The sequence below is a fragment of the Streptomyces sp. NRRL S-244 genome, assembly GCF_000717915.1.
Lineage (GTDB): Bacteria > Actinomycetota > Actinomycetes > Streptomycetales > Streptomycetaceae > Streptomyces.
In genome coordinates this window covers 1-56692 of the sequence record NZ_JOCX01000001.1, presented here as the reverse complement: position 1 = coordinate 56692, position 56692 = coordinate 1, and the positions used below count along the sequence as shown (strand labels likewise).

The 56692-nt window shown below is 71.6% G+C and carries 52 protein-coding genes, 1 tRNA gene and 1 pseudogene (1 of these 54 cut by a window edge); 26 read left to right on the top strand and 28 right to left on the bottom strand.

The annotated features are described in order from the left end of the window. The 4 genes from IF02_RS0100265 to IF02_RS0100250 all read right to left on the bottom strand — a co-directional run. Positions 1-147 carry the 5' portion of a phage holin family protein gene (locus IF02_RS0100265; RefSeq protein WP_030152702.1) on the bottom strand. It extends 312 nt beyond the left edge of the window, so only the first 147 of its 459 coding nucleotides appear in the window; the start codon lies at positions 145-147; its stop codon lies beyond the left edge, outside the window. Positions 148-233: 86 nt separating this feature from the next. Further along, positions 234-1667 (bottom strand): Na+/H+ antiporter NhaA, encoded by a 1434-nt coding sequence (gene nhaA, locus IF02_RS0100260; protein ID WP_030152700.1) that lies wholly within the window; start codon positions 1665-1667, stop codon positions 234-236. 229 nt (positions 1668-1896) lie between these two features. Next, positions 1897-3894, bottom strand: a complete 1998-nt coding sequence (gene acs / locus IF02_RS0100255) for an acetate--CoA ligase (protein WP_199809151.1) — start codon at positions 3892-3894, stop codon at positions 1897-1899. A 212-nt stretch (positions 3895-4106) separates the two neighbouring features. Next, positions 4107-6599 (bottom strand): SulP family inorganic anion transporter, encoded by a 2493-nt coding sequence (locus IF02_RS0100250; RefSeq protein WP_078621763.1) that lies wholly within the window; start codon positions 6597-6599, stop codon positions 4107-4109. A 232-nt stretch (positions 6600-6831) separates the two neighbouring features. Between IF02_RS0100250 and IF02_RS0100245 the strand changes: the two genes are divergently transcribed. Beyond that, positions 6832-8139, top strand: a complete 1308-nt coding sequence (locus tag IF02_RS0100245) for a hypothetical protein (protein WP_030152697.1) — start codon at positions 6832-6834, stop codon at positions 8137-8139. Here IF02_RS0100245 and IF02_RS0100240 read toward each other — a convergent pair. After that, entirely contained in the window at positions 8093-9181 is a 1089-nt protein-coding gene (locus IF02_RS0100240; RefSeq protein WP_234318044.1) for an ATP-binding protein, read from the bottom strand. The genes IF02_RS0100245 and IF02_RS0100240 overlap by 47 nt on opposite strands. A 109-nt stretch (positions 9182-9290) precedes the next feature. Here IF02_RS0100240 and IF02_RS0100235 point away from each other — a divergent pair, with 109 nt between their 5' ends. Further along, positions 9291-10112: a hypothetical protein gene (locus tag IF02_RS0100235; RefSeq protein ID WP_030152695.1), complete on the top strand. Its 822-nt coding sequence runs from the start codon at positions 9291-9293 to the stop codon at positions 10110-10112. Between the two features lie 441 nt (positions 10113-10553). Here IF02_RS0100235 and IF02_RS0100230 read toward each other — a convergent pair whose 3' ends face one another. Then, positions 10554-11390, bottom strand: coding sequence for an HAD family hydrolase (locus IF02_RS0100230; RefSeq protein ID WP_030152694.1), 837 nt, complete (start codon positions 11388-11390; stop codon positions 10554-10556). Positions 11391-11918: 528 nt separating this feature from the next. On the opposite strand from IF02_RS0100230, the gene ssd reads away from it, so the two are divergent. From ssd to IF02_RS35855, 7 genes and pseudogenes are all read left to right on the top strand, one after another. After that, entirely contained in the window at positions 11919-13106 is a 1188-nt protein-coding gene (gene ssd, locus IF02_RS0100225) for a septum site-determining protein Ssd (RefSeq protein WP_420708059.1), read from the top strand. After that, positions 13103-14251 carry a TadA family conjugal transfer-associated ATPase gene (locus IF02_RS0100220; protein ID WP_030152690.1) on the top strand — a complete coding sequence of 383 codons (1149 nt, stop codon included), beginning with the start codon at positions 13103-13105 and terminating at the stop codon, positions 14249-14251. Before ssd ends, IF02_RS0100220 begins: the two co-directional genes overlap by 4 nt. Positions 14252-14265: 14 nt before the next feature. Then, positions 14266-15132: a type II secretion system F family protein gene (locus IF02_RS0100215; protein ID WP_037835297.1), complete on the top strand. Its 867-nt coding sequence runs from the start codon at positions 14266-14268 to the stop codon at positions 15130-15132. Continuing rightward, the gene (locus tag IF02_RS0100210; protein WP_030152686.1) at positions 15132-15908 is read left to right on the top strand and encodes a type II secretion system F family protein; all 777 of its coding nucleotides are present in this window, start codon (positions 15132-15134) and stop codon (positions 15906-15908) included. Before IF02_RS0100215 ends, IF02_RS0100210 begins: the two co-directional genes overlap by 1 nt. A 118-nt stretch (positions 15909-16026) precedes the next feature. Then, entirely contained in the window at positions 16027-16224 is a 198-nt protein-coding gene (locus IF02_RS0100205) for a DUF4244 domain-containing protein (protein ID WP_051695346.1), read from the top strand. After that, entirely contained in the window at positions 16211-16588 is a 378-nt protein-coding gene (locus tag IF02_RS0100200) for a TadE family type IV pilus minor pilin (RefSeq protein ID WP_078621762.1), read from the top strand. The genes IF02_RS0100205 and IF02_RS0100200 overlap by 14 nt, the downstream gene beginning before the upstream one ends. Continuing rightward, positions 16585-16941 (top strand): annotated as a pseudogene (locus IF02_RS35855) (Rv3654c family TadE-like protein); the annotation flags it as partial. The gene IF02_RS0100200 and the pseudogene IF02_RS35855, both read left to right, overlap by 4 nt. 114 nt (positions 16942-17055) lie before the next feature. On the opposite strand, the gene IF02_RS0100195 reads toward IF02_RS35855, so the two are convergent. Next, a complete protein-coding gene (locus IF02_RS0100195; RefSeq protein ID WP_030152680.1) occupies positions 17056-19509 on the bottom strand; it encodes a DEAD/DEAH box helicase in 2454 nt (817 codons plus the stop codon). Between the two features lie 81 nt (positions 19510-19590). Between IF02_RS0100195 and bldG the strand changes: the two genes are divergently transcribed. From bldG to IF02_RS0100140, 11 genes are all read left to right on the top strand, one after another. After that, positions 19591-19932: an anti-sigma factor antagonist BldG gene (gene bldG, locus IF02_RS0100190; RefSeq protein WP_030152678.1), complete on the top strand. Its 342-nt coding sequence runs from the start codon at positions 19591-19593 to the stop codon at positions 19930-19932. Between the two features lie 119 nt (positions 19933-20051). Continuing rightward, a complete protein-coding gene (locus IF02_RS0100185; RefSeq protein WP_030152677.1) occupies positions 20052-20492 on the top strand; it encodes an ATP-binding protein in 441 nt (146 codons plus the stop codon). Between the two features lie 262 nt (positions 20493-20754). Next, positions 20755-23163, top strand: coding sequence for a sodium-translocating pyrophosphatase (locus IF02_RS0100180; RefSeq protein ID WP_030152675.1), 2409 nt, complete (start codon positions 20755-20757; stop codon positions 23161-23163). Between the two features lie 172 nt (positions 23164-23335). Continuing rightward, positions 23336-23902: a hypothetical protein gene (locus tag IF02_RS0100175; protein WP_030152673.1), complete on the top strand. Its 567-nt coding sequence runs from the start codon at positions 23336-23338 to the stop codon at positions 23900-23902. Between the two features lie 180 nt (positions 23903-24082). Beyond that, on the top strand, positions 24083-25588 hold the full coding sequence (locus IF02_RS0100170) for a DUF7059 domain-containing protein (RefSeq protein WP_030152671.1): 1506 nt from the start codon (positions 24083-24085) through the stop codon (positions 25586-25588). Between the two features lie 315 nt (positions 25589-25903). Beyond that, the gene (locus IF02_RS0100165; RefSeq protein WP_030152669.1) at positions 25904-26101 is read left to right on the top strand and encodes a hypothetical protein; all 198 of its coding nucleotides are present in this window, start codon (positions 25904-25906) and stop codon (positions 26099-26101) included. Positions 26102-26449: 348 nt separating this feature from the next. After that, positions 26450-29272, top strand: a complete 2823-nt coding sequence (gene topA / locus IF02_RS0100160) for a type I DNA topoisomerase (protein ID WP_030152667.1) — start codon at positions 26450-26452, stop codon at positions 29270-29272. Positions 29273-29455: 183 nt separating this feature from the next. Then, positions 29456-32737 carry a dTMP kinase gene (tmk, locus tag IF02_RS0100155; RefSeq protein ID WP_030152665.1) on the top strand — a complete coding sequence of 1094 codons (3282 nt, stop codon included), beginning with the start codon at positions 29456-29458 and terminating at the stop codon, positions 32735-32737. Positions 32738-32848: 111 nt separating this feature from the next. Continuing rightward, a complete protein-coding gene (locus IF02_RS0100150; protein WP_030152663.1) occupies positions 32849-34060 on the top strand; it encodes a DNA polymerase III subunit delta' in 1212 nt (403 codons plus the stop codon). Positions 34061-34276: 216 nt separating this feature from the next. After that, on the top strand, positions 34277-35845 hold the full coding sequence (locus tag IF02_RS0100145) for an alpha/beta hydrolase (RefSeq protein ID WP_030152662.1): 1569 nt from the start codon (positions 34277-34279) through the stop codon (positions 35843-35845). Between the two features lie 137 nt (positions 35846-35982). Continuing rightward, positions 35983-36056 (top strand) — tRNA-Thr (locus IF02_RS0100140). 48 nt (positions 36057-36104) lie between these two features. On the opposite strand, the gene IF02_RS0100135 is transcribed toward IF02_RS0100140, so the two are convergent. From IF02_RS0100135 to IF02_RS0100045, 19 genes are all read right to left on the bottom strand, one after another. Continuing rightward, entirely contained in the window at positions 36105-37490 is a 1386-nt protein-coding gene (locus IF02_RS0100135) for a tyrosine-type recombinase/integrase (protein WP_030152661.1), read from the bottom strand. Between the two features lie 73 nt (positions 37491-37563). Then, the gene (locus tag IF02_RS0100130) at positions 37564-37764 is read right to left on the bottom strand and encodes a helix-turn-helix domain-containing protein (RefSeq protein ID WP_030152660.1); all 201 of its coding nucleotides are present in this window, start codon (positions 37762-37764) and stop codon (positions 37564-37566) included. 273 nt (positions 37765-38037) lie between these two features. After that, on the bottom strand, positions 38038-38619 hold the full coding sequence (locus IF02_RS35315; RefSeq protein ID WP_234318060.1) for a DUF3631 domain-containing protein: 582 nt from the start codon (positions 38617-38619) through the stop codon (positions 38038-38040). A 554-nt stretch (positions 38620-39173) separates the two neighbouring features. Beyond that, positions 39174-39533, bottom strand: a complete 360-nt coding sequence (locus IF02_RS35310) for a hypothetical protein (RefSeq protein WP_037835249.1) — start codon at positions 39531-39533, stop codon at positions 39174-39176. Beyond that, a complete protein-coding gene (locus IF02_RS0100115; RefSeq protein WP_030152657.1) occupies positions 39530-40435 on the bottom strand; it encodes a bifunctional DNA primase/polymerase in 906 nt (301 codons plus the stop codon). The genes IF02_RS35310 and IF02_RS0100115 overlap by 4 nt, the downstream gene beginning before the upstream one ends. Before the next feature lie 85 nt (positions 40436-40520). Next, positions 40521-41216, bottom strand: a complete 696-nt coding sequence (locus IF02_RS0100110) for a hypothetical protein (RefSeq protein ID WP_030152655.1) — start codon at positions 41214-41216, stop codon at positions 40521-40523. A gap of 125 nt (positions 41217-41341) precedes the next feature. Then, entirely contained in the window at positions 41342-41512 is a 171-nt protein-coding gene (locus IF02_RS34630; protein ID WP_158708414.1) for a hypothetical protein, read from the bottom strand. 111 nt (positions 41513-41623) lie between these two features. Next, positions 41624-41788 (bottom strand): hypothetical protein, encoded by a 165-nt coding sequence (locus IF02_RS35035; RefSeq protein ID WP_199809149.1) that lies wholly within the window; start codon positions 41786-41788, stop codon positions 41624-41626. Between the two features lie 14 nt (positions 41789-41802). Beyond that, entirely contained in the window at positions 41803-42243 is a 441-nt protein-coding gene (locus tag IF02_RS0100095; RefSeq protein WP_234318042.1) for a DUF6197 family protein, read from the bottom strand. After that, positions 42240-44408 (bottom strand): type IV secretory system conjugative DNA transfer family protein, encoded by a 2169-nt coding sequence (locus IF02_RS0100090; protein ID WP_030152651.1) that lies wholly within the window; start codon positions 44406-44408, stop codon positions 42240-42242. The genes IF02_RS0100095 and IF02_RS0100090 overlap by 4 nt, the downstream gene beginning before the upstream one ends. Positions 44409-44420: 12 nt before the next feature. Continuing rightward, on the bottom strand, positions 44421-44813 hold the full coding sequence (locus tag IF02_RS0100085; protein ID WP_030152650.1) for a hypothetical protein: 393 nt from the start codon (positions 44811-44813) through the stop codon (positions 44421-44423). A 13-nt stretch (positions 44814-44826) separates the two neighbouring features. After that, a complete protein-coding gene (locus tag IF02_RS35305) occupies positions 44827-45792 on the bottom strand; it encodes a hypothetical protein (RefSeq protein ID WP_234318041.1) in 966 nt (321 codons plus the stop codon). Positions 45793-45939: 147 nt separating this feature from the next. Then, a complete protein-coding gene (locus IF02_RS0100075) occupies positions 45940-46155 on the bottom strand; it encodes a hypothetical protein (RefSeq protein ID WP_234318040.1) in 216 nt (71 codons plus the stop codon). Between the two features lies 1 nt (position 46156). Next, a complete protein-coding gene (locus tag IF02_RS0100070; RefSeq protein WP_030152645.1) occupies positions 46157-46780 on the bottom strand; it encodes a hypothetical protein in 624 nt (207 codons plus the stop codon). Positions 46781-46816: 36 nt separating this feature from the next. Next, positions 46817-47155: an RRQRL motif-containing zinc-binding protein gene (locus tag IF02_RS0100065; RefSeq protein ID WP_030152643.1), complete on the bottom strand. Its 339-nt coding sequence runs from the start codon at positions 47153-47155 to the stop codon at positions 46817-46819. Further along, complete coding sequence (locus tag IF02_RS0100060) at positions 47155-47379, bottom strand: hypothetical protein (protein ID WP_030152641.1); 225 nt, start codon at positions 47377-47379, stop codon at positions 47155-47157. Before IF02_RS0100060 ends, IF02_RS0100065 begins: the two co-directional genes overlap by 1 nt. Continuing rightward, complete coding sequence (locus IF02_RS0100055; protein WP_030152639.1) at positions 47376-48389, bottom strand: hypothetical protein; 1014 nt, start codon at positions 48387-48389, stop codon at positions 47376-47378. The genes IF02_RS0100060 and IF02_RS0100055 overlap by 4 nt, the downstream gene beginning before the upstream one ends. Next, positions 48386-48685 carry a DUF6303 family protein gene (locus IF02_RS0100050; RefSeq protein WP_234318039.1) on the bottom strand — a complete coding sequence of 100 codons (300 nt, stop codon included), beginning with the start codon at positions 48683-48685 and terminating at the stop codon, positions 48386-48388. The genes IF02_RS0100055 and IF02_RS0100050 overlap by 4 nt, the downstream gene beginning before the upstream one ends. Then, the gene (locus tag IF02_RS0100045) at positions 48658-48921 is read right to left on the bottom strand and encodes a DUF6284 family protein (RefSeq protein ID WP_030152635.1); all 264 of its coding nucleotides are present in this window, start codon (positions 48919-48921) and stop codon (positions 48658-48660) included. The genes IF02_RS0100050 and IF02_RS0100045 overlap by 28 nt, the downstream gene beginning before the upstream one ends. 769 nt (positions 48922-49690) lie before the next feature. Here IF02_RS0100045 and IF02_RS32865 point away from each other — a divergent pair. The 4 genes from IF02_RS32865 to IF02_RS36040 all read left to right on the top strand — a co-directional run bounded on the left by IF02_RS32865 (position 49691) and on the right by IF02_RS36040 (position 53102). Continuing rightward, positions 49691-50071, top strand: a complete 381-nt coding sequence (locus IF02_RS32865; RefSeq protein ID WP_051695344.1) for a GntR family transcriptional regulator — start codon at positions 49691-49693, stop codon at positions 50069-50071. Between the two features lie 129 nt (positions 50072-50200). Continuing rightward, positions 50201-51382: a helix-turn-helix domain-containing protein gene (locus IF02_RS0100035; protein WP_158708413.1), complete on the top strand. Its 1182-nt coding sequence runs from the start codon at positions 50201-50203 to the stop codon at positions 51380-51382. 18 nt (positions 51383-51400) lie between these two features. Beyond that, on the top strand, positions 51401-52111 hold the full coding sequence (locus tag IF02_RS0100030; RefSeq protein ID WP_030152628.1) for a creatininase family protein: 711 nt from the start codon (positions 51401-51403) through the stop codon (positions 52109-52111). 634 nt (positions 52112-52745) lie between these two features. Beyond that, positions 52746-53102 (top strand): hypothetical protein, encoded by a 357-nt coding sequence (locus tag IF02_RS36040; RefSeq protein ID WP_324603740.1) that lies wholly within the window; start codon positions 52746-52748, stop codon positions 53100-53102. 45 nt (positions 53103-53147) lie between these two features. Here the strand turns inward: IF02_RS36040 and IF02_RS32015 are convergent, their stop codons facing one another. Further along, positions 53148-53390: a hypothetical protein gene (locus tag IF02_RS32015; protein ID WP_037835248.1), complete on the bottom strand. Its 243-nt coding sequence runs from the start codon at positions 53388-53390 to the stop codon at positions 53148-53150. 300 nt (positions 53391-53690) lie between these two features. On the opposite strand from IF02_RS32015, the gene IF02_RS0100015 reads away from it, so the two are divergent. Together IF02_RS0100015 and IF02_RS0100010 are read left to right on the top strand one after the other, a co-directional pair. Continuing rightward, positions 53691-54902 carry a serine hydrolase domain-containing protein gene (locus IF02_RS0100015; RefSeq protein WP_030152626.1) on the top strand — a complete coding sequence of 404 codons (1212 nt, stop codon included), beginning with the start codon at positions 53691-53693 and terminating at the stop codon, positions 54900-54902. A gap of 4 nt (positions 54903-54906) precedes the next feature. Next, positions 54907-55383, top strand: a complete 477-nt coding sequence (locus IF02_RS0100010; protein ID WP_030152625.1) for a GNAT family N-acetyltransferase — start codon at positions 54907-54909, stop codon at positions 55381-55383. Positions 55384-55397: 14 nt separating this feature from the next. On the opposite strand, the gene IF02_RS0100005 is transcribed toward IF02_RS0100010, so the two are convergent. After that, positions 55398-56692 (bottom strand): bifunctional 3'-5' exonuclease/DNA polymerase (locus IF02_RS0100005; protein ID WP_030152624.1); only part of this gene is annotated, 1295 nt, incomplete at its 5' end.

Below are 56692 nucleotides of genomic sequence, written 5' to 3'. Positions count from 1 at the left end.
GCCCACGCGCTTGACGTCCTGGCGGATCTCCGCCTTGGCGAGGGCGATCTCGTCGTGCACCAGGGCGGACATCTCGGCGGTGGCCGAGGCGACCAGCTGGCCGAGTGTGCGCTCGGCTCCTTGCGCCCCTTGGTCCACTGCGCTCATCGCTCTCTCCCTCTGTCATCTGCCGTCGTCTGCTGTCGACGCCTTGCGCGGCGGCTGTCCTTCGCCCGTCACGGCGTCAGTTCAGATCATGCCGGACGGTCGCGCTCGGCGCTGGACCCGGTGGCGGCTTCGAGCGCGGCGGACGTGGCCATCTCGGCCTTGCGGCGGTGTTCCGCGGCCTTCGCCTCGTAGATCTTCGCCATCCGCAGGTGGTACTCCGGCTTGTCCTGCTCGTAGATGTCCGGGATGCCGTCGTGGTCCTCGTCGCGCTCCTCGTCCTCGGTGAGGGCCTTGTACTTGCGGTTGCGGAGCTTGAGCATCACGCTCGCGATGACGGCGGCGATGAGGGAGCCGAACAGGACGGCGGCCTTCACCTCGTCGGTGAGGGTCTGGTCGCCGGTGAAGGCGAGTTCGCCGATGAGGAGCGAGACGGTGAAGCCGATGCCGGCGAGCGAGGCCACGGCGAGTACGTCGGGCCAGGCCAAGTCCTCGTTGAGCGAGGCGCGAGTGAAGCGGGCGGCCAGCCAGGTGCCGCCGAAGATGCCCACGGCCTTGCCGACGACCAGGCCGAGGACGACGCCGAGGGTCTCGGGCCGGGTGAAGACCTGGGCGATGGAGTCGTCGGAGAGCGAGACGCCGGCGGAGAACAGCGCGAAGAGCGGGACGGCCAGGCCGGCGGAAATGGGCCGGACGAGGTGTTCGATGTGCTCGCCGGGGGAGGTCTTCTCACCCTCCTTGCGCGAGCAGCGGAGCATCAGGCCCATGGCCACGCCGGCGATGGTGGCGTGGACGCCGCTGTTGTACATCAGGCCCCAGATGACCAGGGCGAGCGGAACGTACACGTACCAGCCGCGGACGCCCTTGCGGAGCAGGAACCAGAAGACGACCAGGCCGAGGACCGCGCCGCCGAGGGCCAGGAAGTCGATCTCGCTGGTGAAGAACACCGCGATGATCATGATGGCGAAGAGGTCGTCGACGACGGCGAGGGTCAGCAGGAAGGCGCGCAGGGCGGACGGCAGCGAGGTGCCGATGACGGCCAGGACGGCGAGGGCGAAGGCGATGTCGGTGGCGGTCGGGACCGCCCAGCCGGCCATCGAACCGCCGCCGGCCGCGTTGACCAGTACGTAGACCAGCGCGGGTACGGCCATGCCGCAGACGGCGGCGATCACCGGGAGGGCGGCCGCCTTGGGGTCGCGCAGATCGCCCGCGACGAGCTCGCGCTTGAGCTCGATGCCGGCGACGAAGAAGAAGATGGCCAGCAGACCGTCGGCCGCCCAGTGCTGGAGCGAGAGGTCCAGGCCGAGTGAGGCGGGGCCGATGTGGAAGTCGCTGACTTCGGTGTAGCTGGCGGAGAGGGCGGGGATGTTCGCCCACAGCAGGGCGGCGATGGCGGCCACGAGCAGGAGCACGCCGCCGACGGTCTCGGCGCGCAGGGCGTCGGCCACGAAGCGCCGCTCGGGCAGGGAGAGCCTGCCGAGGAACTTGCGGCTGTGGCGGTCGGTGGGGCTGGGCGCGGCCACGGGGGGCACCTCCGGGGTGGGTTGGACGGCATGGCGAAGCACGTTGCCGACCAGACTTCCCGGCGCACCCTGTGGACTTACATTCTTTACGCTTCTAATACTTTACAGGGTTGCGCGAGGACGTATCCGGCGATCTTCACTTTATGTGCGAAAGGGGCATCCGGCGCGACGCGCCGGATGCCCCTCGTCACTCAGTCGGTGCAGCTCGTGCGGTCCGAGCGGTTCGTGCCTAGTCCTCGCTGGAGGCGGACGGCAGCTTGCTCTGGATCAGGTCCATGACCGAGGAGTCGGCCAGCGTCGTGACGTCGCCGACCGCGCGGTCCTCGGCGACATCGCGCAGCAGGCGCCGCATGATCTTGCCCGAGCGGGTCTTCGGCAGCTCCTGGACGGGGACGATCCGCTTCGGCTTGGCGATCGGGCCCAGCGTGGCGCCCACGTGGTTGCGCAGCTCGCCGACCAGGGTGTCGGTCTCCGAGGCGCTGCCGCGCAGGATCACGAAGGCCACGATCGCCTGGCCGGTGGTCTCGTCCTTGGCGCCGACCACGGCCGCCTCGGCGACCGACGGGTGCGAGACGAGCGCCGACTCCACCTCGGTGGTCGAGATGTTGTGGCCGGAGACCAGCATCACGTCGTCCACCCGGCCGAGCAGCCAGATGTCGCCGTCGTCGTCCTTCTTGGCGCCGTCGCCCGCGAAGTACTTGCCCTCGAAGCGGGACCAGTACGTGTCGACGAACCGCTGGTCGTCGCCCCAGATGGTGCGCAGCATCGACGGCCACGGCTCGGTGAGGACCAGGTAGCCGCCACCGCCGTTCGGCACCTCGTGGCCCTCGTCGTCCACGACCGTGGCGCCGATCCCGGGCAGCGCGCGCTGCGCCGAGCCCGGCTTGGTCTCGGTCACGCCGGGCAGCGGGGAGATCATCATGGCGCCGGTCTCGGTCTGCCACCAGGTGTCCACGATCGGGCAGCGGTCGCCGCCGATGTGCTTGCGGTACCAGATCCAGGCCTCGGGGTTGATCGGCTCGCCGACCGAGCCCAGCACGCGCAGGCTCGACAGGTCGAACTTCGCGGGGATGTCGTCGCCCCACTTCATGAACGTACGGATCGCCGTGGGCGCGGTGTAGAGGATGGTGACGCCGTACTTCTGCACGACCTCCCAGAACCGGCCCTGGTGCGGGGTGTCCGGCGTGCCCTCGTACATCACCTGGGTGGCGCCGTTGGCGAGCGGCCCGTAGACGATGTACGAGTGCCCGGTCACCCAGCCGATGTCGGCGGTGCACCAGTAGACGTCGCTCTCCGGCTTGAGGTCGAAGACGGCGTGGTGGGTGTACGCGGCCTGCGTGAGGTAGCCGCCGGAGGTGTGCAGGATGCCCTTGGGCTTACCCGTGGTCCCCGAGGTGTACAGGATGAACAGCGGGTGCTCGGCGTCGAAGGCCTGCGGGGTGTGCTCGGCGGACTGGCGTCCGACGATCTCCTCCCACCAGACGTCGCGGCCCTCGGTGAACGCGGTGTCCTGGCCGGTGCGCCGTACGACGAGCACGTGCTCGACCTGCGGGCACTTGGCGACGGCCTCGTCGATGGCGGGCTTGAGGGCGCTGGGCTTGCCGCGGCGGTAGCCGCCGTCGGCGGTGATGACCAGCTTGGCGTCGGCGTCCTGGATGCGGGAGGCGACGGCGTCGGCGGAGAAGCCGCCGAAGACCACCGAGTGCGCGGCGCCGACGCGGGCGCACGCGAGCATCGCGACGACGGCCTCGGGGATCATCGGCAGGTAGACCGCGACCCGGTCGCCGGCCTGGACGCCCAGCTCGGTCAGGGCGTTGGCGGCCTTGGAGACCTCGTCCTTGAGCTCGGCGTAGGTGATCGAGCGGCTGTCGCCGGGCTCGCCCTCGAAGTGGATGGCGACGCGGTCGCCGTTGCCGGCCTCGACGTGCCGGTCCACGCAGTTGTACGCGACGTTCAGCTTGCCGTCCGCGAACCACTTCGCGAAGGGCGGGTTGGTCCAGTCGAGCGTCTCGGTCGGCTCTGTGTCCCAGGTCAGCCGCCGTGCCTGCTCGGCCCAGAAACCCAGCCGGTCCGCGTCGGCCTGTGCGTACGCAGCCCCTGTCACATTGGCGGCGGCGGCCAGGTCGGCGGGAGGAGCGAATCGGCGCTCCTCCTTCAACAGGTTGGCCAGGCTTTCGTTGCTCACGACATCTCCCTTTCCCAGGGTGTCCGTTGTGTCCCCGGGCATAGCTCATCAGTCAGCGGCCCTGGTGACAAGGGGTAGCCGAAAATTGGTTTAGACCTATATCACGGCCGGGCGGATGTGCAGAGTGGCCCCTTCCCGCCGCAGGATGCGGGAAGGGGCCACTCTGTGACACGGATACCGGAGGGTACCGGTTCGTTCGTATCCATGATCCGGATCCGCCGGTCACGGCGATTCGGTCATCATCCGGTCATCTTTCAGGCGTGCTGGCCGACGTGCTGCCCGGTGTGGTGTCCGGCGGGCTCCTCGGCGTGATGTCCGGCCTGGTGACCCACACTGTCGAAGACCCGGCAGTCGAAGAAGTCCTCGCCTTCGGAGAGCAGGTACGCCTGGGCCTCGCCCACGTGGAAGTACATCCCGTGCAGCTCCAGCGTGCCCTCCGCGAGCCGTCGGGCCACCGCTTCGTGCGCGCGCAGGTGCTCCAGCTGCTGCACCACATTGGTCAGGCACAGCTGCTCCACGGCATCCGCCGGGAGCCGGCCCGCGATCCGGGCCCAGGCGTGGTGACGGCTGGCCATCCGCTCCAGGCTGGGCAGCCCGTGCCGCAGCCACCGGCGCAGCGGGGTCATCGGGGCCCCGGGCGTGGAGTTCAGCAGCGCCTGCATGGCCCCGCAGCCCGAGTGCCCGCACACCGTGATGCTGTCCACCTTGAGCACGTCCACCGCGTACTCGATGGCCGCCGCAACCGAGTCGTCCGTGGCCTCGGCGCCCGGCAGGGGGACCAGGTTGCCGACGTTGCGGACCGTGAACAGGTCACCGGGGCCGCTGGCCGTGATCATGCTGGTGACCAGGCGGGAGTCCGCGCAGGTCAGGAAGAGCTGCGAGGGCCGCTGCCCCTCCCGGGCCAGCCGGGCCAGCTCCTCACGGACGTGCGGCGCCGTGTCCCGCTGGAAGGCGCTGATCCCGCTGGCCAGTTGGCCGGCGCCGCGGCGGCGCGGGGCCGGGGTCGGGGCCGCCGCCTCCACGGCCTCCAGCGCGTCGGGAGCCGCGGCCGCGCCGGGGATCGTACGCTCGGCCGCCGGCCGGTGGTCGCAGTGGTTCATCCACGGGGTCCACGGGCGGCAGCACTGGTGCCCGCCGCGATGCCCGCCGCGGTGGGAGCGCTGCTCGACGCGGTCGGCCCGGTGTGCCTGGTGTCCCTGGTGTGCTTGGTGTGCCAGATGGGGCCGGTTGGCACGGTCCGCTCCGGTCATCCGGGCGGTGGAGCGGCCGGTGACCTCCAGCGAGCCCCCGTGCACCAGGTGGGCGTGCTGCCAGTCCTGGAGGGTCTCGTAGGCCGCGTGGTCCATGAACGAGCCGTCCAGCTCCACCACTACGCGCCCGCCGGGCGGGATCTGGTTCAGCACCCGGCTCAGCCGCGGCACCGCGAGGAAGGTCAACTGCCCGCGCGCCCACACCCGGTGGACCCCGTCCAGCACCTCCACCGTGATCCGGGTCCGGGCCAGCCGGTGCAGGGCGATCGCGACGGCCACCGCGATGCCGATGGCGACCCCCTCCAGTACCCCGCCGAGCACCACGGCCGCGATCGTCGTCACGTACACCGCGATCTCGCGGTGCCGGGTGACCGTGCGCAGATGCGTGGCGCTGACCATTTGCACGCCCAGCGCCATCACCAGGGCGGCCAGCGCGGCGAGCGGGATCAGGTCGAGGACCGGGACGAGGAGGGCGGCCGCGAGCAGGATCCAGAGCCCGTGCAGCATGACCGACCGGCGGCTGACGGCCCCGGACCTGACGTTGGCCACGCTCCGGACGGCCCCGCCCGCGACGGGCAGCCCGCCCAGCAGACCGGAGAGGACGTTCGCAGCGCCCTGTCCGCGCAGTTCCCGGTCGAGGTCGGCGCGCGGCGGGCGGTTGCCCGTACGCCGCTGCGAGGCGATCAGCTTGTCGGTGGCGACCGCGGACAGCAGGGATTCCACACTGCCGACCAGGGTGACCGTCAGGACCGCCGCGAGGATGCCGAGGACGGGACCCTCGGGCAGCTCGGGCAGGGCGTGGCTGCGCCAGGACGGCAGGTCCACCCGGGGCACGGCCAGCCCGGTCACCGCGGCGAACGCCGTGGCCGTGGCCACCGCGGCCAGCGCGGCCGGCACCTTGCGCAGCGCGAGCCCGATCCGCCCGGGCAGCCGCGGCCAGCCGAGCAGGACGACCAGGGTCAGGGCGCTGACGCCGAGCGCGGCCGGGTGCAGCTGCGCCAGCTGACCCGGAAGCCCCAGGACGTTGGCGAGGGCGGAGCTCTGCGGGGTGCCGCCGAGGACGATGTGCAGCTGGGCCAGCGCGATCGTGACGCCGACGCCCGCGAGCATGCCGTGGACGATGGCCGGGCTGACCATGAGCGCTGAGCGGGCGGTGCGCAGCGCGGCGAGCCCGAGCTGGCAGCAGCCGGCGAGCACGGTGATGGCGCAGGTCGTGCGCCATCCGTAGTGCTGGATCAACTCGGCGGTGACGACCGTGAGTCCGGTCGCGGGTCCGCTCACCAGGAGGGGGGTGCCGCCCAGGCGCCCGGCCACGATCCCGCCGACGGCCGCGGCCACCAGGCCCGCCTGGAGCGGGGCGCCGGTGGCGAGCGCGATGCCGAGGGAGAGCGGCAGGGCGATCAGGAAGACGGTCAGAGAGGCGGAGAGGTCGGCATGGAAATCGGCGCGGTGCCCCTTGTGTGGCGCGTCGTGGGCCGTGGGGGAGGTGGCTGTCATAGGTCCCGTCTCCTCTGCGGAGGGATGAAGCGGCGGGAGTCTCAACACTCAGTAAATGAAAGGTAATGGAGAGTAAAGGATCGCGATAGGGAATGGGGGCAAATGGTCTAGAAATTAGCGTCCAGGGGTGATTAAGCATTTTGTACGGCTTGTCACATCATCTTCACGGCGGACCGCATGGGACGTTGCGGCGCGGAAGACCCGCGATGGAACTGCGAGGAGAGGTGGACGGATGATCGCCGCCACGAAGAAGATCGCCGGCGGCCTGGTCGCCACGGCGCTGGTGCTGGGCGTCGCCGGGTGCAGCACCTCGGGACCCGCCAAGCCGTCCCCCGGGAGCCCGAACGGCAAGAAGGGCGCGGCGGCCCCGGAGGCCGCGCCCGGGAGCGTCAATCGGCTCATCGGCGACGGCTCGACGGCGTACACGGGTGCGCAGCCGAACGTGCGGAAGCCGGAGAAGCTGAAGCCCGGCGAGAAGCCGCCGCAGTTCGTGGTGTTCTCGTGGGACGGGGCCGGCGAGGACAGCCAGAAGCTCTTCTCGCACTTCCGCGAGGTCGGCAAGAGGTACAACGCCCGGATGACGTACTTCCTCAGCGGCGTGTACATGCTCCCGGAGGAGAAACGTTCCCTCTATACGGCCCCGCAGCACGAGTCCGGCCGCTCCGACATCGGCTTCGGCGATCTCCAGGGCATCAAGGACACGGCCGCGCAGGTCCGCGGGGCCTGGCTCGAGGGCAACGAGATCGGCACCCACTTCAACGGCCACTTCTGCGGCCCCGACGGCGGCGTCGGCACCTGGTCCGTCCCGGAGTGGAAGAGCGAGATCAACCAGGCCAAGTCGTTCGTCAAGAGCTGGAAGACCAACACGCCGGACCTCAAGGGCATGGAGCCGCTCCCGTTCGACTACGACAAGGAGCTCATCGGCGCCCGCACCCCCTGCCTCGAGGGCCAGAAGAACTTCATGCTGGCGGCCAAGGACATGGGCTTCCGCTACGACTCCAGCGGCATCAGCAAGCAGATCTGGCCGAAGAAGACGGACGGGCTCTGGGACGTCCCGCTCCAGCTGGTGCCCATGCCGGGCCGTGCCTTCGACACGCTGAGCATGGACTACAACTACCTGGTCAACCAGTCCGGTACGACCACGCAGGGCGACCCCTCGCAGCACGCGTACTGGGGCGAGCAGATGCGCGAGGGCCTCCAGCAGGCCTTCGACCGGGTCTACTCGGGCAACCGCGCGCCGCTGATCATCGGCAACCACTTCGAGTCCTGGAACGGCGGCACGTACATGAAGGCCGTCGAGGACTCCATCGAGTCGATGTGCACGCAGAAGGAGGTCCGCTGCGTGCCGTTCCGCGAGCTGGTCGACTGGCTGGACGCCCAGGACCCGAAGACCCTGGAGTGGATGCGCGGCCTCGACGTCGGCGAGGCGCCCAAGGAGGGCTGGACGAAGTTCCTGACGGCGGGGCCGCCGGCCAAGCCGGCCGCCCCCGCGGTCAAGCCGGCTGAGGAGCCGGCCGAAGAGGGTTCGAGCGAGGACTGACGAGGTCGGGGGCGGCCGGCCCGTCGAGGTCCTGGTCCGCCGGTCCGTCGAGGTCTCGGCCCGCCGGCCCGCCGTCGACGCTCTCCCGCAGGACGAAATCGGGGTCGACCTGGGCAGCCAGGTCGGCCCCGGTCTTGGCGTTCCCCCAGCTCTCCGCGTTCCGCAGGTGGAAGTGGACCATCTGGGCGGTGTACCGGTCCCAGTCGCGGTCGGCGTACGAGTCGTCGGCCGCGTCCTGGAGGGCCTGGAGGGCGAGCCGGTTGCTCGCTTCGAGCAGCTCGAACGCCGCCGGGCGGCCCTTCTCCATCGCCCGTACCCAGTCGGAGTGCCCGACGGTGACGAGCAGGTCCTCCCCGACCTCGTCCTGGAGGAACTCGATGTCGTCCGTGCCCTGCACCTTGTTGCCGACGACCTTGAGCGCGACCCCGAAGTCCCGCGCGTACTCCTTGTACTGGCGGTAGACGGAGACGCCCTTGCGGGTCGGCTCCGCGACCAGGAAGGTCATGTCGAAGCGGGTGAACATGCCCGAGGCGAAGGAGTCGGAGCCCGCGGTCATGTCGACGACGACGTACTCGTCCGGACCGTCGACCAGGTGGTTGAGGCAGAGCTCCACCGCGCCGACCTTGGAGTGGTAGCAGGCGACCCCGAGGTCCGACTCGGTGAACGGGCCGGTGGCCATCAGCCGCACGGGCTCCCCGTCGAACACCAGCGTGCGCGCGCAGGCCTCGTACACCGGGTTGTCCTCGGAGACGCGCAGCAGGCGTGATCCGGCGCCGGGCGGGGTGGTCTTGATCATCGTGTCGGCGGAGGCGATGCGCGGGTTGGAGCCCCGCAGGTACTCCTTGATCAGGGGCAGGTGCGCGCCCAGGGCGGGCAGCGCTGCGGCCTCGTCCTCGCCGAGTCCGAGCGCGGCGCCCAAGTGCTGGTTGATGTCGGCGTCCACCGCGACGACAGGGGCTTCATTGGCTGCGAGGTGGCGGATGAAGAGGGAGGACAGGGTCGTCTTGCCGCTGCCGCCCTTTCCCACGAAAGCGATCTTCATGTTCACCAAGAGTAGTGCTCCAGTCGCTTTGCGTGGTGCCGCTAAGTGAAGAAGACCACTCCAAGGAGGGGTCGGTGCCATGGAGGTGCAGTGCGTAGGCTCCTTACTTATGAGTAGCGCATCTGACCCGCTGGCCGCCCTGGGTTCGCTCCCGGGCGTCGCCGGATCCGTGGATTCCGTACGCAAGGCCGTGGACCGGGTCTACGGGCACCGGGTCATGCGCCGGCGCAGTGGGGAGATCACCTCGGAGGCTGCGCTGCGCGGGGCGCGCGGCAGCGCGGCGCTGTCCGGGGCGGACTGGGCGCTGGAGGAGGTGCGCCGCCGCACCGACTTCGGGGCGGAGGCGGAGGCGCGCACGGTGGGCGCGGCGCTGCGCCTGACGGCGGAGGCCGGGCAACTGCTGAGCATCTGGCGCCAGTCACCGCTGCGGGTGCTGGCGCGCCTGCACCTGGTGGCGTCGGGGTCGACGGCCGACGGTGACGTGGTGGGCCGGCCGCGGCTGGCGGGCGAGCCCGTGGACGAACCCTTCGTCACCCTGCCGCTGCCGAGCGCGGACGAGGTGGCGGGACGGCTGGACGGCCTGTCCCGGCTGATCATCGCGGGCGGCTCGGCCCCGGCGCTGATCACGTCGGCGGTGGTGCACGGCGAGCTGCTGGCGCTGCGCCCGTTCGGCTCGTACAACGGGCTGGTCGCGCGGGCGGCGGAGCGGATCGTACTGATCAACAGCGGTCTGGACCCGAAGGCGATCTGCCCGGCGGAAGTCGGCCATGCGGAGCAGGGCCGGGACGCGTACCTGGCGGCCTTCGAGGGCTACGTCTCGGGGACGGCGGAGGGAATGGCGGCGTGGATCGCGCACTGCGGCCGCGCGATCGAGCTGGGCGTCCGCGAGTCGACGGCGGTCTGCGAGGCGTTGCAGCGGGGAGCGGCGTAACCGGTCCCCGCACAGGGTTGCGGCGACACCGTCTAGCTTTGGTGTCGCCGCTGGCATTTACGCCCAGTTACCAAGCGTCCTCGATGGTTGCCCATCAGGCCGGGAGCTTTGCCCGTTACCTGGTGCGGCTGGCCCGTAATCGACGGGTCGACGTCGCGTGGGTGCTCGGCGTTCATGCTTCGGTCCGTGGGCCTTACTGCGTTTTAAAGATGATCCTCTCGGATGTTCTTTGGTCTCGCGGGCCGTTGACTCCTTTGTACTCCGCTTCGCTGACAAGCGGAACCCCTACCTACTTTTTTTACTTTCCAGGACACCGTGGGGCGAACTGGACAGCCGTCGTCGCCGCAGCTCAGAGCGCGTTCCCGCCCGGGCGCCCGCTGACCTCCCAAGCCCCGCTGGGGTATCCCGTCGGGGTGTGAGGCGCGGGCGCCGTACGGCGGGTCAGGCGGACGCGGCCGCGGCCAGTGCGCTGGCCCGCCGCCGGCTGGCGTACCAGACCAGCCCCGCGGTGGCGGCAGCCGCCCCCACCGCCGCCGCGGCCACCAACGCCGGCCGCGCCGGCATGGACAGCCCCGGCAGCCGCTGCTTCAGCCGCACCGGCCGGTTGAACACCAGCACCGGCCACTCCCGCGCCACGGCCTCGCGCCGCAACGCCCGGTCGGGGTTGACGGCGTGCGGGTGCCCGACCGCCTCCAGCATCGGGATGTCCGTCACCGAGTCGCTGTACGCGTAGCACCGCGCGAGGTCGTACCCCTCGGACTCCGCGAGCTCCCGCACCGCCTCGGCTTTGGTCGGCCCGTACGCGTAGTACCCGATCTCGCCCGTGAAGCAGCCGTCCTCGCCGATGACCATGCGCGTCGCGACGACCCGGTCCGCGCCGAGCATCTCGCCGATCGGCTCGACGACTTCGGCGCCGGACGTCGACACGATCACCACGTCGCGGCCGGCCGTGTGGTGGGCCTCGATCAGGGAGGCGGCCTCGTCGTAGATCAGCGGGTCGATCAGGTCGTGCAGGGTCTCGGCGACGATCTCCCGCACCTGCTGGACGTTCCACCCCTTGCAGAGGGAGGACAGGTACTCACGCATCCGCTCCATCTGATCGTGGTCGGCGCCGCCGACCAGGTAGATGAACTGGGTGTAGGCGGTACGCAGCACGGCGCGGCGGTTGATGAGGCCGCCCTGGTAGAAGGACTTGCTGAACGTCAGAGTGCTTGACTTCGCAATGACCGTCTTGTCCAGGTCGAAGAAGGCTGCGGTGCGGGGCGACGAGTGCGGCAAGGGCTGGATTTCCACGCCCCGAGCATATGCGCCCACCATTCGGCGTAAGGTGTGGCGCGTGGGTTTGCCTGAGAAGGCTCTCGGGTACACCATGGAAGTCACGGATCGTTCGCGACCGTGCTAACCCGGTCTGGCTCCTCCCCCCCCGAGTCGGACCGTGGGGACGACCCCCGCTCTCCCCCCCGGCGGGGGTCGTCGCATGTCCGGACGCGGTTTGCGTCCCTGCCTTCGGCCCCAAGTGACCATTCCTGCAGCCCTCCTTCCTCGGTGGGCCCTGCGTGGCGAAGGCCCTCACTTCTCCCAACTCGTGACGGAGCGTAGTGGTTCCAGCGCGCTCTGGAACTCACCTGTGGGGGTGATGGAGTTATTCACAGGGCTCCTGTTGTCCACAGTTTTCGAGCAAGATCCACGTCTTTTTCCGGATGGCCCCACGGTGATTCCAGCCGCGAAGTCCGCGGTGCTGGGATTTGCAGTGAGAAGGGGGCGGAGATCGTGGCTGGATCGAAGTCGTGTGAAGTGCCGGAGCGCGTGGAAGCAGGCGGAATCAGGCCATTGGGCGCTCCGGGCGGGGCTGTGCCCGGTGGCGGGCGGCCGCTGATCATCACCGAGGACCCGCTGCTGCTCGACGATCTGCTGCGGTTGTGCGCGGCCGCGGGCGCCGAGCCGCATGTGCACCATGCGGTGCCCGAGCAAAGCGGAGGCGGTGGCGGCGGAAGCGGCGGGAGGGGCGAGAGCGGTTCCGGAGCCGCCCTGGAGGCGGGCGGGAGCGTCGGATGGGAGTCCGCGCCGCTCGTGCTCGTCGGGGACGATGCCGCCCGCCGGGTGCGTGGCGCTCCGCGCCGGGGCGGGGTGCTGCTCGTCGGCCGGGATCTGGACGACCCCCTCGTCTGGCAGCGGGCGGTGGAGATCGGCGCCGAGGAGGTGCTCCGGCTCCCCGACGCCGAGAGCCGGCTCGTCGACCGCATCGCCGATGTGGTGGAAGGAGCCGGGAAACCCGCCCTCGCCGTCGGGGTGATCGGCGGCAGCGGCGGGGCCGGAGCCTCCACCCTCGCGTGCGCACTCGCCCTCCGGGCCGCCCGCGCCGGGGAGCGGACCATCCTCATCGACGGGGACCCGCTCGGCGGCGGCATGGACGTACTGCTCGGCGGCGAGAGCGCCGAGGGGCTCCGCTGGCCGGACTTCGCGGGCTCGCGGGGCCGGGTGGGCGCCGGCGCCCTGGAGGAGTCCCTGCCGGAGCTGCACGCGCTGCGGGTGCTCAGCTGGGACCGCGGGGACCGGGTGGTGGTGCCGCCCGCGGCGATGCGCTCGGTGCTGGCCGCCGCGCGCCGCCGGGGCGGGGTGGTGGTGGTCGACCTGCCCCGGCGGGTGGACGAAGCCGTGGCCGAGGCACTGGCGCAGCTGGACCTGGTGCTGATGGTGGTGCCGGGCGAGTTGCGGGCGGTGGCCGCCGCGGGCCGGGTCGCGGCCGGAGTGCGGATGGTGGCCCGGGACGTCCGCGTGGTCGTACGGGGCCGCTGTCCGGGCGGGCTCGACGCCGAGGCGGTGGCCGGGCTGCTGGGGGTGCCGCTCGCAGGGGAGGTTCCGGTCGAAGTGGGGCTCCCGGGGCGGGTCGCCGAGGGGGAACCGCCGGGCGGGCAGGGGCGGGGCGCGCTGGCCCGGTTCTGCGACGGCTTCTGGCGGCGGGCGCTCGGCCCCGCCCAGGGGGTGACGGCATGAGCGCGGTACTCCTCGACGCGGTGCGGCAGCGGCTCGCCGAGAGCGGGGCGGAGCCGACCCCGGCCCGGGTGGCGGCGGCCCTGCGGGCGCAGGGCCGACTGCTCGGGGACGCGGAAGTACTCGGCGTGGCCGCCGAGTTGCGGTCCGAACTGGTCGGCGCCGGCCCGCTGGAAGCGCTGCTCGCCGACCCGGAGGTCACCGATGTCCTGGTGGCCGCCCCGGACCGGGTGTGGGTGGACCGCGGCGGCGGGCTGGAGCTGACCGGGGTGACCTTCGCCGACGCCGAGGCCGTGCGCAGGCTCGCCCAGCGGCTGGCCGCCGTCGCGGGCCGGCGCCTGGACGACGCCCGGCCCTGGGCGGATGCCCGGATGCCCGACGGCACCCGGCTGCATGCCGTGCTGCCGCCGGTGGCGGTCGGCTCGGCCTGCCTGTCGCTGCGGGTGGTGCGGCCGAGGGCGTTCACGCTCGACGAGCTGGTCGAGGCGGGCACGCTGCCGCCCGGCGGGCAGCGGCTGCTGCGGGACATGGTCGAGGCCCGGCTGTCGTTCCTCGTCTCCGGCGGCACCGGCACCGGCAAGACCACGCTGCTCAGCGCCCTGCTGGGGCTGGTCGGCCCCGGCGAGCGGATCGTCCTGGCCGAGGATTCGGCCGAGCTGCGCCCCGACCATCCGCACGTGGTGCGGCTGGAGACCCGGCCGGCCAACCAGGAGGGCGCGGGCCTGGTCACCCTGGCGGATCTGGTCCGCCAAGCGCTGCGGATGCGCCCGGACCGGCTGGTCGTCGGCGAGGTCCGGGGCGCGGAAGTGGCCGATCTCCTGGCGGCTTTGAACACGGGTCACGAAGGCGGCTGCGGCACGGTCCATGCGAATGCCGCCGCGCACGTGCCGGCCCGGCTGGAGGCGCTCGGGACCTCCGCGGGGCTCGACCGGGCCGCCCTGCACAGCCAGTTGGCGGCCGCGCTGACCCTGGTGGTCCATCTGGTGCGGGACCGGGCCGGGCGGCGCCGGGTGGCCGAGGTGCACGTGCTGGAGCGGGACGCCGCCGGGCTGGTGGTCACCGTACCGGCGCTGCGCTGGTCCGCCCGGGGCTTCGCCCGGGAGCGGGGCTGGGAGCGGCTGCGTCCGCTGCTGCGGGGTGCGCGGTGAACGGGGCGGCCGCGGTGCCGCTGCCTTTGTTCGCCGGGGTGCTCTGCGCGGGGACGGCCGCCTGGGCGCTGGCCGGGGGAGACCGGGTGTCCCGGCGGGCCCGGGTGGTGCTGGCCGGGGGCGGGCCCGTGGTGCCCCGCGGTCCGGTGCGCCGGGAGCGGCTGCTGATCGCGGTGCGGGTACGGGCCGCGCGGTGGCGGGAGTGGTCCTGCCTCGGGATCGGGCTCGTGGTCGCGCTGCTGGGCGGGTCGGTGATCCCGCTGGTGGCGGGCGCGGCGGCGGTGCCGCTGGTGCGGCGGTGGCTGCGGGGCCGGCAGCGGGAGCGGGAGCGGGGTGCCCGGGCCGCCGGGGTGATCGCGCTGTGCGGAGCGGCGGTGGGCGAGCTGCGGGCGGGGGCCCAGCCCGGACAGGCGCTGACGGCGGCGCTGCGGCGGTCGGCCGCGGGGCCGGGCGGTCCGGGCCCGGCGGAGGCGGCGGTGCTGGCCGCCGCGGCCTTCGGCGGGGACGTCCCCGCGGCGTTGCGGCAGGCGTCGCGGGAGCCTGGGGCGGAAGGGCTGGCCGGGATGGCCGCCTGTTGGTCGATCTCGGTGGACGGGGGCGCGGGGCTCGCGGCCGGACTGGACCGGCTGGAGGGGGCGTTGCGGGCCGAGCGGGACCGGCAGGAGTCCCTGCGGGCCCAGTTGGCGGGTGCCAGGTCGACCACGGGGGTGCTGGCCCTGCTGCCACTGGTCGGCCTGTTGATCGGCACCGGGCTCGGAGCGGATCCGCTCCGCGTGCTGCTGCACACCCCGGTCGGGTGGGGCTGTCTGCTGGCGGGCGGGGTGCTGGAGGCGCTGGGGCTGCTGTGGTGTCGGCGGATCGTACGGGCGGGGGAGCGGTGATGGGCGGCTTCGTGATCCACAGGCTGGGGATGGCGTTGTGCCTCGCGGTGGCGGTGCTGTGCACGGCTTCGGCGGTGGCGGCCCGGGTCCGGGCGCGGGCGGCCCGGCGCAGGATCGCCGCGCTGCTGTCGGCGGAACCGGAGCATCGGGCGCCGGTGTTCGGGCCCGGGATACGGGCGGCCGTGACGGTGTGGGCGGGCCCGGCGGGGGCGCTGCTGGCGGCCTGGGTGCTGGTCGGCGGGGTGCTGGGAGTGTTGGCCGGCTGCGGGGCGGCGATCGGGGTGTGGCGCTGGCAGCGGCGGGCGCGGCCGCCCGCCGGGGTGGATCCGCGGGATGCGGAGCGTCAGCTCCCCTTCGCGGCCGATCTGTTGGCCGCGTGCCTCGCGACCGGTGCCGCGCCGGTGGAGGCCGCCGAGGTGGTGGGCGAGTCACTGGGCGGTCCGGTCGGCGAGCGGCTGGCGCTGGCCGGGGCGGAGCTGCGGCTCGGCGGCGAACCGGGCTCCGCGTGGGGGAGGTTGGCGGAGATACCGGGAGCCCGGGTGCTCGCGGAATGCCTGGAGCGGGCGGCCCGTACGGGAGCCCCGGCCGCGGAGCCGGTCTCCCGCCTGGCGACGGCCCTGCGCGAGGACCGCGCCCGGCGGGCCGGAGCCCGGGCGCAGCGGGCGGCGGTGCTCGTCACCGCTCCGGTGGGGCTGTGTTTCCTCCCCGCGTTCCTCGCGGTCGGAGTGGCCCCGGTGGTGATCGGAATGGCCTCCGGTCTTCTCTCGGCCGCCTGAAGTCACAACAGAAACTCCGGAAGCTCGGCTCTCAGGTCGGCCCTCAACTCGGCGCCTGGAAACGCCAATCGGATCATCAGTGGATCACGTCAAGAACCCGAATCAACAGGAGGTTGTCATGAGGATCATCAGGTTTCGTCTGCGGTCGGCGATGAGCGGTCGTGCGAACGACGCGGGCATGTCCACTTCGGAATACGCCATGGGCACGATCGCGGCGTGTGCATTCGCGGCCGTTCTGTACAAGGTGGTGACGAGTGAAGTGGTCTCCACGGCGCTTCAGTCGACCATCGGGAAGGCACTCGATGTGCCGTTCTGAGGAAAAGCGCGGGGGACCGGGCGACCGGGGATATGTGACGGCGGAGGCCGCCCTGGTGATTCCCGCGCTGGTGCTCTTCGCGGCGCTGCTGGTGTGGGCGCTGATGGCGGCGGCCGCGCAGATCCGGTGTGTGGACGCGGCCCGGGCCGGCGCCCGGGCGGCGGCCCGCTCGGAGCCGGCGGGCGTGGCGCAGGCGGCGGCCCGGGCGGCCGCCCCGGCGGGGGCGGAGGTGGTGCTGGAGTCTGATGGGGGCCTGTGGAGGGTCGGGGTGTCGGCCCCGGCGCCGGGCCCGGGCGGGCTGCCGGTACGGCTCGGGGCACAGGCGGTGGCCCTGGCCGAGGACAGCGTGGGGCCGCCGCCATGAGCCGGGACCGGGGCCGGGACCGGGGCCGGGGCCGGGGCCGGGGCCGGGGCCGGGATCTGGGCCGGGACCGGGCCCGGGATCGGGATCTGGACCGGGCCCGGGATCGGGGGTCGGCGACGGTGTGGGCCGCACTGGTGGCGACGGTGCTGGGGGCGGTGTTCGGCGGGGTGCTGCTGCTCGGCCAGGCCGTCGTGGCCCGGCACCGCGCGGCGGCGGCGGCCGACCTGGCGGCCCTGGCGGCGGCTGCGACCTGGACCCACGGCCCCGTGGCCGCCTGCGCCGCGGCCCGCCGCGTCGCGGGGGCCCAGAGCGCGGCGGTGACCGCCTGCACCGTCCACGGCGAGGTCGCCGAGGTGTCGGCCCGTCCCACGACGGGCCCCTTCGCCCCGACGATCGGCGCCCGAGCGGGCCCGCCCGTGCCGACCCGACTGGCCCCTGACCGAACGGGGGTTCTCGTACGAGGGCCCTCAGGCGGGCGGGGCCTCGGACAGGAGGCGGGTGAGGAGGCGGATCGCGCCGCGCTTGTGGAGGGGGTCGTTGCCGTTGCCGCACTTGGGGGACTGGATGCAGGACGGGCAGCCGGCCTCGCATTCGCAGGCGGCGATCGCGTCGCGGGTCGCCGTCAGCCAGGCGCGGGCCGTGTGGAAGGCCCGCTCCGCGAACCCGGCGCCGCCGGGGTGGCCGTCGTAGACGAACACGGTCGGGAGGAGGGTGTCGGGATGCAGCGGGACGGAGACCCCGCCGATGTCCCAGCGGTCGCAGGTGGCGAACAGCGGGAGCAGGCCGATGGAGGCGTGCTCGGCGGCGTGCAGGGCGCCGCCGAGGATCTCCGGGTTGATCCGGGCCTCGTCGAGCTGGTCCTCGGTCACGGTCCACCACACGGCCCTGGTGCGCAGGGTGCGCGGCGGCAGGTCCAGCTTGGCCTCGCCGAGCACCTCGCCGGTGATCAGTTTGCGGCGCAGGTACGAGACGACCTGGTTGGTCACCTCCACCGAGCCGAAGCAGAGCCGGGCCGGGCCCCACGGGATCTCGGTCTCGGTCTCCAGGACGGAGATGGAGGTGGTGTCGCGTGCGGTGGTCGAGAACGGCGGATTGGACTCCTCGACCAGCGCCACCGAATCCTCCAGGTCCAGCTGCTTCACCAGATAGGTGCGGCCCTGGTGGAGGTGGACGGCCCCTTCGTGGACGGCGGTGTGGGCCGCCGACTCGTCGACGGTGCCCAGCAGGCGCCCGGTGGCCGCCTCGACGATCTGCACCGGGCGGCCGCCCCCGCCGCGGATGTCGGTCAGGTCCGAGGCCCGCTCCCGGCGGGTCCAGTGCCAGGCCGTCGCCCGGCGGCGCAGCAGCTTGGTGGCCTCCAGCTGCGGGATCAGTTCAGCGGCCGCCGGGCCGAACAGGGCGAGGTCCGGCTCCGTCAGCGGGAGCTCGGCTGCGGCCGCGCACAGGTGCGGGGCCAGGACGTACGGGTTGTCCGGATCCAGGACCGTGGCCTCCACCGGTTGGCGGAACAGGGCCTCCGGATGGTGGACCAGGTAGGTGTCGAGCGGGTCGTCCCGGGCGATCAGCACCGCCAGGGCGCCCTGCCCCGAGCGCCCGGCCCGGCCCGCCTGCTGCCACAGGGAGGCCCTGGTGCCCGGGTACCCGGTGATCAGGACGGCGTCCAGCCCCGAGACGTCCACGCCCAGCTCCAGGGCGGTGGTGGCGGCCAGGCCCAGCAGCTCGCCGGAGTGCAGGGCCCGCTCCAGGGCCCGGCGCTCCTCGGGCAGGTAGCCGCCCCGGTAGGCCGCGACCCGCCGGGGCAGGGACCGGTCCACCTCGGCCAGCCGCTCCTGGGCGATCACCGAGATCAGCTCCGCGCCGCGCCGGGAGCGGACGAAGGCGACCGTACGGACCCCCTGGACGACCAGGTCGGTCAGCAGGTCGGCGGTCTCGGCCGTGGCGGTGCGGCGCACCGGGGCGCCCTTCTCGCCCCGCAGCTCGGTCAGCGGCGGCTCCCACAGGGCGAAGACGACCTCGCCGCGGGGGGAGGCGTCGTCGGCGACCTCCAGGACCGGCACGCCCGTCAGCCGGGACGCGGCGGCCGCCGGGTCGCTCGCGGTGGCCGAGGCCAGCAGGAAGACCGGATCGGCGCCGTAGCGGGCGCACAGCCGCCGCAGGCGGCGCAGTACCTGGGCCACGTGGGAGCCGAATACGCCCCGGTAGGTGTGGCACTCGTCGATGACCACGTAGCGCAGGGCGCGCAGGAAGGAGGACCAGCGGGGATGGGCGGGCAGGATACCCCGGTGCAGCATGTCGGGGTTGGTGAGCACGTAGTTCGCGTACTGGCGCACCCATTCGCGTTCTTCTACCGGCGTGTCGCCGTCGTAGACCGCCGGCCGGATCGCGTTGCCGAGGGGCCCGGCCAGCTCACGTACGGCGCGCCGCTGGTCGGCCGCCAGGGCCTTGGTCGGGGCCAGGTAGAGGGCGGTCGCACCCCTGCCGTTGGGGGCCTGTGCACCGTCCGCGAGGGCGGAGAGCACGGGCGCGAGGTAGGCCAGCGACTTGCCCGAGGCGGTGCCGGTGGCGACGACCACCGACTCGCCGTCCAGGGCGTGCTCGGCGGCCGCGGCCTGGTGTTCCCACGGATGTTCGATGCCCGCTGCCCGGATCGCGGCTACGACATCCGTTCGGATGCGGTCGGGCCAGACTGCATGACGACCCTCCCGAGGGGGCAAGTGCTCCGTATGGGTGATGCGCGCAGCTCGAGAAGGCCCCCGTGAGAGCCGGTCCAGAACCGTGCCGGGGGTGGGTCGTGGGTCCTCGGGTGCCGTGGGCCGACCGGGACGGTGAGTATTGGCCATTGGAACCGAGTGTGTCACCGGCGTGCGGGACAATGGTCGGAAGGCGTCGTGCGCGCCTGCCGGTAAGTGATTGAATGCCATCGCGGCAGCCAATCCCTCCCCTGCCTACGGGTGGGGAGGCCCCTGGGGGGCGCCGCTCGATAGCAAGGTGCTGGAGGATCCGTGGACCTGTCCCTGTCGACTCGCACTGTCGGCGACCGCACGGTCGTGGAGGTCGGTGGCGAGATTGATGTGTATACCGCGCCCAAGCTGCGCGAGCAGTTGGTCGAGTTGGTGAACGACGGCAGCTACCACCTGGTTGTCGACATGGAGCGAGTGGACTTCCTCGACTCCACCGGGCTTGGTGTGCTCGTGGGAGGTCTCAAGCGCGTCCGTGCACACGAGGGCTCGCTGCGTCTGGTGTGCAACCAGGAGCGCATCCTGAAGATTTTCCGCATCACCGGCCTGACGAAGGTCTTCCCGATCCACACGACGGTGGAAGACGCCGTCGCAGCCACCGACTGACGGTCTCACCCTCCGCGGCGCCGCCAGGCACCGCGGGGGGAGCCGAAGAGGAGCGGGGGCGCGGGCCGACAGCGGTCCGGGCCCCTGTAAGGCACGCCCGTAGTCCGAGGGGGACGCGCATGGCCACCGTTGAACTGCGCTTCAGCGCCCAGCCCGAACACGTCAGGACGGCCCGCCTCGTCGCGGCCGCCGTGGCGCGGCGGGCCGGCGTGGACGAAGCCGTGCTCGACGAGGTCCGCCTCGCCGTGGGCGAGGCCTGCTCGCGCGCCGTCGGTCTGCACCTCAGCAACGGGCTGACCGCGCCCGTTCGGGTGGTCCTGACCGAGGAGGAGAAGCTGTTCTCCATCGAGGTCGGCGACGAGGTGCCCGGACCGGCCGGTGGCCCGGAGGGCGCCGTGCCCGGCCTCGACGCCGCCCTGGACCCGGACACCGACACCGAGGACGAGATGGGCCTCGCCGTGATCAGCGGGCTCGTCGACGACGTCGAGGTGACGAGCGGGGAGGGGGGCGGGACCATCCGGATGAGCTGGCCCGTGTCCGGCGCGACCGATCTCCCGTAGCCCCGCCCGTTCGGAGATTCTTCCGATCTTCATCAAGGCCCTGCTGAGCAGGGCCTTTTTTCATACCCCGACGGCATTTCCTAGATCAATGATCAGGCGTCAATGCCTTTGCCCCATTACTTCTTTCGGGGGGTAATGGAGTGACGCGATCTATTGCTGAGGAGCAAGAGCAGGCCAATTCCGTTTCCTGCGCACTGTTTTGATCGGGAAGAGCTCCCTACAATCCGTCCACATCTTGAGCTCATCACGTCAAGGAGGACGAATGACGGGGCTCTTCACCCCCAACGCGCCGATCGGAAACTCCGATCTGGCAGCCGCCGTACTCACCGATGACAATCGGCTCATCGTCATGGTGATCGCGGCCGTGGCACTTGCCGCACTCGTCGTCGCGCAGATCCTGGTCCGCCAGGTTCTCGCGGCGGACGAGGGAACCGACAGCATGAAGAAAATCGCCGCCGCGGTCCAGGAAGGCGCCAACGCCTACCTCGGCCGGCAGCTGCGCACCCTCGGGATCTTCGCCGTCGTCGTGTTCTTCCTGCTCTTCCTGCTCCCCGCCGACGACTGGACCCAGCGGGCGGGGCGTTCCGCCTTCTTCCTCGTGGGCGCCATCTTCTCGGCGGCCACCGGCTACATCGGCATGCGCCTCGCGGTCCGCGCCAACGTGCGCGTCGCCGCCGCCGCGCGCGAGGCCACCCCCGCCGAGGGCGAGCCCGCCAAGGACCTCACCGACGTCGCGCACAAGGCCATGCGGATCGCCTTCCGCACCGGCGGCGTCGTCGGCATGTTCACCGTCGGCCTCGGCCTGTTCGGCGCCTCCTGCGTCGTCCTGGTCTACGCCGCCGACGCCCCCAAGGTCCTGGAGGGCTTCGGCCTCGGCGCCGCGCTGATCGCGATGTTCATGCGTGTCGGAGGCGGCATTTTCACCAAGGCCGCCGACGTCGGCGCCGACCTGGTCGGCAAGGTCGAGCAGGGCATTCCGGAGGACGACCCGCGCAATGCCGCGACCATCGCCGACAATGTGGGCGACAACGTCGGCGACTGCGCCGGTATGGCGGCGGACCTCTTCGAGTCGTACGCCGTCACCCTCGTGGCCGCGCTGATCCTCGGCAAGGCCGCCTTCGGTGACCTCGGCCTGGCCTTCCCGCTGATCGTTCCCGCGATCGGCGTCATCACCGCCATGATCGGCATCTTCGCGGTCTCCCCGCGCCGCTCCGACCGGAGCGGAATGACCGCCATCAACCGCGGCTTCTTCATCTCCGCCGTGATCTCGCTGGTCCTGGTCGCGATCGCCGTCTTCGTCTACCTGCCGTCCAGCTACAAGGACCTGCTCGGCGTCGAGAACCCCGCGATCACCAACCACTCCGGCGACCCGCGCATCCTGGCCCTCGTCGCCGTGGCGATCGGCATCCTGCTCGCGGCCCTGATCCAGCAGCTCACCGGCTACTTCACCGAGACCAACCGGCGTCCCGTCCGGGACATCGGCAAGTCCTCCCTGACCGGCGCGGCCACCGTCGTCCTCGCCGGCATCTCCGTCGGCCTGGAGTCCGCCGTCTACACGGCGCTGCTCATCGGCCTCGGCGTGTACGGGGCGTTCCTGCTCGGCGGGACCTCGATCCTGCTCGCGCTCTTCGCCGTGGCCCTGGCCGGCACCGGCCTGCTCACCACCGTCGGCGTCATCGTCGCCATGGACACCTTCGGGCCCGTCTCCGACAACGCCCAGGGCATCGCCGAGATGTCCGGCGACGTCGAGGGCGCCGGTGCGCAGGTCCTGACCGACCTCGACGCCGTCGGCAACACCACCAAGGCCATCACCAAGGGCATCGCCATCGCCACGGCCGTGCTCGCCGCGGCGGCGCTCTTCGGCTCGTACAACGACGCGATCGCCACCGCGGTCAAGCAGGTCGGTGCCAAGGCCGGGGAGATGAACCTCAGCCTGGACATCGCACAGCCCAACAACCTCGTCGGGCTGATCCTGGGCGCGGCGGTCGTGTTCCTGTTCTCCGGCCTCGCCATCAACGCCGTCTCCCGCTCCGCGGGCGCCGTCGTCTACGAGGTGCGCCGCCAGTTCCGCGAGCACCCCGGGATCATGGACTACACCGAGAAGCCCGAGTACGGGCGCGTCGTGGACATCTGCACCAAGGACGCGCTGCGCGAGCTCGCCACGCCCGGCCTGCTCGCCGTCCTCACCCCGATCGCCGTCGGGTTCTCGCTCGGCGTCGGCGCGCTCGGCTCGTTCCTCGCGGGCGCCATCGGCACCGGCACCCTGATGGCGGTCTTCCTCGCCAACTCCGGTGGCGCGTGGGACAACGCGAAGAAGCTTGTCGAGGACGGCCACCACGGCGGCAAGGGCAGCGAGGCGCACGCGGCCGTCGTCATCGGCGACACGGTCGGCGACCCGTTCAAGGACACCGCCGGTCCCGCGATCAACCCGCTGCTCAAGGTCATGAACCTGGTGGCGCTGCTGATCGCCCCGGCGGTCGTGCAGTTCAGCTACGGCCCCGACACGAGCGCGACCGTACGCGCGATCGTCGCGGCCCTGGCCATCGCGGTCATCGTCGGCGCGGTGTACATCTCCAAGCGCCGCGGCATCACGGTCGGGGACGACACCGAGGGCGAGGGCGCGCCCGCCGAGCGGGTGGCCCAGCAGGCCGATCCCGCGGTGGTTTCCTGACCGGAGGGGTGACCTTCGCGGGGACTTGCGGGCCGGCCGGCCCGAGGACTCGAAGATACGCCCGAACGGCGGACAGGCGGCGCGGACTGACGCGCCGTCTGTCCGCCTTTCTGCGTGCCCCGATGGTGGGCGTGTATCTTCCGGGCCGAGAGCCTTCGAAGGGACCAATCCGGTGAACAAGAAGTTTGCGGCCGCAGTGTCCGGCGGTGCGGTACTGATGCTCGTGCTGTCCGGCTGCGGCGGCGATGAGACGGACGACAAGGCCAACGCCTGGGCCAAGAAGGTCTGCGACAAGTGGCAGCCGGAGCTGAAGAAGATCGAGACCGCCAACGCGGACATCAAGCGGGTGGCGACCGAGAGCAGCAAGCCCGAAGAGGTGCAGACGACCGACTCCGCGGCGTTCGGCACCATGTCCGCGTCGTACAAGGCGATGGGGACCGCCCTGCAGGGGGCGGGAGTTCCGCCGGTCAAGGACGGCCAGACGACGCAGGGCACGGCGATCAAGGGCTTCGAGGAATCTTCCAAGGGCTATGCCGACCTGAAGACGAAGATGGAAGGCCTGGACCCGAAGGACCAGACGAAGTTCGCGGAGGGCCTCAAGGAGGTGGCCGGCGGACTCGAAGCGGCCACTCAGGGCGGGAAGAACGCGCTCAGCACGCTCAAGGCCGGCGGCCTGGACAAGGCGATGAACGGCCAGAAGGGCTGCCAGGTCGCGGCGCCGTCGCCGTCGGCGAAGTGAGGTAGCCCGCAGGCGCCGTCGCCGTCGCCGGTGGACGCGGCGGCGGTACGCGGCGGCGCTACGCGGACCGGGGCGGCCGGGGTTCCGAGGAACCCCGGCCGCCCCGGCGTATGCATGCATCGTCGGCATCAGCGGCCGCGCGGCATACGCATCGGCGGCGGCAGCCGACACAATGGACCGGTGAGTACCACCAGCCTTCCCTCGCCCGACCGCGCCGCCGAACTCCGCACGGCCCTGCTCGCCGCCGGCTTCACCGCCGACGGCCTGCTCGACCTGCTCGGCGCCCCCGCCTACGCCGCGCTGGCCCGCAGCGAGACGGTCCCCGCCCTGCGCGCCACGCGCGGCCCCGGCGACGGCCCGCTCGCGAGCCTGGTCCGGCTGTTCCTGCTCCAGCAGCCGGAGCCGTACGAGAACGCCGCCCGGGCGCTGCCCGTCGAAGCGGCGCTGGCCGACGGGTGGCTGCGCCGGGAGGGAGACGAACTGCACGCCACCGTCGACGTGCGCCCGTACGGCGGACCCGACGGCGAGGACTGGTTCATCGTCTCCGACCTCGGCTGCGCCGTCGGCGGGGCCGGCGGGATCGGCAGCCGCGAGGAGGGGGTCGTCCTCGGCGTCGGCGGGGCCTCCACCACCCTGGCCGGGATCACCGTCCGCACCCCGGTCGGCAGCGCCCTCGACCTCGGCACCGGATCCGGCATCCAGGCCCTGCACGCCGCCCAGCACGCCACCCGCGTCACCGCCACCGACGTCAACCCCCGGGCCCTGGACTTCACCCGGCTGACCCTGGCGCTGTCCGGCGCCCAGGAGGCCGAACTGCTCCAGGGGTCGCTGTTCGAGCCGGTCGGCGAGGCCACGTACGACCTGATCGTGTCGAATCCGCCGTTCGTGATCTCTCCCGGTGCCCGGCTGACGTACCGCGACGGCGGGATGGGCGGCGACGACCTGTGCCGGACCCTCGTCCAGGAGGCCGGCGCGCACCTCAACCCGGGCGGGTACGCGCAGTTCCTCGGCAACTGGCAGCACGTGGAGGGCGAGGACTGGCACGACCGGGTCCGCGCCTGGGTGCCGCGCGGCTGCGACGCGTGGATCGTGCAGCGTGACGTGCAGGACGTCACGCAGTACGCGGAGTTGTGGCTGCGCGACGCGGGCGACCACCGCACCGACCCCGCCGAGTACGCGCGGCGGTACGAGGACTGGCTGGACGAGTTCGAGGCCCGCAAGACCAGGGCCGTCGGCTTCGGGTGGATCACGCTGCGCCGCAGCGACGCGGCGGAGCCCTCCATCGTGGTCGAGGAGTGGCCGCACTCGGTGGAGCAGCCGCTCGGCGACGCCGTCGTGGCCCACTTCGCCCGGCAGGACTACCTGCGGGACCACGACGACGCGGCCCTGCTGGAGGCCCGCTTCGTGCTGGCGGCCGAGGTCGTCCAGGAACAGGTCGGCGCGCCCGGCGCGGAGGACCCGGAGCACGTGGTGCTGCGGCAGAACCGCGGGATGCGGCGGGCGACCAAGGTCGACACGGTCGGGGCGGGCTTCGCCGGAGTGTGCGACGGCTCACTCACGGCGGGCCGGATCCTGGACGCGATCGCGCACCTGGTGCAGGAGGATCCCGTCGTGCTGCGGGACCGGACTCCGGGGGCGATCCGGGTGCTGGTCGAGCAGGGATTCCTGGAGCCGGCCGAAGGCTGACCGGCCCTGGTCGGACCCCTGGTCGGACCCCTGGTCGGACCCCCGGTCGGACCCTGGGCGGCTCCCGGACGGTCCCCCGGCCGGACCCTCGTCAGGCCGCTCCGCCGGCGACGCGGCGGCCCGGCCGGCGGCCTCGTCCGAGGCGTCCGGCCGTGGCCGAAACCGTCATGTAACCCGGGGTTCGCAAGCCGTTACGCAGCGCGTGGCAGGCTCCCGCGCAGGGGCAAGGCCGCGGGTCGGCCACGGGGCTCTGGAGGGATCCGTACGGGACCCGGAGAGCGGCCCGGGAGCAAGCGGGAGTAAGGGGGGAACGGCATGGAGAGCGGTCCGGCGATCTTCGCGGGGAGCGTGTTCCTGCTGTTCGGAACGGCGCTCCTGGGCTGGACGGGGGCGTGCGCGGCGCGCCGGGCGCCGGTGGCCGATGGTGTGCGCCCCGCCGTGGCCGTTCCGCTGGCGCTCCTCGCGTCCGGGACCTCCCTTGCGCTCGGAATCTGGTGCTTCGTACGACGGTGACCGCGGGCTTCGTCGCCGGACTGGTCAGGCTCTGACCAGAAGCTGATCAGAGCCTGATCGGCGGCCCGCTCACCGACCGGTCAGCGGCGCGCCGACCCGCCTGGACGGGCGTCGTAAACGGGACGTCAGAGGGGGTGCGGGGGCGGGGCCAGACGGCCCCCTGGCCACTCGGCCCGGTGATCGCTACGGGTCCGGCGCGGTATCCGGGCGGCAGAAATGGCACTTGTCGGGTTACCGTTCGAGTGGCCGTTGCGGGCTTCTGCCGTTTGACACGGGGGCGGGTTGTACCGTCACACTCCGCAGCGTCGCCGTACCGCGACCGAGTGCCGACCGGAGAGAAGAGCCAAGTTGTCCCCGACTAGCGAGACCGCAAAGGGCGGCCGCCGACTCGTCATCGTCGAGTCCCCTGCCAAGGCGAAGACGATCAAGGGCTACCTCGGCCCGGGATACGTCGTCGAGGCGAGCGTCGGGCACATCCGCGACCTCCCGAACGGCGCGGCCGAGGTTCCCGACAAGTACACCGGCGAGGTCCGCCGTCTCGGCGTCGACGTCGAGCACGACTTCGCGCCGATCTACGTCGTCAACGCCGATAAGAAGGCCCAGGTCAGGAAGCTCAAGGAGCTGCTGGCCGAGTCCGACGAACTCTTCCTCGCCACCGATGAGGACCGCGAGGGCGAAGCCATCGCGTGGCACCTGCAGGAAGTCCTCAAGCCCAAGGTCCCCGTCCACCGGATGGTCTTCCACGAGATCACCAAGGACGCGATCCGCGACGCCGTCGCCAACCCGCGCGAGCTGAACCAGCGCATGGTCGACGCCCAGGAGACCCGCCGCATCCTCGACCGCCTCTACGGCTACGAGGTCTCGCCGGTCCTGTGGAAGAAGGTCATGCCGCGGCTGTCGGCCGGCCGCGTCCAGTCTGTGGCCACCCGCCTCGTCGTCGAGCGGGAGCGCGAGCGCATCGCCTTCCGCTCCGCCGAGTACTGGGACCTGACCGGAACCTTCTCCACCGGCCGCGCCGGTGACGCCTCCGACCCCTCGACGCTCGTCGCCCGCCTGAACACGGTGGACGGCAAGCGCGTCGCGCAGGGCCGCGACTTCGGCTCGAACGGGCAGCTCAAGAGCGAGGTGCTGCACCTCGACGAGGCGAACGCACGGGCGCTGGCCGCCGCGCTGGCGGACACCTCGTTCGCCGTCCGCTCGGTCGAGTCCAAGCCGTACCGCCGCTCCCCGTACGCCCCGTTCCGCACGACGACGCTCCAGCAGGAGGCCTCGCGCAAGCTGGGCTTCGGCGCGAAGGCGACGATGCAGGTGGCGCAGAAGCTGTACGAGAACGGCTTCATCACCTACATGCGTACGGACTCCACCACGCTCTCCGACACCGCGGTGTCGGCGGCGCGGGCGCAGGTCACGCAGCTCTACGGGGCCGACTACCTGCCGGAGAAGCCGCGCGTCTACGCGGGCAAGGTCAAGAACGCGCAGGAGGCGCACGAGGCGATTCGCCCTTCGGGTGATCGTTTCCGCACCCCGGCCGAGACGGGTCTGACCGGCGACCAGTTCCGCCTGTACGAGCTCATCTGGAAGCGGACCGTCGCCTCCCAGATGAAGGACGCGGTCGGCAACAGCGTCACCGTCAAGATCGGCGGCCGCGCGTCGGACGGCCGGGACGCCGAGTTCACCGCCTCCGGCAAGACGATCACCTTCCACGGCTTCATGAAGGCGTACGTCGAGGGCGCGGACGACCCGAACGCCGAGCTCGACGACCGCGAGAAGCGGCTGCCGCAGGTCGCGGAGGGCGACGCGCTGTCGGCCGAGGAGATCACGGCGGACGGGCACTCGACCAAGCCGCCGGCCCGCTACACCGAGGCCTCGCTGGTCAAGGAGCTCGAAGAGCGCGAGATCGGCCGTCCGTCGACGTACGCGTCGATCATCGGCACGATCCTCGACCGCGGATACGTCTTCAAGAAGGGCACGGCGCTCGTGCCGTCCTTCCTGTCGTTCGCCGTGGTGAACCTGCTGGAGACGCACTTCGGGCGGCTCGTCGACTACGACTTCACCGCGAAGATGGAGGACGACCTCGACCGCATCGCGCGGGGCGAGGCCCAGTCCGTGCCGTGGCTGAAGCGGTTCTACTTCGGCTCGGAGGACGCGACCGAGGTCGTGCCGGCCGACGGCGACCACCTCGGCGGTCTGAAGGAGCTGGTCACGGACCTCGGCGCGATCGACGCCCGGGAGATCTCCTCCTTCCCGGTCGGCGAGAGCATCGTGCTGCGCGTCGGCCGCTACGGGCCGTACGTCGAGCGCGGGGAGAAGGACGCGGAGGGCCACCAGCGGGCCGACGTGCCGGACGACCTGGCGCCGGACGAGCTGACGGTCGAGTACGCGGAGGAGCTGTTCGCGAAGCCGAGCGGCGAGTTCGAGCTGGGCAAGGACCCGGTGAGCGGGAACGAAATCGTCGCGAAGGACGGTCGTTACGGGCCGTACGTGACGGAGATCCTGCCCGAGGGCACGCCGAAGACGGGCAAGAACGCGGTGAAGCCGCGGACGGCCTCGCTGTTCAAGTCGATGAGCCTGGACACGGTCACGCTCGACGAGGCGCTGAAGCTGATGTCGCTGCCGCGCGTGGTCGGCGCGGACGCGGAGGGCGTGGAGATCACGGCCCAGAACGGCCGCTACGGCCCGTACCTGAAGAAGGGCACGGACTCGCGGTCGCTGGAGACCGAGGACCAGCTGTTCTCGATCACCCTGGACGAGGCGCTCGCGATCTACGCCCAGCCGAAGCAGCGGGGGCGCGCCGCGGCGAAGCCGCCGCTGAAGGAGCTGGGCACGGACCCGGTCAGCGAGAAGCCGGTGGTGGTCAAGGACGGCCGCTTCGGTCCGTACGTGACGGACGGCGAGACGAACGCGACGCTGCGGCGGGACGACGACGTCGAGACGATCACGCCGGAGCGCGGCTACGAGCTGCTGGCGGAGAAGCGCGCGAAGGGCCCGGCCAAGAAGACGGCGAAGAAGGCCCCGGCCAAGAAGGCGCCCGCGAAGAAGGCCACGGCGACGAAGACCGCCGCGGCGAAGAAGACGACGACGGCGAAGAAGACCGCCGCGAAGAAGACGACGACGGCGAAGAAGGCGGTCGCGAAGAAGGCGGCCGCGTCGGCCCCGTCGTCGGACGACTAGCAGGCGGCCGGCAGAGCGACTGGCAGACGAGGTGTCCGGGCCCGTGCGGATCGCACGGGCCCGGCGCCGTCCGGCCGGGGCGGAGCCGGAGCGAGCCGGAGCGGGCCGGAGTGGGGCCGGGGTCACACCGGGCGGTTATCCACAGGCTCCTCAGCGGCCGAGCGCAGCGGATAGGCTGGGCGGATGACGCGAGCCGAGCAGCCAACGGTCGTGACCGCCCCCGCGAACCCCACCTACGACGAAGCCCTCGCCGCGGATTCCCGCGAGCGTGCGGTGCGCGCCCTGCTGCGCACCCCCAGGCTGCGCCGGCTGTGGAGCGCCCAGCTGGTGAGCGGCATCGGCGATGCCCTCGCCCTGCTGGTGCTGGTGCTGCTGGCCTTCCAGACGGCCGTCTCCGAAGAGACCTTCGGCGGCGGCTACCAGGGCTGGGCCCTCACCGTCGCCGCCGTCTTCGGCGTCCGGATCTTCGCCACCCTGATCTTCGGCGCCGTCCTGCTCGGTCCGCTGGCCAAGCTCCTCGCTCCGAAGGAGGCCGGCGGCAAGCTGGACCGCCGCTGGACGATGATCGGAGCCGACGGGCTCCGGCTCGGCCTGTTCGTCGTCGCCCCGCTCTGGCTCGACTGGATCCCGGCGCACGCGCTGACCGCGCTGCTGGCCACCGTCTTCGTCTCCGGCGTCGCCGAGCGCCTCTGGACCCTGGCCAAGGACAGCGCGGCTCCCGCCCTGCTGCCCACGCCGCCGCCCGAGGGGGCGACCGTACGGCCGCTGCCGGACCACCTCGACGCGCTGCGCCGGCTGACCCTGCGCACGTCCTTCGCCGCGCTGCCCGTCGCCGCCGCCGTGCTGCTCGCCGCGACCCTGGTCGGCGAGGCCCTCGGCCTCGGCGTGGACTGGTTCGCCGAGAACCAGGCCGCCCTCGGCTCCTACGTGGCCTCCGGCCTCTTCGCGGCGTCCGTCTCGCTGCTGCTCCCGCTGGTGCTGCCCGGGGCGAAGACCCCGCGCCCGCGTTCGCCGCTGGAGGGCCTGCGGGCCCCCAAGGCGGGGGACCGCCCGGAGAAGGGCCGTACGGGGGCCATTCCGCTGCTCGTCCTGGCCTGCGCCGCCGTCGCCGGAGCCGTGGCCAGTGCGGCCGCCGTCGCCGTCCTGCACGCCTTCGACCTGGGCGGCGGCCCCGCCACCTTCTCTCTGCTCCTCCTGGCCCTGCTCGGCGGCACCGCCCTCGGCATCCGCGCCACCCAGGCCGGCAAGGTGCTGCCCGCGCTGTCCCGGCGCCGGCTGCTCGCGCTGGCCATCGCGGTGGCCGGGCTCGCGCTGCTGCTGACCGGGCTGGTCCCGGACACGGCGACCGTGCTGTTCCTGTCGCTGCTCGCCGGCACCGCCGCGGGCGTGGCCGCCAACACCGGGCACACCCTGCTCGACCAGGAGACCGAGGAGTTCCGCCGGGCCCGGGTCACCGAGCACCTGCAGGCCGTCGTACGGGTGGCCGTGGGCGTCGGAGCCGTCCTCGCCCCGGCCCTGGCCGCGGCCATCGGCCCGCACCGGCTGGCCGCCGGGGACGTGGTCTTCGCGCACGGCGGGGCCGCGTTCACCCTGATGCTGGTCGGCGCCCTGCTGCTGCCCGTCGCCGTCGTGGTCCTCGCCAAGGCCGACGACCGCAGCGGCGTACCGCTGCGCCGCGATCTGCGCGAGGCGCTGCGTGGCGGCGAGCCGGTGCAGGCGGCGTCCGACGCCGGGTTCTTCATCGCCCTGGAGGGCGGGGACGGAGCCGGCAAGTCCACCCAGGTGGAGGCCCTGGCCGACTGGATACGGGGCAAGGGCCACGAGGTCGTCGTGACCCGCGAGCCGGGGGCCACCCCGGTCGGCAAGCGGCTCCGCTCGATCCTGCTCGACGTCTCCTCGGCCGGGCTGTCGAACCGCGCCGAGGCCCTGCTGTACGCCGCCGACCGCGCGGAGCACGTGGACACCGTCGTCCGGCCCGCCCTGGAGCGGGGCGCGGTGGTCATCTCCGACCGCTACATCGACTCCTCGGTGGCCTATCAGGGCGCCGGCCGCGATCTGTCCCCGACCGAGATCGCCCGGATCTCGCGCTGGGCCACCGACGGGCTCGTCCCGAACCTGACCGTGCTGCTCGACGTGTCGCCGGAGGCGGCCCGCGAGCGGTTCACCGAGGCGCCGGACCGGCTGGAGTCGGAGCCGGCCGAGTTCCACCAGCGGGTGCGGGCCGGGTTCCTGACGCTGGCCGCGGCCGACCCCGGGCGCTACCTGGTGGTCGACGCCGGGCAGGACCCGCAGTCCGTGACCACGGTCGTACGCCACCGCCTGGACCGGATGCTTCCGCTCTCGGAGGCCGAGGTGGCCGCCCAGGCCGAGGCCCGGCGCAAGGCCGAGGAGGACGCCCGGCGCAGGGCCGAGGAAGAGGCGGCGCGCAAGGCGGAGGAGGAGCGGCTGCGCGCGGAGGAGGAAGCCCGGCTGAAGGCCGAGGCGGAAGCCGCCCGGATCAAGGCCGAGGCCGAGGCCGCCCGCAAGGCGGAGGAGGAGCGGCTGCGCGCCGAGGAGGAGGCCCGCGCCCGGGCCGAGGCCGAGCGGCTGCGCGCGGAGGCCGAGGAGAAGGCACGCGCGGCGGAGCAGGAGCGGCTGCGCAAGCAGGCCGAGGAGGAGGCCCGGCTGCGCGCCGAGGCCGAGGAGCGGCGGCTGGAGAAGCAGCGGCGTGCCGAGGAGGCCCTGCTGAGGGCCGAGGAGGCGCGTCGGCTGGCGGAGGCCTCGGCGGCAGCGGCGGCGGCGCAGGCTTCGGCGGCTTCGGCGGCGGCTCCGGCTGCGGCGCCCGCCCCGGCGCCTGCGCCGGCTCCCGCAGCTCCCGCGGCTCCCGCCCCCAAGGTGCCGATGACCAAGGAGCCGTTGCCGGACGACGCCGTGACGGTGGAGACCCCGCTGGTCAAGCGGGTCGTCCAGCCGGACGACGTGACGCAGACGGTCCCGGTGCCGAAGATCGACCCGGCGGCGGAGACCTCGGTCCTGCCCGCCGTCGCGCCGGCCGGCCCGGCGGACGAGACGGCGGTCCTGCCGCCCGTACCGGCATCCGGTCCGACCGACGAGACGGCCGTCCTGCCGCCCGTACGGCCGTCCCGTACGCGCCCTCCGGCCGGTCAGGCCCCGTCCGGCCCGGCCCGGTCCGCCACACGGCCGACGGCCCGGCGTCCGGAAGAGAGCCCGGCCGACCGGGTGCCGCCGGGCATATTCCGGGACGCCGGCGAGGACGCGACCCGCGAGCTGCCGGTCTTCGGCGCCGACGGCCGTCCGGGCGGGCAGGGACAGGAGGACCGGCAGGACGGGTCCACCCGGCCGAACCGGCCTCGGCCCGCCTGGGCCGAGGAGACCCCGCTGGACGACCTGCCGACCCTGGCGGACGAGCTGCTCGGCCCGCGCCGGGACGACGAGGACGAAGAGGGCGGTCCGCGCGGCCGCTGACGGGGATTGTCAGTGGCGCACGCCACACTGGGGGCGGGCAGGAGCAGGACGAGCGGCACGGACGGCACGGACGGCCAAGGGAACGACGGCCGGTGAAAGGCGGTGGGCGGGATGCCCGTATGGGACGACCTGGTGGGACAGGAGCGGGTGCAGGCGCAGCTGGCCGCCGCCGCTCGTGACGCCGACGCCCTGGTCACCGCCGTCGAGACCGGGGCGGCTCCGCCCGCCGCGTCCAAGATGACCCACGCCTGGCTGTTCACCGGCCCTCCCGGCTCCGGGCGGGCCACCGCCGCCCGTGCCTTCGCGGCCGCGCTCCAGTGCACCAGCCCGGACCGCGCCCTCGGGGGCGAGCCGGGCTGCGGATTCTGCGACGGCTGCCACACCACCCTGGTCGGCACGCACGCCGATGTGGAGATCGTCCGTACCGATCTGCTGTCCATCGGCGTGAAGGAGACGCGCGACCTGGTCCGCCGGGCGCAGCTCTCCCCGGCCGTGGGCCGCTGGCAGGTCATCGTCCTGGAGGACGCCGACCGGCTGACGGAGGGCGCGGGCAACGTGCTCCTCAAGGCCGTGGAGGAGCCCGCTCCGCGGACCGTGTGGCTGCTGTGCGCGCCCTCGCTGGAGGATGTGCTGCCCACCATCCGCTCCCGCTGCCGGCACCTGACCCTGCGCACCCCGCCGGTCGCCGCCGTCGCCGATGTGCTGGTCCGGCGCGACGGCATCGAGCCCGCCGTCGCCGCGGCCGTCGCGCGCGCGACGCAGGGGCACATCGACCGGGCCCGCCGGCTCGCCACCGACGAGACCGCCCGGGCCCGCCGGGCCGCCGTGCTGAAGCTCCCGCTGCGCATCGACGACGTGGGCGGCTGCCTCAAGGCCGCCCAGGAGCTGGTCGACGCCGCAGCCGAGGACGCCAAGCAGGTCGCGGAGGAGGTCGACACGAAGGAGACCGAAGACCTGCGGGCCGCGCTCGGCGCCGGAGCCGGCACCGGCGGGCGGATGCCGCGCGGCACGGCGGGCGTGATGAAGGAGCTCGAAGACCGGCAGAAGCGCCGCCGTACCCGTACCCAGCGCGACACCCTCGACCTGGCGCTGACCGACCTCACCGGCTTCTACCGGGATGTGCTGGCGCTCCAGCTCGGCTCTTCGCTGGCGATCGCGAACGAGGAGATACGGGCCGACCTCGACCGGATCGCCCGCGCGTCCGGACCGGAGCGCACCCTGCGCCGGATCGAGGCGATCATCGCCTGCCGCGATGCGCTGGACCGCAACGTGGCCCCGCTCCTCGCGGTCGAGGCGATGACGATGTCCCTGCGCGCGGGCTGAGCGAGGCGAGCGAGGCGCGCGGGCCGAGTGAGGCACGGGGGCCGGGCGGGCCGGATCCCGGCCCGGGTTGACCGCTTCACCCGTATGAGCGATCCGGCGAGGTCGGGCCGCGGAGCGCGGGCTCCGGGCGGGCCTGCGGTGCCTCACCGGTGAGGCGGTCGGCCGGTGGCGTACGCCCGCCCGGCCGGGCCGCCCGGCAGGCCGTAGGCTCCGAGAATGGACACCAGTCGCCTGCTGCGTACCACCGGAACCGTGATCGCAGCCGCCGGGCTTCTGCTCTCCGGGTGCACCTCGGCCGGGTCGGGGGGTACGCGGGCGGCCGCCTCCTCGTCCGGGGGTCCCGCGCTGTCGGCGGCTCCCACCGAGGTCCCGGCGGCGCTGCGCCCGTACTACGAGCAGAAGCTGAAGTGGCGCGAGTGCGGTGTCCCCGGGTTCCAGTGCGCCACGATGAAGGCCCCGCTGGACTACGCGCACCCCGAGTCGGGGCAGGACGTGGACATCGCCGTGGCCCGCCGCCAGGCCACCGGCCCCGGCAAGCGGCTGGGCTCGCTGGTGGTCAACCCGGGCGGACCGGGCGGTTCCGGCATCGGGTACCTCCAGGCGTACGCGGGCATCGGCTACCCGGCACCCGTGCGCGCCCAGTACGACATGGTCTCCTTCGACCCGCGCGGAGTGGACCGCAGCAGTCCGGTGGAGTGCCTGACGGGGCCGGAGATGGACAAGTTCACGCAGGTGGACCAGACGCCGGACAACGCGGCGGAGCGGGCCGAGCTGGTGACGGCGTTCAAGGAGTTCGCCGACGGCTGCAAGGCCCGCTCGCAGCGGGTCCTGCCGCACGTCTCCACCGTCGAGGCGGCCCGCGACATGGACATGCTGCGCGCGGTGCTGGGCGACGACAAGCTGACGTACGTCGGCGCCTCGTACGGCACCCTCCTCGGCGCGACGTACGCGGAGCTCTTCCCCGGCCGGGTCGGCCGCCTCGTGCTGGACGGCGCGATGGACCCCTCCCGTCCGGCGCTCGAAATGAACCGGGACCAGACCGGGGGCTTCGAGACGGCCCTGCGCTCCTTCGCCAAGGACTGCGTGAAGCAGTCCGACTGCCCGCTCGGCAAGGGCAGCCCGGAGGCGGTGGCCGATCGTCTCCAGGAGTTCTTCCGCAAGGCCGACGCCCAGCCCGTGCCCAGCGGCGATCCGGCCCGCCCCCTGGGCGAGTCCCTGGCGACGACCGGGGTGATCGCGGCGCTGTACGACGAGAGCGCGTGGCCGCAGCTGCGGGAGGCGCTGACGGCGGCGATGAACGGCGACGGGTCCGGCCTGCTCGGCCTCGCCGACAGCTACTACGAGCGCGAGCCGGACGGGAAGTACGCGAACCTGATGTTCGCGAACGCCGCGGTGAACTGCCTTGACCAGCCGCCCGCCTTCGCCGGCCCGGAGGCGGTCGACGCGGCCCTGCCCTCCTTCGAGAAGGCCTCCCCGGTGTTCGGCGCGGGCCTCGCCTGGGCCTCGCTGAACTGCGCGTACTGGCCGGTCAAGGCCACTGGCGAGGCCCGCGCCCTGACCGCGAAGGGGGCCCCGCCGATCGTGGTGGTCGGCACGGTCCGCGACCCGGCGACCCCGTACAAGTGGGCCCAGGCACTGGCGCAGCAGCTCGACTCGGGAGTCCTCCTCACGTACGACGGCGACGGCCACACGGCGTACGGCCGCGGCAGCTCCTGCATCGACACGGCGATCAACACCTACCTCCTGCAGGGCACCCCGCCACAGGACGGCAAGAAGTGCAGCTGACGCCCTGATACACCCCATATGCGAGACATGTCCGACCCCCACGCAATGCGGTTCAGGGCACCCCGTTCGAGCCTGTAGACTTGGCGCCGCTGCTGATGAGAGCTCCTCTCCAAGGGAACACTTGTCTACCCAGCGGTGCCGCCTTAGCTCAGTTGGCCAGAGCAACGCACTCGTAATGCGTAGGTCTCGGGTTCGAATCCCGAAGGCGGCTCTGTGGAAGCCCCAGGACTCACTCGCCGTGACCTGGGGCTTTTGCTATTTACCGGATCTTGCGCCGCCGCCGTGCACGGGCCGCTCGGGTGTTCTCGGTCTCAGTTCTGGTCTCAGACACCGGATCGGGGCCAGGCATGAACGCCTCGCCCATCCGGCGCATCGCCTCCCGCGAGAGCTCGGAGCGTCCCTTCACGTACCGCCTCGTCTGGCTGATCTGTGTGTGCCGGAGGATCTCCATGATGGTGGGCATGTCGATTCCCAACTCGTTGAGGATCGTGCCGGCCGTGTGACGGCTCCCGTCGTGCTGGCGGCGGTCGCTGATGCCCGCCTCTTCGAGCAGCTGCTTGAACTCCTCCCAGTCGGCCCGCGGGTCGAGTGGCCGGCCGTCGGCCCGGGTGAATACAGCGCCGCACTCCTCCCACAGCTCCCCGGCAGCCTGTCGCTGCTCGTCCTGCTTCGCCTTGTGCTCCATGAGGTAGGGCAGGAAGGGCGGGGGGATCGGCACGGGCTGCTGGCTCTTCTTCGTCTTCGGCCGGGTGAAGGCCAGCCCGCCACCCTTCCGCTCGGGGCAGGTGCTGGCGTGCCGACGGCATGTCTTCGGGCACGGCTTGGGGCAGCCGCGCTTGTAACCCTTGTGGGTGGAGCAGTCGGCAGGGCAGGGCTCAAAGCGGTGGAGCCGGGCGCCGCAGGCGTGCGCGTTCTTGCAGCCGTGCCTCCAGGTGAGGCGCTGGAGCTGCCAGGCGGGGTGGAACAGCCCCTGCTCCAGGTCCACGTACTGCCAACGCAGGCCCAGGGCCTCGCCCTGCCGGAAGCCCATGCCCACGCCGATGGCCCACCGCATGAAGGTCGGGCGCTTCGCGGCGGCCGCGAGGAACGCCTTGGACTCGTCCCGCGAGAACGGGTTCGCTTCGGTCTCGTCGACGGACGGCGGGTCAACGAGCGTGGCGACGTTCTCGGTGATGAGCCTGCGACGGTGGGCGATCTTCAGAGCGCGGGAGAGGATCCGGTGCACCTTGACCACGTGCGACGGCGCGTGTCCCTCCTCCATCATGGCCGCGTACATCACCTCCAGGTGCTCCGGCGCGAGCTTGTCGAGGCGGTGCTTCCCGACGCCGGGGATGATGTCGTTGCGGGTCTTCGACCAGTAGTCGTCCAGGGACCGCGGCTTGAGCTTCAGGCTCGCGATCGTGGTCAGGTAGGTATCCATCCATTCCGCAACGGTCGGCTTCCGTCCGGCCTTCGTCGCCCGGCCTTCGTCGCGCAGCTTCTCCAGCTCGCGGACTTTTTTGGTGACTGCGGTCTCGGTCTTGGCCCGACGGTGTCGGCGGTCGGGCCCTCCGTCGGGCTTGACCCCCATCGTGACGCGACCGTGCCACCACCCGTCACTGCCCAGGTAGATGGACGACTCCATGTTCGGCTTGCGGGTGCTCACGAGCTGCTGTGCTCCTCCATGTGAAAGGCGGCCCCGGGGGTTCCCGGGGCCGCCAGTAAGTGGCGCTGAGAGATCAGACGGGCTGCGGCGGGAGCTGGGCGGCGAACGCGTCGACGTCGGTCCGACGGATCCGACGGGCCCGGCCGACCTTGACGAACGGCAACTCGCCGGCGGCCATGAGCTCGTAGACGGTGGATCGGCCGAGCGAGAGCAGCTCGGCCGCCGCTTCCACGGTGCAGAGAACGCGGGCGGAGGGGGCGATGGCGGTGGTCATCTGGTTGCCTCCACGGCGACGGAGTAGCGGGGCTTTGCCGCCCCGCTCGTAGACATCCGCTACTGCCGCTACCTCCGCTACCGCCCTGGTCAAGGACTTGATCGCGGTAGCGGATTGGGTAGCGGTAGCGGATAGGTGCGCGACCGGCCCGGCCGTTGGGGCCAGGCCGGTAGCGGAAGTTGCTGGTGGGGTAGCGGATGTTTTCGGGCTATCCGCTACCTCCGCAGGGCCTCTGACCTGCGAGGTAGCGGAGGTAGCGGAAGTAGCGGATTCTCAGGGGGTGGGGGGAGGGCAGTACCTCGCCCATGCGTCCGCGAGATCGGCCGCGTAGTAGCCCTTGAGGACCGCTCCGCCGCTCTTGATGTTGCGGGGCTCGACCGGCTTGTTGTCGCCGGTCATGTACTCGCCGAGCATCTTCGCCAGGCCCCGGGAAGTCAGCGGCTTGCCGCCCATGTCCGCCCAAGGCGCCTCCTCCAGCGCGTAGAGGCGGTCCAGGACGGAGATGGTGGGCAGACGCTCGATCCCGTTGAGGACGTGGTCGCGCAGGTCGGTCAGCAACCGGATCCCGATGCTGCCCTTGTCGTCCTGCTTGGACGCGGCCACGATCTCGGCGCACGCAGCGCGGGCCCGGGCGGGCCATGCACCCCCCGCTGCGTCGGCGACGGCCAGCAGCGGCTCCCACACGTCGGCGGGCCGGTCGGTCACCTCGTCGGGCATTTCCGGGAACACCCCGTCGACCAGGTGCCGGACGCTGTCCGCCCAGTCGGCGAGCCGGTCGCGCAGGGCGTGACCCTCCGGGGCGTGGAGGCGCCGGCGGAAGGGCTGGACGCGTTCGTTGCGGGCCCTGCGGCGCATCCGGATGATGACCGACCGGGTCAGGATTGTGTCGGGCAGGGAGCCGAGCCCGGCCATGGCGACTACGCAGAAGCTGGGAAACTCCTGGACGGTCTGGTTGGTGCCGTCGCCGACGCACCGCCACATGCCGGCGCCCCGGTGGTGGCCCGCGTTCAGGAACCCGCGCAGGGGCTCGTTGTCCCCGGCCTTGGGACCGAAGATCGTGTCTACCTCGTCGAAGAGGATCGTGGGCCGGGTGTCCAGGGTGGAGACGGCCCGGAACAGCACCGGGGCGGACGCGTTCGCGGCCACCAGCGGCTGCGGGACCAGGGTTTCCACGATCTCCAGCGCGCGGGACTTCCCCGACCCGGGCTCGGGGGAGAGGAACGCGAGGCGCGGGGTGGAGTCGAAGCAGTCCAGCAGGTGCGCGTGAGCGTCCCACAAGGTGACGGCGACGTAGGCGGCTTCGGTCGGGAAGACGTTGAAGCGCCGGTGGAAGGACTCCACCTCGTCCAGCAGGCGGGAGCCGTCCGTGGCCGTCGGGTTGGGCGCGGGCAGGGTCTGGGTGGCGATGGTCATGCGGCCTTCCTCCGGTGAGCGGTGGCGATGCGGCCCAGCGGGCATGCGGCGCGGTGGTCGGTGTGGAGCTGGATGAGGGTGAGAACCTGCCGCTGGCCGACAGCGGAACGGCTGTGGCCGCACTCGCACGTCGAGGTGGCGGTGGGGATGGCGCCCCGCGGGGCGCAGATGTGCAGGACGGCGACGACGTACCGGCCGTCTGCCGTGCGCGGGTCACGGCGAACAGCAGAAGGGACGCCTTCGGCGACGACCTTCGGCGCCCTACCCCCGACGGTGACAGGGGCCGGTTCGGCGGAGCTCGGGCCGGTGGGGGTCTGGGTGAGGCTCTTCAAGGAGGAGCGGGGGTGGTGGTTCATGCCGTCCGCCTCATCGCGTTGCGGGCGATGGACCAGTTCAGACCAGAGCGGATCGTGGTGCGGCACTCGGAAGACGGCAGGCCAGCTGACTCCCCCGCTCCCTGAAGAGCCTCCTCCACCACATCGCGGGGAAGGTCGCCCGCGGCGATGAACCGCCCCAGAGCCCGGGCGGCCCGCAGCAGAGTCCCGTTGCGCTCTCCGTCCGGGGCCGACTCGACCGACGCGGTCTCCGCGTTCAGGGCGGCGGCCGCGTATCGGCTGGTGTGCTGGGCGAGGGTGGGGCGTCCGGTGAGCTGGCGCAACGCCTGGCGGGGCGCGAGCAGGGAGTACAGCCACGTCGGGAACGGCGCCGGAGTCAGCGGGCTGCTGACCTCGTACGTTCCGGTGGCCGTGACGCTGCCAGGGGCGACGACGTATCCGCCCCACGCGCGGGTGTCGATGAGCGGGCCGAGCCTGCCCGCCGAGTTCCCCAGCCTGACCCCGGCGGGGGCGGTGAAGTACAGGTGGGATCCGCCGGTGGGCGTCCGCACCGAGAGGGTGGCCGGGATGGGCTGCCCGGCGCGCTCGCAGAGCGCCTGGAAGGTGTCTGCGCCGTGCGGCGCTTCCGAACTGCCCTTGCTCTTCGGCATATCGAGGTCGACCACGACGAGGTTCGAGGGGCCGGTGGCGATGCCGACGTTGAACGGGAGCCGGTCCCACGCTCGGCGAATCCGGTCCGGGTCGCTGGTGGCCCGAACCTCCCACTTGCGGTGCCCGCCGGCGCAGTCGCCCAGACCGGGGCAGTGCTCCTGCCCGTGGAGAGCGGGCCGCTTCTGCCCGGGCCGGAGCGGGAACACGCTCCAGCCCAAGGCAGCGGCATCGAGCGCGGCCGTCAGCAGCGCGGATGCGGGTTGATAGGTCATGCTGGAGTCCTCCAGTTCGATGCAACGTGCTGGTTGACGAGGGCGGCCCCGGACTTTGGCGAGACGGGGGCCGCCCTCGGCGTATCTAGGAGCGGGTGTGCTGCCTGCGCGGCTCCAGCAGGGCGAAGCGCAGGGCGCGTTCGGCCTGCTGGCCGTACGCGTACATGGCGTCCGGCAGGCCTTCGGCGACGATCGAGGCGTCGTGCATGGCGGACGCCTCGTGGTCTGCGATGTATTCGCCGTCGTCGTCGAAGGGCTCGTCTTCGGTGTAGGGGCCGGCCGCGTACTCGGCGGCTGCTTCTCGGCGCTCCATCTCGGTAAGGGCCCGGTCGAAGTCGGGCCTGCCGCTCCACCCCTTCAGACCTTCGAAGCCCTCTGTGCTCGGGTAGGCCTCACTGGGGAGCATGTAGAAGCCCTGCGCGGTCCGGGTCAGCTGTACCAGCGGCGGCTGGTTGCCAGTGAGGACCTGTCGGATGGCCCACGTGGTGCCGTAGGCGTACGCCTGTGCGCTCTGGTGGTGGAGCCGGTACAGCAGGTGGGCGTGGTTGCGGTGGTGGCCGTTGATCAGGGCGATGGTGTGGACGTGCGGCTGGTAGGGCATGTCCGGGCTCCAGTGGGGGAGCTGGATGCCGCCATCTACCAGCCGGACCCTGTCCAGGTCGCTGTGGGCGAGGTTGAGGGCGGCTCCCTGGTGGGCGTGCTGGGCCTCACCAGCGGCGGCGCCAAGGGCGTGGACGCTGTCGGTGAGGGTTTCGAACCACGGCATCGTGGTGGTCTTCAAGGGGTTCTCCTCAGTGCTGAGTGACGGTGCTGCTGGCGCCGCCGGGCATCCCGGTGGCGTTGAGGCGGTGCATTGGCAGTCGAGGGCGGCTCGGGCTTTGGCGAGACGGGCTGCCCTCGCTGTGTTCAGTGGCGGGTGTGGTCGGTGGCCAGGTCGGTCAGCCGCTTGGCTTCGTCGGGGGTGACGTGGCGGTAGCGGATGCTGACCCGGCATTCGGGGTGCGGGCAGCGCACGGTGCGCTGCCCGGTGAGGAGCGCGAGGGCGTCGGCGACGCGCTCGGGCAGGGGCTGGTTCATGCGGTGGCCTTTCGGCTGTTGAGGGTGTTCGTGGCCGGGCTGGACATGGGTGAGGGCGGCCCGGTCTGTGGTGAGAGGGGGCCGCCCTCGCTGTCTGGGTGGGTGGGGCGCTCAGCTGTCGGTCTGTCTGCGTACTTCGGCGATGAGGCGGAGGATTTCGTGGGCCAGGTCTTCGATCGTCTGGAGCTTCTCCTCGACTTCCGCCGGCGAGGTGAAGGAGAACGAGCGATCGTCGTGGCCGTGGTCCGGTTTGGGGTTGGTGAACGAGAACGACACGGGCGGCTCCGGCCTCAGATGTTCGCCTGGTGGGCGCGCTGGATGGCGGCCTCCCAGACGCTGCGGACCTGCGGGCCGGTGTGGGAGTCGTTCCAGGCCGGGATCGCCTTCCACTGGGCCCCGTGCTGGCGTCGGGCTTCGTCTAGGAGGAGCTTTCCGGCATCGCGGTAGGCCGAGTTGCGGGCGCCGGCGGCGGCGCGCAGGGCGCCGATGGAGCAGCGGGCGCCTTCGGGGTGGATGAGGCGGTGCTTGGCCCAGCCGTGGGTGTCGAGGAAGGCGAGCGCGTCGGTGAGGGTCTTCTCCACCGGGCCCGCCCGGTGCACCGGCCCGGCCGCGAGGATCAGCGACACCGGCGAAGGCGCGGACGGGGCCGCCGGGGTGGGGTCGAGGAGGTGGAACGCCTTCACGTACAGGTCGGAGTCGATGGGGGTGAACTCGGTTTCAGTGCGGTTCATGCAGCCCTCCATAGGCCGTTCTCGTTGGTGACCTCGCCCCGCTTCTTCAGCTCGGACAGGCGCGGCTTGATCTTGTTCGCGGAGGTGCCCAGCTTTCGGGCGATGATTTCGACCGTCATGGGGATGGATCCCTCCCGCAGGAGTTCGAGGATTCGCGGCTTGATCAGCTCCTGTCCGTCCGAAGCAGGTGCCGGGCTGGCGGGGGCGGTCTGGGCCCGCGGCTGGGGCAGCGTGGCCGGGCCCTGCTCGGTCTTGGTGAGGAGGTCGGTGAGGCTGCCGATCAGGTTCTTGCCCCGCTGATCGACCACCGGGGTCTGCGCGATTGCTTCCCGCTGGCGCCAGGCCTGGCAGTCCTCCACGGCGACGGGCGGCTGGCCTCCGGAGAGGGAGGTGGGCGGGACGTCGAGGTGCAGGGAGCGGAACTGGACGGCTTGGGAGCCGGGGGTGAGGAGGTAGCCGAGGCCGAACGTGCCGTCCTCGGGACCAGCGGCGGCCTCGGTGTCCAGACCGGTCATGTCCCGGTCGGAGACCTTGGCGTACTGGCCCGGCCACGACGAGGGGATCATCGACAGGTCGATGCCCTCCGCGCCTTCGACCGCGTTCGCTCCGACGAGGGAGCCCTGGCCCTTGGCGCAGCGCAGGAAGACGGCGCCGCCGCCGATCAGGAGCTGGGAGCGGATGATCGAGGAGTTCCCGAGGTCTTCGGCCAGCGGGGTCTGGGTGGCCAGGACCACCCCGATCCCTCGCTTGAGGGATCGGCGGGTCATCTGCTCCACGATCGCCTTCGCCTCCGCGTGGTACGGGGAGGAGACCGACAGCAGCATGTGCGCTTCGTCGATGACGCTCAGGATCAGCGGGTCGGTGAAGGGGAAGGCCGGGGAGCGGTAGCGGGCTTCGCGGTCGAGCATGACCGCGTAGGCCAGGCGCAGGGCGCCCATGGCTTCGTCCAGGCCGTCGCCGCAGTGAGCGGCCAGGCTTGCTCCGGCGATGGTGCCGGCCTGTGGGGAGGACAGGATCACCGCGATCCGGGATCGGTGGGCGGAGAGCAGGATCTGTTCCAGCACTCCGGACTTGCCGGAGCGGGATCCGCCGACGAGGTAGAGGTGGCGGGCCCCGGATCCCGGCTGGGCCAGGGGGACGAGGGCGGCGTGGGTGTCGATGTAGGTGCCCAGGCGGACGTATCCGCGGGAGTCCATGGCCAGCTCGTCCACGACGTCGGAGAGCATCGTGCCGTGCATCAGCGCGTGCTCCTTCATCACGCGCACCCCCATATGCGAGGGCTTGTCCGTGGGAGCGAGGGCGATCTGGATGGACGACAGGTCCAGGTTCCCGGCGAGGTCTTGGATGTTGACGGTCCCGATCGCCTTCCGTTCCCGCGTGGCGATCCCTTCCCAGTCCAGGGGGCCGTCGTAGCGGGTCAGGGTCAGGCGGGTGCCGGGCATCGCGCCGTCCGGGACGGCCACATGCGCGGCCCACAGCTCCTCGGGCGTGGACGGAGCACCCGCCGAGATTCCCGGCTGCTCCGGCAGTTCCGGCGCCTTCCTGAGGTGGACCGTGACCGGGAGTGCGTTCGGCGCGTAGTGCTTGGGATCGCCCATCTCCACCTGCGAGACGGGGACCCGGTACACGGAGGCGATGTCCGCCGCCTTCACCCTCACCTGCTGGCCCTGCGGCACCGTGATGACCCCGGAGAACGACACGTTCTCGTCCCCGACGTCGAGGGTCAGGTGCGCGAGGTGGGCGCCGGCCTGGATGAGCTTGCGGCCCTCGGTCTGGGTCGGGCCGCAGATGAACTCCGTCCACCATGCCGTGATTACCTGCGCCTGCGAGGACTGGCCCGCCGCCGTCGTGGCGGGGAGGGCGGGGAGTCCGGCGCCGGTGTTGCGGTGGTGGGCCAGGGCTGCCGCTCCGGCCGGTACGGCGAGGCCGAGGGCGAAGAGGGGGTTCATGCCGGTGGTGAGGATCTGGTGGGCGGCGATGCCGCATCCGCTGGCGGTGATCCCGCAGGCGATCAGGGACCGCAGTGCGGGAGCGGAGGCGCCTGCGGCCCATGCCCCTACTCCGGCGGCTGCGGCGGCGAGGGCGGACCAGGGGCCGGCGGTCACGGACGCCAGCGCGAGAGCGGCGGGCGCGTACTGGATGAACTGTGCTCGGGTCGGCCCCATGGCCCTGCCTCCTTAGGGCTGGGTGTAGAAGGCGGCTTCGGCCATCTCGACCGGGGAGGTGTCCACCGCGTCGGCGATGCCGCCGTGGTCGGTCTCGGTGGTGGTCTTGGCGTCGTCGGCGGCCGCGGCCGCGTTGTCGGCTGCGGCGGTGTAGGCGCCAGCGGCGTCCTTGGCGCCGGTCATCGTCAGGGCGGCGTCGGCGAACTCGGCGGTGGTGGCCGCATCCACGGCCAGCGCCTTCATCGTCTCGGCCGCATCCTGCATCTGCTCCGCCGTCTCATCCACGTCGGTCGTGAGCTGGGTGACGGTGTCGGCGTGAGCATGGACCTGGTGGGTCAGCCAGGCGAGCTTGGTGCGCAGGGCCGCGTACGTGGCGGCGTCCTTCAGGGATTCGGTGGCAGACATCCGGGCTCCTCGTCTATCGGGCGTTGTAGAAGTCGCGTTCGGCAGGCGCGGTCAGCGGCGAGTCGGCCACGGCGCGGAAGATCTGGCCGTGGCGGACCTCGGCGTTCGCGGATGCGGTGCGGCAGGCCTCTTCGCCGCCCTGGATCTGGTCGTGGAGCTTCTTGGCGGCGGCGGCCTGGAGGTCGAGCTGTTCCTTGAGGTGCTCGCACTTGCCGATGAGGTTCGCCCCGACGCCCTTCTCGGTGATCTCGGCGATCAGGACGTCACAGTCCGAGGCGAGCTCGGTGGACTCGTCGACGAGTTCCAGGCAGGTGTCGGTGCTGACCTGGCACAGGTTGGCCGCGCCCTCGGCGAGGTCGATGACCTGCGTGAGGGTGATGACCTCCCCGCCGCTGTAGGTGCGGGTCTTGCCTGCGGCGGTGGTGACGTGGACGCCCTTGTTGTCGACGGTCGCGGTGTGCGGGACGGGCGGGTTGGGCTGCATCGCGGGGTCCTTCCGAATCTGCTCGGGCAGCTTGATCGTGGGCGGCACAGGCACCGTGCCCGGCGCCGGAACCGTCGTGGCCGGCGGCGAGGTCGGGGGCGGCGGAGTCGGGGGATCAGTGGGCTTCGGCGGCACAGTCGGTTTCGGGGGCACGGTGGGCTGGGGAGGAACGGTCGCCCCGGCGGCGGGCGCCGATGGCCCCGCCGGAGCTGCCGCGGACGGCGAACCGGAAGGCTTGGCGCCGGGCTTCTTCATGTAGGCGGACCGCCATCCGTCACGCAGGCCCCCGGCAAAGTGGGCGCCCGCCAGGAGCCCGTAATGGGCTTTCGCCGCCGCGTTGTAGGCGCCGTTCCGGAAGGTGTCCGGGGCTTTGGTCGGCTGCCATTTGGATTTCGGTTTCGGCGGGGGCTTGTTGATGCCTGCCTTCTCGTAGGTGTCGTGGGTGTTGTTGACGCCGACGAGGTAGGAGATGGCGAGGAGAACGAGGATTTCCACGAGCCTCCTTACGTGACACTGTGTAGTTGTCGGGGGTTACCGGTTACCGGTTACAGCCCCTACAGGCGCCGGTTCGGGCCGCACGGGGCGGTTCGATGGGGCGTTCGTGGGCTGTAACCGGTAACCAGTAACCGGTGCGCTGGTAGCTCAGCGTGACGTGCCGATGTTGCTGACGGTGCTGTTCGCGGTGTTGAAGACGGATTCGAGGGTGCTGCGGATCTCGTCGCTGAACGGTGTGTACGGCAGGAAGATCCCGGAGACGATCAGCATCAGGCAGATCGCCATCTGCTTTCCCTTCGTCTTCTTGAAGGTGAAGAACAGGGCCCAGCAGAACAGGGCCAGGGCGAAGAACTGGAGCGTCATTTCAGGCACCCTTCTCGAAGACGAATCCCTTGTCGTTCGCGGAGACAACCGCACCCGAACCGGAGGGCACGGAGAGCTTCTTGTAGGCGAAGAGGCCACCGCCGCCGACGAGCGCCACCCACAGCCACGGACTGGACGCGATGGCGCCCGCACCGTCGCCGGCGGACTCCTGCGTCTTAGGCGCCGGACCGCCGCCGAGGGTCGGGGCAGCACAGGAGGGAACCTTGGAGACCTCCCAGGAGGCTGCCTTGGCCACCGCGGCCGCGCGGATCTTCATGCACTCCTGGTAGACGGTCATCTCCCGCTCGTACAGGGTCTTGGCCGCGGCTTCGGCGGTCTGCGCGCGCTGCTTGTCGGCCTCCGCCTCCACCAGGGCGTTCGCGGCCTGTTCCTTGGCCCGGGCCCGGTCCTGGGCGGCCTGTTCGCCCTGCATGCTGGTGACGGCCACGACCGTCCCGCAGACCGCGAGGACGGCGATGGTGCCGCAGACGGCGAAGGCGGCGGTGTTGCGGCGGACCCCGCCGAGCTTGCCGATCGTGGCGGAGAACTTGGACGACGTGCTGGGCTTCTCCGGGGCCTCGGGGTTCATGCGGGTGAACTCCTCGTCCCAGTCGATTCCGGACATGGTGGTTCCCTCCTTCCAGTGCTTGGACGGTGCAGGTCAGACGCGGTCATCGGGTTGTGGGTAGGCGCACGGGGTGCACATGCCGAGCGCGGCCGGGATCACGTACCCGGCATCACGTCGGCAGGCCGGGCACCGGCGGCGGGCCGCGTTGGCCTTTGCCAGGGCCGCGGCCCGCCGCTCGGTCATCGGTCGAACGGGCCGGGCCGCATCGATCCGGTACAGGTAGGCGACCAGCGGGCCGCGCCGCCGGCGAGGCCGCTCCACCTGCGCGGCCACGTCCTGACCGCCCGGCCTCAGGCCGAGCGCACGGAGCTGTCGGCGGGTAGCCAGCCCGTCCGGGGCCAGGCGCCACGCATAGACGGGCAGGCTGGCCATCAGCGGATGCGGTGGTAGGCGGCCCGGCAACTGGTGGCGTGGTCGTTGGCGTCCACGCGGGTCATGTAGAGCGGGTAGTCGGAGCGGGTCTCGCCGCATCCGTGGCAGGCCCAGCGGGCGCGGTCCTCGGTGCCCTTGACGTCGATGGCGGCGCCGAGCTGGTTGTGCATCCGGATCAGCAGGTTGTCCGGTTCGGCGGGGCTGGTGTTCGGGGAGAGCTTCACTGTGCTGCTCCTTCGAGGACGGGGCGCGGGGTGGGGGCGGTGAGGTCGCGCAGTTCCTGGTACCGGGCGGCGATCCAGCCCGCGGACCAGCCGGTGAGTTCGATGGCCTGCCGCTGCGTCAGACCCGCCGCGTAGGCGGCCTGCACGACCTGACGGGCCCGGACCTCGGGCAGCTTCTCCTCCGCGGGGCCGGCGGCCAGCAGCTCGGCGCGCTCACGCTCCGCCCGCTCAGCCGCTTCCTGACGTTCCTGCTCGGCTCGGCGGCGGTCCTCGGCCGCGCGCTGTGCGGCGGCCCGTCGGGCAGCCTGCTCACGGGCAATCGCGGCTTGCTCACGCTCGTGCTCACGGCGCTCACGCTCGTCCCGCGCCTCCTGCTCCGCCCGCCGCGCAGCCTCCGCACGGTCGGCCTCTTCACGGCGGATCCGATCCCGGCGCTCCTCGGCTTCCCGGGCCAGCTTCGCCTCGTGCTCACGCTGCTCACGCGCCTGCGCTGCCTCGTGGTCACGGCGTTCACGATCCGCCCGCAGCTGGTTCTCCTCGCGCTCGGCGGCCGCTCGTGCGGTGGCGTCCCGCCGGGCCTGCTTGCGTTCCTCGGCGGCGAGGATGGCGGCGGTCAGGGCGCGCCGGTAGGCAAGGCCGGCCTCTGCGGTGACGATCAGCAGAAGAGGTGCGACCGCGTGGATCGCGACCCCGACCATGTCTCCTGCCAGGGCGGATGCGCCGATGTTCAGCAGGAGCGTCATCGCGCCGGTCATCCAGCGCAGGGCCACCGGCCACGGCCCCCCGTGTCCGCCAAGGCGGGCCAGGACCGAGTCGAGACGGACCACGATGAGCACCGCAGCGTCCACCACGAGCGGCAGGATCGGCGCCGTCCAGTCCCACGCGTCCGGGGTGTGGGCGGCCATCAGCGGCGTGACCGTGAGGATCGAGAAGAGCATCGCCCCGCTCACGATCAGCCACGTCCCGAACGCCAAAGCGCGTTCCGATGAGCGCAGATGAGCATCGCTCACAACGCACCCCCCACGACCGGCGAGACGGGCATCTTGGCGATCAGAACGACCGCGGACGTCGGCTCTTCGGGCCGCTCACTGTCCTCGGTCCAGGACCACTCGACCCCGTCCGTGACGGCGTAGCCAAGCGCGGTGAGCGCCCGCGAGCGCTCCTCAACCGTCGGGGCGGCCGTACCGGTGAAGGAGAGGCTGGGCCAGTCCGGCTTACCGAGGAGCGCCACGAACACGCTCCACCGGCCGCGCCGAAGGTGGAGGAAGGCGTACGTCATCACGCCACCGCCGGCGGCAGAGGGCACGACTTGTTCTCCGCGTCCCGGCGGGCCGCCAGCACCCGCCGATGCGCCCGGCGGATCCGGCGGCCGTCGAACTCCGACGCCGGCCGGTCCAGCAGCACGATCAGCGCGTCCAGCAACTCGACCTCCGCCAGGACCAGAGGCATCTCGGCCTCGATCTCATTCAGCTCCGCATCTGACGGCTCCAGGCTGTCGGACCACGGGGTAACACGGTTCTGAAGTGCAGCGATGGACTCCACGGGTCTTGCTCCTTCGGTAGAGGAACGGGACCCAACAGCAGCCCCGGTGTTCGAGCACCGGGGCTGCACTGCGTTGGGATGAAGCGGGAAGAACTCCAGCTCCCCCACCCCGCCCGTACGCCGCCCAAGGGGCGACGGACGGGCGGAGGAGGCAACCGGCCGCGGCTGCGGCCGCGCGGGTGTCCCGACTCCGCGAATCACCGAGAGAGCCGGTGCGCTCGCGCGGCGGATCGGGGGAGACGCGAAGGGCAACGCCGGCCTGCCGGTCCAGCAGGGCGACGGCCAAGGCTCTTAACCGGATCACGAAGACTCCTGAATGCCAGGTCAAGCCGTGTGTGGGCGGGCTTCACCGGTCTGCCGTTGCCACGGCGGACCGGTCCCGAGCCCGGAAATCGGGCGCGTCATCGTCACTGCTCTGACGCCAGCAGGGCGGCACGAACCGGGTAGCACCCCAGGCCAGGGGCGATCGCAGAGCCGGAACGTGACAGAAACGTGTTGCCGCCGAGCGACATCCCGTCGCCCCGGGGACGGGATCACGCCCGTCTCGTTTTGCTTGGCACGCTGTTCAGTTCTCAACTCAAAGCCGGTAGCTCCCGACTGGCCGTGGAAACCCAGAGGGCTCCCCTGCCGCGAGGCAGGGGGACACAGCCGGAGCCGAAGCAAGTTACCTAGGTCGCTTGCTTGGTTTGAAGTTACCTAGGTCTCTTGCTGGTCGTCAAGCACCCGCAGGGCGCCTTTGAAAAAGACCTAGGTTGGTTACGCTCTACCCATGGACTGGAACCCGGAGCAACCCCCGACTGCCAAGGAGATCGCCGCCAAGTTCCGCAAGGACATCGGCGACGGCGTGTACCCGACAGGGAGCCAGCTCCCCGGGGCCAAGGGCCTGGCCAGGCAGCTCCGCGTAGGCCTCATGACCGTGCAGAGCGCCTACAGGCAACTTGCCGAAGACGGTCTTGTTGTTGGCAAGCAGGGAAGCGGGACGTACGTGCTCGACCCCAAGAAGGGGGATCCGACGGCTCAAGAGACCTCGCTTGGGCTCCGAGACCTCCAGGATCAGCTCGTGCATCTCACCTCCCGAGTTTCTGAACTCCAGGGCCGGGTCCAACAGCTTGAAGCTGCTCGACCTGGTCCGTCTGACGAGAACCAGTAGGCCTCATTTCGAGCCGATCCACAGTGCACAGGAGTTAACAGTCGGCCGCTGTTACCTGTTAACTCCCCACGTCAGGGGCCTGTTTCGGCATGATGGGCGCCTGTTGCATCAATGGACGTTGGGGGCGCCATGAAGTCGAAGCTCCAAGCAGCACGGGCCGCGCGAGGGTGGTCTCAGGCCGATCTGATGGATGCAATGGAGGACGCGGCCGCCCGGCTCGGCATTCAGCTCCCCTCTCGAACCAGCCTCAAGGCTCAGGTCTCGATGTTCGAGAACGGCCGCCGGCCACCGGGGACGGACTATCAGACGCTCTTCTGTGAGGCCTACCAGGCCACGCGGGTTGAGCTGGGCTTATCCCTCGAAGCGGCACCATCGCAGCTGGATACGCTGCCGTCCTTGCCAGCACCGCGAGCCGCAAGCATGCAGGCCAGCCCGGAAGTCATCGGGTACCTGAAGGCGGTGTTCATGCAGCACGTGCAGGCTGAGCCTGTAGTGGGGCCACGGTTCCTCGTGCCGGCGGTTCAGAGTCAGATGCCGCTCATTGAACAGGTCTGCAAGGAAGCGCGGGGGCCACTCCGAGACGAAGCGGTGCGGGTGGGCGCCCGGTACTCCGAACTGCTCGGATGGCTTCATCAGGACTCGGGAGACTCGCAGTCCGCAATGCTTTGGACGAATCGGGCGTTGGACTACGCCTCGGAGCTGGAGGACCCGGCCCTGAGCGCCTACGTCTTCCAGCGGCGGAGCAACATCGCGGCGGAGGCGGGCCAAGCCGGATATGCGGTTGGGCTGGCCAACGCTGCGCTGAGGCAGGCGCGAGGGCTTCCCCAGGACGTTAGGGCCGTTGCACTTCGTGCGAGAGCGTACGCGGACGCCCTTCTTGGGCAGGGCGACGAGAGCACACGCGCGTTGGATGAAGCGCGAGCGCTGGCCGACCAGGGCCCGGTCGGGGAGGGGCTCGCCCCGTACTGCTCGGTCGCGTACATCGACATGGAGGCAGCGGCATGCGCCCTGCACCTCGGGCAGCCCGAGCAAGCCGTCGCGACCCTTGAAGCGAGTCTCACGGAGTGGCCGGCCGAGCAGCAGCGGGACCGAGGGCTTTGTCTGGCCCGGCTCGCCACGGCCTATGCCCAGCTTGAGGACGTGGAAGGCGCGTACAACGCCGCTTCGCAGGCCGCAGCGATTGCTCAGGCGACCGGTTCGGCGCGCATTCTAGGGGAGCTGCTGAGGCTGCAGCCGTTTCTCACGCCGTGGCGGAAGCTGGTGGAGATTGCGGAGCTCAACCGATTGTTGGGCAGTATGAAGGGGAGCTGACCGGACCAGAGGAGAGCCGTGAACCTGCTTCCCACCATCACCACTATCGATGTTCAGGAACAGGCGCCGCGCGTCGCTCTGCTGCCGATCGGGTCGTATGAGCAGCACGGCGCCTACCTGCCGCTGATCACAGATACCGCAATCGCGTGCATCATCACCCGTGAGCTCGCCGCGGCCTACCCCGTGATGGCCCTGCCTCCCATCAGCATCGCATGCAGCCATGAGCACGGGACGTGGCCCGGAACGGTGAGCATCAGCGCCCGTACGCTGCACGCAGTGATCACCGACATTGCCTCATCGCTCGAAGCGTCGGGGGTGCGAAAGCTCGTCCTCGTCAATGCGCACGGGGGCAACTACGTACTCTCGAACATCGTGCAGGAGGCCAACCTCACAGAGCCGCGCATGAGCCTCTTTCCGCAGGGCCGGGAGTGGAACAGCGCCCGTGAACACGCTGGCCTCAGCAGCAACGCACACGACGACATGCACGCGGGAGAGATCGAAACCTCGATCCTGCTCCACTCGGAGCCTGACTTTGTTCGCCCGGGGTACGAAGCTGCGGACCACGATGCGAGTGATCGGCCGTTTCTGCTGACGCTCGGCATGAAGGCGTACACGAAGAGTGGTGTCATCGGTTTTCCTTCTCAGGCCACCGCTGGGAAGGGGGCGGCGGTACTGCGGAGCCTCACGGAGAGCTTCGCCGATCACCTTGCCGCACTGGGGGAAGGCTGAGCCGGGTCTCAGTCCTGGTCTCGGTCATCCCAGATTCCATGGCTGTCCGGGGTGAGCTGAGGGTGTCCGGGAAGTCCTTCTGACCTGCGCTTATGTAGCTGTCGGACACCTTGACGGACGTGTGCGGAACAAGATCGGACAACTCGTAATGCGTAGGTCTCGGGTTCGAATCCCGAAGGCGGCTCTGTAGAAGCCCCAGGACTCACTCGCCGTGACCTGGGGCTTTTGCTATTCACCGGATCTTGCGCCGGCGCGTCATACGCTGGTCCGTGTTGGCGGACTGATGGCGGTCCTCACGACCTCCCCCGGGGAAACGCGCATGACCGTGCACACTGTGATGCCGCTCGACGGAGCACTCGCTGTGCCTGATCGGGTCTGGTACGCCTCCTATGGCTCCAACATGCACATGGACCGCCTTGCCGCGTACATCGCGGGAGGTACGCCGCCGGGCGCCATGCGCACGTACCCGGGATGCCGGGACCGGCGGGGGCCGGAGCGGTCCGTCGCGGTGGAGTTGGCGGGCCGCCTCTACTTCGCAACCGAGTCCCCCGTGTGGACGGGTGGGCGCGGGTTCTACGATCCGACCGCCCCGGGACGTACGCGTGGACGCGCGCATCTGGTCACCGTTGGCCAGATGTCCGACATCGCCATGCAGGAGATGTACGAGGAGCCCGGACGCGACCTCGATCTGACGACGGTTCTTCGCGAGGGCCGCCACGAGGTGGGCCCCGGACGCTACGAGACCCTGATCTGCCCCGGAACGATCGACGGCATCCCCGTACTGACGTTCACGGCGCCGTGGACGCTCCAGGACGTGGACGTGCTCATGCCTTCAGCGGCGTACCTGCGGTACCTGGCCGGCGGACTCCTGGAATCGGGGCCGTGGGAGAGGCAGGACATCGCGCACTACCTGGCCACCTGCCCGGGTGCGGCGGGCAGGTGGACGGCCCATCAGGTGCTGGAGCTGCTGACCGCTGACATCGGACGGTGAACCGAGGCCGGTCGGCGCGGACTTCGGGCAAACGTGGAGCGAGGATCAGATCGGCGGAGGGGCGTTGCCCGCTCCGCGTGCCGCCCGTTCCTTCTCCCTTTCCACCGCGTGGGCACGGCGCTGGGCCTCGGCCTCTTCCGCGGCCGCCTTCCGGGCCGCGTCGGCTTCCTGCCGCTCGAGCCGGAGCTTGCTCAGTTCGTGCTCGCGCCGGAGCCGGGCCGCAATGCCGAGGCCGGCGGACAAGACGGGGTCGGCGGCGGCGTTTCGAGCGGCATCGAGGAACTGCATGATCCGCGTGCCATCGCCCGTGGCGATGAACCGCTTCAGGGAGCGGTCGATGATGCGGCGTCTGTCCGGCCAGCCGTCCGGGTGTCTTCGTCCACGGCGGCCGCGACTGCCAGCCTCGCGAACCGTGTTGCCAGGCGGTTGGGGTCGATCGGCTCGTCGTCATGGCCCCCCTATGTCGTCCGTGAGCACACCGAGAGTGATCGACCGGCTGCGGGGGCGGCCGGGGTCCGGTCGCCGGGCGGTGGGGGTGGGGCTACTTTGGGAAGGCTGGACCCGGGCGACGCGTGGCAGGAGGCCGGCATGTCTACACGGTTGCGCAAAGCGGCGGTGGGGGTGGCCGCGGTCGGACTGGTGGTGCTGCCGCTCGGGGCGGGGGCCGGGTACGCGCTCGATACGTCGGCCGGGACCGTCGCGTCGGCTCCCGTTGCCAGTGATACGGAGTTTCCGCAGCTCACGCCGGCCGTGGCGCGGCAGTTGGACGACGCCGTGCGGAAAGTGATGAGCCAGGCCAAGGTGCCCGGGGTGATGGTGTCGCTCTCGGCCCCCGGCAAGGGCTCGTACGTACGGGCCTTCGGTGTCGCCGACAAGGCCACCGGCCAGTCGATCCGTACGGACATGAACATGCGCATCGGCAGCGTGACCAAGACGTTCACCGTGACCGCCCTGCTCCAGCTGGTCGACCAGGGCAAGGCCCGGCTGGACGACCCCATCGGCAAGTACGTGGCCGGGGTGCCCAACGGGGACCGGATCACGTTGCGTGAGCTCGCCGGGATGCGGAGCGGGTTGTTCAACTACTCCGAGGACGAGGGCTTCTTCAAGGCCCTCACGAGCGATCCTCGACGGCCCTTCACCCCGCAGCAGCTGCTCGCGTACTCCTTCAAGCACCCGGTGCTGTTCGAGCCCGGCGCCAAGTTCTACTACTGCAACACCAACTTGATCCTGCTGGGGCTGGTGGTCGAGAAGCAGAGCGGGCAGAGGCTCAACGACTACATCAACCAGAAGGTCGTCCGACCGGCCGGGCTGCACCACACGCTCTTCCCCGTCGGCGCGGAGTTCCCGAATCCGCACTCCCAGGGCTACACGGACCAGACCGCGACCGGCAAGACCGAGGACGCGGCCGACTGGAACCCCTCCTGGGGCTGGGCCGCCGGAGCGATGATCTCCGATCTCGAAGACCTGAAGGCCTGGACGAAGGTCATGGCCACGGGCACGCTGCTGAAGCCCGCCACCCAGGCCGAACGCCTCAAGGTCGTCGAGGCGCTGCCCGGCACCGGCTACGGCCTGGGCATCTTCAACGTCCAGGGCTGGATCGGCCACAACGGTTCACTGCCCGGCTATCAGGCGCTGGCCGTGTACCTGCCGGAGGCGAAGGCCACGCTGGCGGTGATGCTGAACACGGACATCTCGTACGAGGGTGCCGAGCCCAGCACCCTCTTCGGTGAGGCGATCACCAAGGTCGTCACCCCGGACCACGTCTTCAACCTGCCCGCCCAGTCCGTTACCGCACACTGAGGGAATGAGCGATCAGGGTGTGGTGCTGCGCGTTGCCGGTCATGGTGATCTCGACGTCGCGGGCGTGCTGTTCAGGGGCTACCTCGACTTCTACGAGGTGAAGGTCGAGGACCCGGACGCGCCCCGGGCGTACCTCGCGGAGCGGATCCGGGGCGGCGAGTCGCTGGTGCTGCTCGCGGATGTGCCGGGGGCCGGCACGGTCGGGTTCGCGCAGGTCTACCGGACGTTCTCGTCGCTCGCCCTGCGGCCGATGTGGATCCTGAGCGACCTGTACGTCGACCCCTCCGGCCGCCGCACCGGCGCCGGGCGGGCGCTGCTGCGCGAGGTGCTGCGCCGGGCGCGGGAGGCGGGGGTGTCCGGGGTACAGCTGGAGACGGCGTACGACAACCACGTCGCGCAGGCGCTGTACGAGGCGGAGGGGTTCGAGCGCGAGGAGTTCCACGTCTACTTCCACGGACTGGACGTTCCCGGGGTGGGTTAGGACCGTGGGCGGCTCTACTTCGCGTCCGCGTAGCACTGGACGACCGCCGTCGTGAACGGGAAGCGGACCGGGGTGTCGCCGAAGGCGATGCGGCCGGCGCGGTCGCCGGCGGTGCGGATCGCCTCGGCCACCGCCCCGGCCTCCTCGGCCGGGCAGTGCACGATCACCTCGTCGTGCTGGAAGAACACGAGCTCGGCCCGCATCCCGGCGCCGGCGATGGCCTGGCGCAGGGCCGCGAGGAGCAGCAGCGCCCAGTCGGCGGCGCTGCCCTGGACGACGAAGTTGCGGGTGAACCGGCCGCGGGCGCGGGTGTTGGTCGAGGCGTAGCTCGGCGTCCAGCCCTCCTCCCGGTCCTGCGGGACGCCGGCTTCGCCGTCCTCGTCGGCGCCGACCGGCGGCGGGCAGGTCCGGCCCAGCCAGGTACGTACGAGGCGGCCCTCCTCGCCGGCCTTGGCGGCGTCGTCCACGTACGCCACGGCCTGCGGGAAGCGGCGGCGCAGCGCGGCCAGGTTCTTGAGGCCGTCGCCGGAGGTCTGCCCGTACACGGCGCCGAGGACGGCCAGCTTGGCCATGTCCCGGTCGCCGGAGAAGCCCTGGCGGGAGATGGCCGTGTAGAGGTCCTCGGGGCGCCCGGCCACCTCCATGAAGGCGGGGTCGCGGGAGATCGCGGCCAGCACGCGGGGCTCCATCTGGTCGGCGTCGGCGACGACGAGCCGCCAGCCGGGGTCGGCGACGACGGCTCTGCGGATCACCTTCGGGATCTGCAGGGCGCCGCCGCCGTTGGTGACCCAGCGGCCGGTGAGGGTGCCGCCGGGGACGAACTCGGGGCGGAAGCGGCCGTCGCGCACCCAGTCCTGGAGCCAGCTCCAGCCGTGGGCGGTGTAGATCCGGTACAGCTTCTTGTACGCGAGGAGGGGCTCTACGGCGGGGTGGTCGAGCTCCTGGATCTCCCAGCGGCGGGTGGACTTGAGCCGGATCCCGGCCTCGGCGAAGGCCTTGATGACGTCGGCCGGGAGGTCGGGGCGTACGCGGCGGCCGAACGCGGCGGAGATCTCGTCGGCCAGCTCGGCGAGGCGGCGGGGTTCACCGCCGCCGGCGTAGCGCTCGCCGAGGAGCTCGGTGAGCAGGGCACGGTGGACGTCGGCGCGCCAGGGGAGGCCGACGCGCTGCATTTCGGCGGCGATGAGGAAGGCGGCCGACTCGGAGGTGGTGAGCAGGCGCATGCGGTCGGGGTGGGCGGTGGCGGCGGTGCGGGTCGCCTGGTCGCGGTAGATCGCGACGAGGGCGTCGAGGGGGAGGGGGGTGGAGG

Excerpts from the sequence above, each read along its gene's own strand:
- IF02_RS0100085 (WP_030152650.1), bottom strand. The coding sequence starts at position 44,813 with ATGTCTGCCACCGAATCCCTGAAGGACGCCGCCACGTACGCGGCCCTG.
- IF02_RS0100130 (WP_030152660.1), bottom strand. The coding sequence starts at position 37,764 with ATGACCACCGCCATCGCCCCCTCCGCCCGCGTTCTCTGCACCGTGGAA.
- IF02_RS0100090 (WP_030152651.1), bottom strand. The coding sequence starts at position 44,408 with ATGGGGCCGACCCGAGCACAGTTCATCCAGTACGCGCCCGCCGCTCTC.
- IF02_RS36040 (WP_324603740.1), top strand. The coding sequence starts at position 52,746 with ATGTCCGACATCGCCATGCAGGAGATGTACGAGGAGCCCGGACGCGAC.
- IF02_RS0100010 (WP_030152625.1), top strand. The coding sequence starts at position 54,907 with ATGAGCGATCAGGGTGTGGTGCTGCGCGTTGCCGGTCATGGTGATCTC.
- IF02_RS35310 (WP_037835249.1), bottom strand. The coding sequence starts at position 39,533 with ATGAACCACCACCCCCGCTCCTCCTTGAAGAGCCTCACCCAGACCCCC.
- IF02_RS0100115 (WP_030152657.1), bottom strand. The coding sequence starts at position 40,435 with ATGACCTATCAACCCGCATCCGCGCTGCTGACGGCCGCGCTCGATGCC.
- IF02_RS0100240 (WP_234318044.1), bottom strand. The coding sequence starts at position 9,181 with ATGAAGATCGCTTTCGTGGGAAAGGGCGGCAGCGGCAAGACGACCCTG.
- IF02_RS0100200 (WP_078621762.1), top strand. The coding sequence starts at position 16,211 with ATGTGCCGTTCTGAGGAAAAGCGCGGGGGACCGGGCGACCGGGGATAT.
- IF02_RS0100235 (WP_030152695.1), top strand. The coding sequence starts at position 9,291 with ATGAGTAGCGCATCTGACCCGCTGGCCGCCCTGGGTTCGCTCCCGGGC.
- IF02_RS0100095 (WP_234318042.1), bottom strand. The coding sequence starts at position 42,243 with ATGAACCGCACTGAAACCGAGTTCACCCCCATCGACTCCGACCTGTAC.
- tmk (WP_030152665.1), top strand. The coding sequence starts at position 29,456 with ATGACGCGAGCCGAGCAGCCAACGGTCGTGACCGCCCCCGCGAACCCC.
- IF02_RS0100210 (WP_030152686.1), top strand. The coding sequence starts at position 15,132 with ATGGGCGGCTTCGTGATCCACAGGCTGGGGATGGCGTTGTGCCTCGCG.
- IF02_RS0100180 (WP_030152675.1), top strand. The coding sequence starts at position 20,755 with ATGACGGGGCTCTTCACCCCCAACGCGCCGATCGGAAACTCCGATCTG.
- IF02_RS0100245 (WP_030152697.1), top strand. The coding sequence starts at position 6,832 with ATGATCGCCGCCACGAAGAAGATCGCCGGCGGCCTGGTCGCCACGGCG.
- IF02_RS0100165 (WP_030152669.1), top strand. The coding sequence starts at position 25,904 with ATGGAGAGCGGTCCGGCGATCTTCGCGGGGAGCGTGTTCCTGCTGTTC.
- IF02_RS0100205 (WP_051695346.1), top strand. The coding sequence starts at position 16,027 with ATGAGGATCATCAGGTTTCGTCTGCGGTCGGCGATGAGCGGTCGTGCG.
- IF02_RS0100065 (WP_030152643.1), bottom strand. The coding sequence starts at position 47,155 with ATGGCCAGCCTGCCCGTCTATGCGTGGCGCCTGGCCCCGGACGGGCTG.
- IF02_RS0100035 (WP_158708413.1), top strand. The coding sequence starts at position 50,201 with ATGAAGTCGAAGCTCCAAGCAGCACGGGCCGCGCGAGGGTGGTCTCAG.
- IF02_RS0100075 (WP_234318040.1), bottom strand. The coding sequence starts at position 46,155 with ATGACGCTCCAGTTCTTCGCCCTGGCCCTGTTCTGCTGGGCCCTGTTC.
- IF02_RS0100145 (WP_030152662.1), top strand. The coding sequence starts at position 34,277 with ATGGACACCAGTCGCCTGCTGCGTACCACCGGAACCGTGATCGCAGCC.
- IF02_RS0100185 (WP_030152677.1), top strand. The coding sequence starts at position 20,052 with ATGGCCACCGTTGAACTGCGCTTCAGCGCCCAGCCCGAACACGTCAGG.
- IF02_RS32015 (WP_037835248.1), bottom strand. The coding sequence starts at position 53,390 with ATGCAGTTCCTCGATGCCGCTCGAAACGCCGCCGCCGACCCCGTCTTG.
- acs (WP_199809151.1), bottom strand. The coding sequence starts at position 3,894 with ATGCCCGGGGACACAACGGACACCCTGGGAAAGGGAGATGTCGTGAGC.
- IF02_RS35315 (WP_234318060.1), bottom strand. The coding sequence starts at position 38,619 with ATGCGCCGCAGGGCCCGCAACGAACGCGTCCAGCCCTTCCGCCGGCGC.
- IF02_RS32865 (WP_051695344.1), top strand. The coding sequence starts at position 49,691 with ATGGACTGGAACCCGGAGCAACCCCCGACTGCCAAGGAGATCGCCGCC.
- IF02_RS0100150 (WP_030152663.1), top strand. The coding sequence starts at position 32,849 with ATGCCCGTATGGGACGACCTGGTGGGACAGGAGCGGGTGCAGGCGCAG.
- IF02_RS0100195 (WP_030152680.1), bottom strand. The coding sequence starts at position 19,509 with ATGGCATTCAATCACTTACCGGCAGGCGCGCACGACGCCTTCCGACCA.
- IF02_RS0100015 (WP_030152626.1), top strand. The coding sequence starts at position 53,691 with ATGTCTACACGGTTGCGCAAAGCGGCGGTGGGGGTGGCCGCGGTCGGA.
- IF02_RS34630 (WP_158708414.1), bottom strand. The coding sequence starts at position 41,512 with ATGAACCAGCCCCTGCCCGAGCGCGTCGCCGACGCCCTCGCGCTCCTC.
- IF02_RS0100250 (WP_078621763.1), bottom strand. The coding sequence starts at position 6,599 with ATGACAGCCACCTCCCCCACGGCCCACGACGCGCCACACAAGGGGCAC.
- IF02_RS0100070 (WP_030152645.1), bottom strand. The coding sequence starts at position 46,780 with ATGTCCGGAATCGACTGGGACGAGGAGTTCACCCGCATGAACCCCGAG.
- IF02_RS0100220 (WP_030152690.1), top strand. The coding sequence starts at position 13,103 with ATGAGCGCGGTACTCCTCGACGCGGTGCGGCAGCGGCTCGCCGAGAGC.